Raw genomic sequence first — 54,379 nt, forward strand, 5'->3', positions numbered from 1 at the left:
CCGGGCCTTCTGGAAACGGCTGACGGGCTATCACGCCCGAAGTCGGATCGAAGCCCAGATGCTCCGCCTCAAAGCCTTTGGGGACCGCATCGCCTCACGCGACCCCGACCGCCAAGCCGCCGAGATCCACACCCGCATCGCCCTGATGAACCGCTTTTCAGCCCTGGGCAGGGCGGAGATCGTGCGCGCCGTCTGAACCGAAGGGGAAAGGGCCAAGCTCGGCCTCAGACCGAGTTATGCAACAACGCCTTCCCGATCCTCTTCTCGAGGACAAGATACAGGAACACCTCAGGCATCTTCTCGAGCGGGCGGATCAGGTGGATCTGCTTGCCCATGCCGATCAGGATCTCCTCGACGCGCTCATTGGACCCGAGCAGCTCCATGGCCTGAAGCTTGGCCTTGACCACCTGGGTGTTAAGAGCGGCGGCGGCTTCCATGTCGATCTGGCCACCCCCTTCCGACGCGATCATGAGCCCCGAGTCGCTGTCCACGAGGCAGGCCCCGACAAAGCCCTCGATGTCATTGGCGGCGGAGAGATCGGCCATGTCTGCGTCCCGCTTTGGTGCTGGAGTGGCGGAGCCATCGTGCCCCGATCGGAGACAATCTGCTCCGACCCTGGGGCAAAAGTTGGGCGAAAGCTACCTGGCTTCGGCCCTCGACGTCAGGAGCGTCGGAGCGCAGGCCCGCGCGGGACCAGGGCGGCCGTCTCGAGTAAAGGAGAGGGTCCCAGCAACGGCCCGCGTCGTCGCCACCCGTTCGAGCGTGGCGCGAAGCCGCGAGGCGTAAAGCCCCGCCTTGCCGCCCTAGCGGCAGGTCAACAGGCCGAGCGGCGTGAGGCGGGCCGGGTCACCGCCCTGGTGGAATGGGACACCGTCGGCATGGCTCAACCGCATTCCGGTCATCCTTTCGGACGGATTGGGCGCTCAGGTCTCGCTTCGAAAGACCCAAGGACGACGACATGGCCTACCGCCCCCTGAACCGCGCCCGGCTTCTCGAGATCGCCCCCTCCGATCGCCTGGCTTTTCTCGAGGCGGCCAAGCGCGAGATCGACGCGGACATCGTGCGGCTCCAGACGGGCAAGATGCGGATCTGGAGTGGCCGCTCCCGGCGCTACCACCTCCAGCTCCTCTTCTCGCGCCGGCAGAAGCTCGCAGCCCTGGCCCAAGAGGCTGGATATGGCGACTGGACCCTCGAGCCCACCGAGACGATGTGAGCTCAACCTGCCCCGCTGTTCGGGAGGATGGGACATGGGCGCTTACTGGTCAGCCGCGTCTCCGCGCCGGCTCCAGTCGAGCCGCGCCAGGTTCAGATCGGGATATCGCTTGGTCGAGTGGCCGCAGTAGGCGCAGTAGATGCGAAAGCGACCGTCCTCGGCCTCATAGCAGACCCCGTCACCCTCCCTACAGGCCGGACAGGCGTTGTCCCCCGAGGTCATGGCGCGCTGTTCTTCCTCAGCCTCACCCCTGGTCACCCCGGTCGGCCCTGCTCGACTGAGCAAGCGCCGCAATGGCATCCGCGACCCGCTGGGCCGCAACGGACCAGGTCCGCAGCAGTTCGCTTTGATGGGCGGAGTGGGTCTCGTCGGCCTCGTCCTGCCATTTCCGGGCCATACGACTGGCTTCTGTGCAGGCCTCCTGCAGCGCCTTGATGCGCGCCTCCGCGAGGGCCGCGTCCGTAGCCTTGCTTAGGTCCGTCACCTGCCTGCCTCCCGTGATCAACCCCAGACCCCCCAGCCCGTGAGCTCCAGCCCTACAAGACGGTACCGGCGGTCACGACATGCGGCCGCCTATCTCGGTGGAGACTCAGTTTTAGATCAGTAGAATGTCGTGATGCGTCATCGAGGCGTTGGCCTGAAGATCTGCGACAAGCGTGAACCCGCCATGTTTGTCGCCGTTCTTATCGAACCAGAGGGTCTTGTCGCTGGTGTCGAAGATGAAGCGCACGTGGCGATCCTCAGCCTGATGATCGTCGCCGATCTGAAAATGGTCACGATCTAGCTTGCCTTGACGCAGACCGCCTCTGAAGTGCGAAGCGTCAATGACAATCTTGTCATTGTTGCCCCTTACGCTGCCGAAATCGGCGATCGTGTCACCGCTGGACCTCTTTGTTGAAAAGATGAATTCATCGTTACCTTTACCGCCAACGAGCCTGTCATCCCCACCTTCGGACACGTCGAGTTTGTCCCGACCTGCCAGACCCTTGAGGACGTTGTCTCCGGCATTACCGATGAGAGTGTTGGCAAGTTCGTTGCCCCTTCCATCGATGTCGTCTTTCCCGGTGAGCACAAGGTTCTCGATATTGACAGCGAGCTTATGGGTGATCTCTGCGGTGACCATGTCGGTGCCTTCACCTGGGCGCTCAACCACAGTGTCGCTGCCGTCGGCCAGATAGGTGTCGTCACCCGTGCCACCCTCAAGCCAGTCCACTCCCGCTAAGCCAAGCAGCGTGTCATTCCCGGCCTCGCCGACGAGCGTATCGTCGCCGCCGTCGCCCGAGAGCCAGTCCCCGCCGTCGCCGCCAAAGAGCTGGTCGTCTCCGTCCGACCCGTCCAAATGATCATCTCCACCGTATCCCCGCGCAAGGTCCGCGTCTTCGGACAGGTAGAATGAGTCGTCGCCGGCGAACGCCGCAGCAACCAGCACGTAGTCGTCAGCAGTCGAATAGGTGTGCATCGCGTTCTGCAGCGAAGCAGCAGAAATTGAAAAACCGTGAGCCCCCCACCATTCCTCGTAGTCGAAGCCAAACCCGATATGCTGGTAGATAGCATCTACGCTGCCAGCGTACATCTCACCTGTGACGTCGCTGTATCCTATGAAGTCGCTATAGAGTTCGGTCCACCCTTCGACCCCGAAGATTTCGTAGTAATAATCGAGGCTGTCTGCGTAAATGTCGCCGTCTATACTGAAGAATTCGTTGTCCCAGAAGTCGGTGGAATAAGTTGCCCTGAAAAGCCGGCCCAGATCCAGGGTGTCCATATCGAAAGCAAAATTCGCATAGAGTTCGGCCATCTACCCTCCCAGCACGGTTACACGGACCGCTGTTCCAACTGCACATGGGCCAAGTGACTGCGGTGTAGGCCCGCCCTATGCGCGAGACGCCGTAGTGGGTTCATTGCTAGTGTGCCAATTGGCTGCGGTCTAGCACTTGCGTCGCCATGCGCCGCTCCTCGGCCCCGCTGGACGATGATAGAACGGGCCGGAAGCGGCGAGCCGCCTTACCCGAAGAGGCGGCTCAGGCCGCTGGCGAGGGCAGATAGCCGCGCTGGCGGAGCCAATCTCGCAGTCCTTGGCAGGTAGCCAGAAGCCACCCTACACCACCAGAATGTCCGCATTGGTGACGCTGGCTCCCGCCTGCAGGTCCGCAACCATGGTGAGCCCGCCGCCAACGTTGCCGTTGCTGTCGAACCAGAGCGTGGCGTCCGTGGTCCGGAAGATGAAGCGATCGTCGGCATCCCGGGCCAGGTTGTCGGCCCGGATCTGGAAGCGGGAGGCTGAGAGGATCCCTGCTGCCAAACCAGCGCCAAAGCCCGCAGCGCTGATGCGGAAGGCGTCGTTGTCCCCGCTCACGTTGTGGAAGTCGGTGATGACGTCGCCCGCCTCGGTAGGACTCGAGAACACGAACACATCGTTGCCCAGTCCCCCGGTCAAGGTGTCCTTCGCAGCGCCTCCGCTCAGGGTGTCCTGGCCGCCTGAGCCGATCAGGAGGTCCGAGCCCCCCGCCCCCGCGAGCGTGTTGTTGGCCATGTTGCCGGTCAGGCGGTTCGCAAGAGAGTTCCCGGTGCCGCTCACGGCCGAGCTGCCGGTCAGCACAAGATTCTCAAGCTGAGCTCCAAGCGTCAGGCTCACCGCCGAGTTCACCTGGTCGGTGCCTCCAGCGGCGAGTTCCACCAGCGTGTCCCCGGCACCAGTGAGTACATAGGTATCGTTGCCCCCGCCGCCCTCCAAGCGGTCAGCACCGGCCCCGCCATCCAGGATGTCAGCCCCATCGCGGCCATGGAGCGTGTTGTTGGCCCCATTGCCGACGAGGGTGTCCGCTCCGGAGGAGCCAATGATCGCCTCGAAGCCGGTGTAGACGTCCCCAAGTGCCGTGCCCTTGTTGCGGGTCGGATCGGTCAGCGAAACGACGACAGCCGGGCCGCCGCCGAAGTCGAGCGTGTCCTGCCCGGCGCCACCATCGAGCACCTCCTTGGCCGTGCCGGGCTGGGCAAGGTCGACACCGCCGCCAAGGAGGATGCGGCCGTCGACCGTGCCGCCCCGTCCGTCATAAAGGTCGTTGCCCAAGCCGAGCGAGACATCGCCATAGATGTAGCCCCGGTTGACGACCTCTTCCCGAGCGTCGAGTGCCTCGTGGACAGCGATGGCGGCCTCTGTTCCATTCACCGTCCCATAGTTGGTGAACACCACCGTGTCCGCCACGGACGAGCTGTCCCCCAGGTCGCGGAAGAGCCCCACGAGGTTGCCTGTGACATTGCCGCGGTTCACAAAGGTCGAGGTCGTACCATTGCCGCCCATCAGCCGCACGGCCGTGTCATAGCCCATGATGAAGCCGTCGTTCTCGACCGACAGCCCGCCTCCCTGGACGTCGAGACCCCGGGCATACTCCGGGGCATTCGCACCAATCGTGCCCAGCCCGCCGACCGTGACAGTCGCATTGTCGCCAACGATCCAGGCCCCCGTCCCATAGCCCAGGACCTCGCCGAACACGTTGAGGTCGGCATCATTCATCCACATGCCGATGGCAACACTGTCGATGGAGCAGACACCCACGCCCTCAAGAACGTCGATGTCCTCGGTGTAGGTGCCCAGCACAATGCCTTGGCCATAAAGAGTGTGGTCAACGACGTAGGTCATGAAACAGCTGCCTCGAAACGGAATGCCTGGAACACTTGCGATGTGGCACGGTCAACTGCCCCGGCCAAGGTCAGGGATTCCTGCCCTGTCTCAAGCTCGCGTCTTGGTCGATCAGGTTCTTCAGGATCGCCCTTGGGTGGCCATGGGCAACCAGTCGCTTAAGAGGCGGTGAGCGCTGCGCGAGAGGTCCGAGTACCTACCGGAAGTCCCGCGGCTTGATGCGGAGCGCTTCCAGCGAGAGGTCCGGGATGAAGATGTCGCGCGACCGCGGCCCGCCAGACCCCGCCCCGCGCCAGCGGTGGGCGTGCTCTCCAGGTCCCCCACCCTGCTCCTCCCCCCTGCCCTGCTGCGACGCTTCGGCCCCGTCCCGCTCGCCCAAGCTGTCGAGTAGGCCGGACAGATCGTGGAGCCGGCGCGCGACGATGTGGACCACCTCGCCCTCGCGCTGGACCTGGCCCTCCACGCCCAGCATCCGCGCGCTGAGCACCTCCCGGCGCTGCGCCTCGACAAGCTGCGGCCAGATCACCAGGTTCGCCACCCCTGTCTCGTCCTCGATCGTGATAAACACCACGCCGCTGGCCGAGCCAGGCTTCTGGCGCACGAGGACGAGCCGGCGTTGATGATGTGACCGCCCCCCGACGGCATCGATGTGCCAGGGTGGGTCTGCGACGATCCACAAGGGGGAGCGGTCACGGCGGAGATTACCACGGTCGGGCTCGACCTGGCCAAGAACGTATTCCAGGCGCATGGAGCCGACGCTTTGGGGCGTGCGGTGCTTCGCAAGAAGCTGCGGCGCGCGCAGGTGCTGGAGTCCAACGCCCCAGGGTTCGCCGGGACACCACTGAAGGCTTATTGAAGCCGATCGGAGGTGTTGAGATGACGGATGGAAAGCACGAAGGAGCCGCGGACGCGGAGACCTCAGGGATCGGAGCGTCTGGGGCTCCGGGCCGGGAGCGGCGGATCATAGCAGGCAGAAAGGAAGCCGTCGTGCTCGTTCTGTTATCCTAAGGTTATCCTGGAGGACCCCACTCGAGAGACAAGCTTGAGGTCCGTAGAAAATTATGCAGTCATATGAAATCTTTATACTGGTAGCGGAGGAGGGATTTGAACCCCCGACACACGGATTATGATTCCGCTGCTCTAACCAACTGAGCTACTCCGCCACGGGCCGGGGACTTAAGGTGCGCGAGGCCCGGCGTCAACGGGCAAAGTGGGCACCCATCCTCGCGCGGACCCTCCGCCGGAGGCCGCCCCGATCCTCGTCGCCCCTTCCGGTCGGCCGCCGTTTCCGCCATGACGGCAGCCGCGGGAGCGGGAGGTCGCCATGCAACTCTTCGAGGACATCGCCGGGGTCGTGGGCGCGGCCCAGCTCATGCGGGGCGAGGACGCCGCCCCCTGGGCGCGCGACTGGACCGGCGCCTATCATGGCCGCCCCCTCGCCGTGGTCCGGCCGGGCTCCACGGAGGAGGTCTCGCGCGTCCTCGCGCTCGCCCATGCCACGAGCACCCCGGTCGTCCCCGCCTCGGGCCGCACGGGCCTCACCGGCGCCACCCACGCCGAGGGCGCGCTCGTCCTCTCGCTCGACCGCATGAGCCGCATCCGCGCCATCAAGCCCGGCCCCCGGGTCGCGGTCGTGGAGGCGGGCGTCGTCCTCTCCACACTCCACGAGGCCGCCGAATCCCACGGCCTCCTCTTCCCCCTCACCTTCGGCGCCAAGGGCTCGGCCATGATCGGCGGCGCGCTCTCCACCAACGCCGGCGGCTCCAACGTCCTGCGCTACGGCTCCACCCGCGACCTCTGCCTGGGGCTCGAGGTGGTGCTGGCCGACGGCCGCGTCCTCGACCTCATGTCCGAGCTCCACAAGGACAACGCGGGCTACGCGCTCCGCCATCTCTTCATCGGCGCCGAGGGCACGCTCGGCGTCATCACGGCCGCCGCCCTGAAGCTCGTCCCCCGCCCCCGCGCCTATGCGACGGCCATGGTCGCGGTCCCCTCGGTCGGGGCCGCCCTCGACCTCCTGGCCCGGCTGCGCGAGGCGACCGGAGGGGCCGTCGAGGCCTTCGAGTACATGCCCCGCATGTTCATCGAGGGCCATGTCGCCAAGATGCGGGGGGCCCGCGAGCCCTTCGACCGGCCCTACGAGCACAACATCATGGTCGAGGTCGGCGCCACCGCGCCCCGCGACGCGGACCCGCTCCCCGACGGCACGATCCCCGTCGTGACCCGGCTCGAGGACACCCTCGCCGCCCTCATGGAGCAGGGCCGCATCCTCGACGCCACCGTCGCCCGCAGCGAAGGGCAGCGCCGCGAGATGTGGGCGCGTCGCGAATCCGCCGCCGAGATCACCCACGACCGCCATCCCTTCGTGGACACGGACGTCGCGCTCCCCCTCGACCGCGTGGAGGAGTTCCTGGCCCTCGCCCGCCGGCGCCTGCACGAGATCGACCCGGGGGCGGAGGATTTCATCGTGGCCCATCTCGGCGACGGCAACGTCCACTACTCGGCCTACCCGACGCGCGACGACCCCGACCATTCCGAGGCCATCCGCTCCGCCGTGGACGCGGCGGCGGTCTCGCTCGGCGGCAGCTTCTCGGCCGAGCACGGGATCGGCCTGATGAAGCTCCCCTCCATGCGCGTCCACAAGGACCCCGTCGCGCTCGAGGTCATGCGGGGGATCAAGGCCGCGCTCGATCCCAAGGGCATCCTGAACCCCGGCAAGGTGGTCCCGACCTCCTGAGGGCAGACCCCGGCCCTCCCCGGGTCGTGACGCCCCGAAGGCCCCCTGGCCCGCAGGGGACGAGCGGCGCGCGGGCCAGCGCCCGCCGCCTCGCCTCAGCCGAAGAAGCCCGGCCCCGCCTCGCCCAGCAGCCGCTCGGCCATCGCGCGACCCATCTCGGCCCCCTCGGCGACGGCGCCCGTCACGTCGTCCGCCAGCACCCGGCTCCCGTCCGGCCGCAGGATCTCCCCCCGCAGCCGCAGCCGGTCCCCGTCCAGCTCCGCGAGCCCCGCGATGGGCGTCTGGCAGGACCCGTCGAGCCGCCGCAGGAATCCCCGCTCGGCCGCGAGCCTCTGCCCCGTCGGCTCGTGGTGGATCGGCGCCAGCATCTCGCGCACCCGGTCGTCCGCGCTCCGCCGCTCGATCCCGATCGCCCCCTGCGCGATGGCGGGCAGCATGGCGTCGGGCGGGATCGGCCGCGCCGGGACCTCGGCGTAGCCCAGCCGGTTCAGCCCCGCCATGGCGAGGAAGGTCGCCTCAGCGATCCCCTGCGAGAGCTTCGACAGCCGCGTCTGCACGTTCCCCCGGAACTCGACGACCTTCAGGTCCGGCCGCCGCGCCAAAAGCTGCGCCCGCCGCCGCAGCGAGGAGGTCCCGACCGTGGCCCCCTCCGGCAGGTCGGCGATCCCGGCGTGCTCGGTCAGCGTCACGAAGGCGTCCCGCGTGTCCTCGCGCGGCAGGAAGCAGTCGAGCGCCAGCCCCTCGGGCTGCTCGGTCGGCATGTCCTTCATCGAGTGGACGGCGATGTCCACCTCGCCCGACAGCAGCGCCTCCTCGATCTCCTTGGTGAAGAGCCCCTTCCCCCCCGCCTCGCGGAGCGAGCGGTCCTGGATCACGTCGCCGGTGACGCGGATCACCACGATCTCGAAGGCCGCCTCGGGCAGGCCCGTGGCCTCCCTCAGCCGGTCGCGGGTCTCATGGGCCTGGGCCAGCGCCAGCGGCGAGCCGCGCGTGCCGATGCGGAGGAGGTCCTGGGTCATGGGGCGGGACATACGCCCGGGAGGAGAAAGGGGGCAATGATACGAGCGAGCCCGTTCAATCGTAGGCGCGCGCGATGGGTCCGCTGACATCGCGTCACGCGCGCCTAAATGCCTCGTGCGTAGCTCATGGAGGAACTCGTGGCCGTTGGCGTCAGCAAGCAAGGGAACAGCGTGTATCTGGACCTCGGCGTCTGGTACGATGCCGAACAGGATCAGATCCATCTGACGGCCAGGGACGTGCCGGGCTTCCATACGACCGTGGGGCGGAACCCGGCCAGCAAGCGTGGGCACCCGAACCTCTTCGGCAAGCTGGCGAGGGCGTTGAGGGACGCGGGCGCTCCCCATCCCGTGATCGAGGACGCGGCGGACGACGCCGGCCCCGCTTGACAGCCCCGCCCGCCGCGGGCACCCCACGCTCATGACCCGGAAAACCATCCTGCGCGCCCTCGCGGGCGAGGCCCTGCCCACGCCGCCCATCTGGATGATGCGCCAGGCGGGCCGCTACCTCCCCGAATACCGCGCCACGCGCGAGCGGGCGGGGAGCTTCCTCGACCTCTGCTACAATCCCGACCTCGCCGCCGAGGTCACGCTCCAGCCCATCCGCCGCTTCGGCTTCGACGCCGCGATCCTCTTCGCGGACATCCTCCTCGTCCCCCAGGCCCTCGGCCTTGACCTCGCCTTCGAGACCGGCGAGGGCCCCCGCCTCTCCACCATCACGACCGAGGCCGACCTCGCGCGCCTGAGACCCGTGGACGCCATCCACGACACCCTCTCCCCCGTCTACGAGACCGTCCGCATCCTCGCCGGGGCGCTCCCGAAGGAGACGACGCTCATCGGCTTCGCCGGCGCCCCCTGGACGGTGGCGACCTACATGATCGCCGGGCGCGGCACCCCCGACCAGGGCCCGGCCCATGCGCTGAAGGCCGCGAACCGCCCCCTCTTCGAGGCGATCCTCGACCGCCTGACCGAGGCCACCATCCTCTACCTGTCCAAGCAGGTCGAGGCCGGCGCCGAGGTCGTGAAGCTCTTCGACTCCTGGGCCGGCTCCCTCCAGGGCGAGGACTTCGCCGCCTACGCCCTCGCCCCCGCCGCCCGCATCACGCGGGCGCTCAAGGAGCGCCACCCCGGCCTCCCCGTCATCGCCTTCCCGCGCGGCGCCGGCCCCCGCTACGAGGGCGCCCACGCGGCCACCGGCGCGGATTGCATCGCCCTCGACGATGGCGTGACCCCCGAATGGGCGGCCGAGCACGTCCAGCCCGCCGGCTGCGTCCAGGGCAACCTCGCCTCTCCCCACCTCGTCACCGGCGGCGCGGCGCTGATCGAGGAGACCCGCCGCGTGGTCCGCGCCTTCGCGAACGGCCCCCACATCTTCAACCTCGGCCACGGCATCACGCCCGACGCCAGCATCGACAACGTCCACCGCATGATCGACACGGTGCGCGAGGGCTAGAGCGACTCCGACCGCTGGGGCTGAAGCACCGCGACCTCCATCCGGGCGAACCTGTCGGGTATGATCCGTTCGGAGAACCCGGCGATCGTCGACCATATCAGCAGTTGGGCGAAATCCGTGGACACGAGGTTGAAGTCCTCGGAGCTGGTCTGCCCGGCGGCGGCGAAGCTGGACCCGAACCGCTGCCAGACATGCGAGTCGGCCGTCCAGTCCGGGAAGAAGTCGCCATCGACCACTTGGCCGACGATGAGGAAATACATCACCAGGGCGCCCAAGGTGCCGATGATCAGACGCAGGATGATCGCGAAGTGGGAGAACTCCGTGGCGATCTCCTCGGCGCCGATCGTGGCCAGCACTCTTTGGAACAGGATCATGCGTGAAAGGAACGCGCCGGCCAATCCGCACCACATCACCGCGATCATGTGATACGGGCCCAGATTCTCGAGCGCGTCACGGTAGTAGAAGTAGGCCAGCAGCAGCACCGATGGAACGATGAGCACGCACCCGTAAAGATTCAGCCTTCGGGCCGCTTTCCGCCGGTGGAACTGATCGAGGCTCCGTCTCTGATCCGCTCGTTGCAGTTCCCTCACAAGGGTTATGTAGATCGTGCGGCGCGTGGCGGCGTCCGCGTCATCCCTGTCGAAGGCCGTTCTCAGGTCCGCGTAACTGGGCAGGCGAAGCTGCCTGGCCCTCGCGAACCGCCCTTCGGCCTCGTCCCTGATCTCGTCGTCGCTCATGAGCAGAGCCAATCTCTGCTCCGCCTCGTAGAGGCGCAGGAAGTCGGGAGATTCCTTTTCGGACGGCCTCCTCAACAACTCCTTAACGACAGGGTCCTGGTCCTCCAAACCGCCCTGGTCTGCCAACCGCCGCTCGATTCGGCTGCAAAGAACGTCGAGACCGACCTTGTAGGTCGACCAGGGCTTTCGCTTCGCCTCGTCGCGCTCCTTCGCAAAGGAATGGCGCCACTGGACGAAAGGCTCGTTCCAAGTCTCCAGGATGCCCGCCTCCTCGGAGACCCCGCGCGTGGGAGGCGCTTCAACAGCCTTCAGCATCGGCGAGCTCCCGGGACGACGCGAGTTGGCTCAAGGCGATCCTACCATGCCGGACCTACTTCCGGCAATCGCCCATAAGTTGTGACGCCCCCTCATGCCCACTTCGCCAGCGGCGGCAGGCTCATCAGCACCGCCTCCGCGTCGTGCCCCGAGGCCAGCCCGAACTTCGTCCCCCGGTCGTAGACGAGGTTGAACTCCGCATAGAGCCCCCGGTGGATCAACTGCCGGTCCCGATCGGCCTCGGACCAGGCCTGCCCCGCCCGCTTCTCCACCAGCGGCACCCAGGCCGGCAGGAACGCCGCCCCGATGTCGTGGATCATGGCCCAGTCCCGCTCCCAGTCGCCCGAGTTCTGGTCGTCGAGGAAGATGCCCCCCACGCCCCGCGCCCGTCCCCGGTGCGGCACGAAGAAGTACTCGTCCGCCCAGGCCTTCTGGCGCGGATACTCCCCGTCCCCATGCGGCCGCAGCGCCTCCTCCAGCACGCGATGGAAATGCGCCGTGTCCTCAGGATACTCGATCGCCGGGTTGAGGTCGGTCCCGCCCCCGAACCACCAGGCGGCGGGCGTCCAGAACATCCGGGTGTTGAGATGCACCGCCGGGACCTGCGGGTTCCTCGGATGGCAGACGAGGCTTATGCCGCTCGCCCAGAACCTCGGGTCGTCCTCCACCCCCGGCACCCCTCGCGCCGCCATCGCCCTCTGCGCCTCGGCCCCGAGCACGCCGTGGACGGTGGAGACCCCCACGCCCATCTTCTCGATCACGCGCCCGCCCTTGAGCGTCGCCATGCCGGCCCGCCCCCGCGTCCGCCCCGTCCGGCGCGCTCCGCTTCGTCTCCCGGACCTGGAACCGCCCCGGCGCGAGTCCCTCGGCCCCGAAGGCCGGCCCCTCCTCCAGCGCCTCGACCGCCGCGACGATCCGGTCCCGCAGCTCCCCGAACCAGATCGCGGCCCGCGCCTTCTCCTCCGCCATCGCCTCCGAGACCATCGCGCCCTCCCCGCTATCCGATAACGGCCCTATCGCCCTTCCCGGACCCGCTCCGCAAGGCTAGGACTGGACCAACAGGAGACCACCCATGCGCCCACACGCCCCCCTCGCCCTGCTCGCCGCCCTTGCCCTCGCCGCCTGCGAGACGCCGCGCGAATCCTGCCTGTCCTCCGCCTCGCGCGACCTCACCATCGTCGAGTCGCTGATCCGCCAGACGCAGGGCAACATCAGCCGAGGCTACGCCATCGAGCGCGACCAGGAGGTGACGGTGGACCGAGACTTCTGCCGCGTGGAGCGCGAGGACGGCAGCATCCGCCTGCGCCCCTGCGACCGCACCCGCGTGGAGAACGTCCGCCGCCCCGTCGCCATCGACCTGAGGGCGGAGCAGGCCAAGCTCGACAGCCTCCTCGAACGCCGCGCGGCCCTCGCCTCCGAGACCGCCGCCCGACAGCAGGCCTGTATCGCCACCTACCCCGAGTGACGGCGACTCCGCTGCACGCCTGAGGGCCGGGCCGCCACCTTGGCCCGCACCGGCTGGCTCGCGTGGAGCAGCTTGAAGCCGGCGTCGCCCCCGATCTCCGCAACCTGCCGGAATCCCTCCTGCAAGGTCGCCTCGTAGGGCAGGTGCCGGTTCGCCACCACCCAGAGCTGGCCCGACGGCGTCAGCGCCTTGGCCGCCGCCGCGAGGAACGCCCGCCCGAGCCCCGGATCGGCCGCGCGTCCCGCATGGAAGGGCGGGTTCATGACGATCCCGTCATAGGGCCCCCGCGCCCCAACCGTCGCGTCCTCCCACAGGAACCGCGCCCGAGGGTCCGTCACGTTCAGCCGCGCGCAGTCCAGCGCCAGCCGCTCCGCCTCGATGAGGTCGACCGACTCCACCCTCTCGCGCGCCAGCACCGCGAGCGACAGCACCCCGATCCCGGCCCCGAAATCGGCCATCCGCTTCGGCAGCGTCGAAGGCAGGGCCTCCGCGAGCAGCAAGGACCCCCGGTCCGCCCCCTCCGCGCTGAACACCCCCGGCTGCGAGAACAGCCCGTCCGCCCCCTTCACCGGCCCCGGCAGCGCCCAGTCCTCGAAGCCGTCCCCACCGGCGAACCAGAAGAGCCGCCCATGCCCCTGCGTGAGGCCCTCGACCTCGCCGCGCCTCGCCCGGACCTCGCGCCAGACCGAATCCACCCCATCCGTCCGCTGCCCGTCCACGAGCACCATCGGCGCGAGCCGGGCGGCCTCGGCGATCAGCCCGCGCGCGAGAGTCTTGGAGCGCGGCACGCAGACCAGCGCGACGCCGGCCGGCCCCGCCTCCTCCACGACGCGCCACCCCGCGCCCGCCCAGGCGTCGCGGTCGGGCCGGAACGTGTGCCGGATCGCCACCCGCTCGGCCGGCAGCGCGCCCAGGTCCATGGCCATCGGCGGACGCAGCACGAGGATCTCCCCCTCGGGGAGCGCGAGGCCCCCGTCGAGGGCCGTCAGGAGTCTGGTTTTCGACATATGCTACGGAGCGGCCCCCGGCCTGCACTCCTTCTCCATGGTGCATTGCAGCGGATGCTGGTGCCGCTGGGCGAAGTCCATCACCAGCGCGACCTTGGTCTCCGCGATCTCGTACGAGTAGACCCCGACCACCGCGAGGCCCTTCTTGTGGACGGTCAGCATCAGGTCGAAGGCCTGGGCATGGCTCAGGCCGAAGAAGCGCTCCAGCACATGGACGACGAACTCCATCGGCGTGTAGTCGTCGTTGAGGATCAGCACCTTGTAGAGCGGTGGCCGCTGCGTCTTGGTGCGCGTCTCGAGCTTGACGCCGGTGCCGCCGTCCTTGTCCCGTCCGGGGCGGTCGGCCATGATGTGAGCTTGACCCGTCATCCTGGGTGACCTGACGCCTTCAAGGTTTGGAATTCCGTGTCCGACGAATATAAGGCCCCCATCCGGCCAAGAAAAGACGCGAGGCGGCGAGAGTGCGCTCCTGGACCATCGGCTTCGACGCGGACGACACGCTCTGGCACAACGAGCGCTTCTTCCGCGCCACCGAGGAGCGCTTCCTCGCCCTCCTCTCCGACCACATGGAAGGCCCCGGCCTCAAGGCCCGGCTGCTGGACGCCGAGCGCCGCAACCTCGGCCTTTTACGGCTTCGGGATCAAGGGCTTCGTCCTCTCCATGATCGAGACCGCCGTGGAGGCGACCGAGGGGCGCGTCCCCGGCGGCACCGTCAGCGAGATCCTCGCCATGGGCCGCGAGATGCTGGCCCACCCCATCGAACTCCTCCCCCATGCCCGCGAGGCGGTCGAGGCGGCGTCCGAGCTGGGCGAGGTCGTCCTCATCACCAAGGGCGACCTCCTCCACCAGGAGCAGAAGCTCGCGGCGAGCGGCCTGGGCGACCTCTTCGACGCGGTCGAGATCGTCAGCGACAAGACCCCCGCGACCTACCTCCGGGTCTTCGCGCGCCACGGCGGCCGCCACGCGATGATGGTCGGCAACTCGCTCAAGTCCGACGTGATCCCCGCCCTCGCCGCCGGCGCCTGGGGCGTCCACATCCCCCACGGCCTCACCTGGGAGCTGGAGGCCGCCGACGCCCCCCTGGGGCATCCCCGATTCCGGGAGATTCCCTCCCTGGGCGAGCTCCCCGCCCTCATCGGGATGCTGAGTCCCGCAGGGTGATGCAGCCGAGCCACAGCCGATTTTCTGCTTCGCGCTTGGGAACCGGTCCTGCCCTCGGGTCGCCCCAATCTATCGTAGGGGCCCTTGGGATCGGACCCCAGAGTTAGCGTGGAACATGACGATCCGACTGTAACGGATTTGTGCAAGACGCTTTTTCGACGCGCCGAGCCGTGCTAGCGTCTCTCCGACACGAGGTGGGCGGGCATGTATCCGTCCCCGGGGCGACAAAGGGGCAGTGACTATGGGCAGGCGTTTCGGGCTGTCAGCCTGGCTGGCAATCATTCTGATCGTGAACATCCTCGGAGCCGCCGCGGCCAAGGCGGCGCCTTACGCGGCCTTCGTCATGGACGCGCGGACGGGGCAGATCTTCTACTCCGAGAACGCCGAGACGCCGCTGCATCCGGCCTCGCTGACGAAGATGATGACGCTCTACCTCGCCTTCCAGGCGATCCAGCAGGGCGAGATCAGCCTCGACACCGAGGTGCGCATCGCCGCCGATGCCGCCGACGAGCCGCCCTCGCGCCTGGGCCTCCGCGAAGGGCAGACGATCCGCCTGCGCTACCTGCTGCGCGCCGCCGCCGTGAAGTCCGCCAACGACGCCGCCATGGCCATCGGCTATGCCATCGGCGGCTCCAGGGAAGGGTTCGCCGCCCGCATGAACGCCATGGCCGCCGCCATGGGCATGACCGGCACCCACTTCATGAACCCCAACGGCCTCGACAACCCGCAGCACCTGTCCACCGCGCGGGACATGAGCATCCTCGGCCGCCACCTCGTCTACGACTTCCCGCAGTACTACAACCTCTTCTCCCGCCGCACGGCGGACGCGGGCATCGCGCAGGTCAGCAGCACCAACCGCCGCTTCCTCGATTCCTACGAAGGCGCCGACGGCATCAAGACCGGCTTCACCAACGGCGCGGGCTACAACCTCGTGGCCTCGGCCCAGCGGGGCGAGGTGCGGATCATCGCCACCGTCTTCGGCGGCACCTCGACCGCCGACCGCAACGCCCGCGTGGCGCATCTCCTCGACATCGGCTTCTCCAAGGCCCCCGCCCATGCGGAGATCGTGATGACCGACCCGCCGGTCGCCGTCGTCCCGCCGGCCGGCGAGCCCGCGCAGGTCGCCGTCGCCGAGGCGCCGCAGGACCTCGGCCGCGTCAGCGGCCTGGTCGAGACCTCGCTGCGCCCCATGCCCCGCCCCGGCTCCACGGTCGTGGCCTTCGCCGCAGAGGTCCCCGAGAAGGACATCGAGGACACCCTGGCCGAGGCCCTGGCCCCGCCAAGGAGGAGGTCCCGACCGAGATCATCATGACCGCCGCCGCCATCCGACGCCCCGGCGCCGCCCGATCGGTGGACGCCCGAGCCCGAGGTCGTCACCCGCCTCTCCACCTCCGGCGGCTCGCTCTGGGGCATCAACCTGGGCAAGTTCCCCTCCCGCGACTCCGCCGAGCGCGAGCTGATCCGCGTCGCCCTCTCCGAGCCCACGACGCTCGGCGACGGCCTCCGCCGCGTGGTCCAGCGCTCGGGCGGCTTCGACGCCAACGTCATGGGCCTGACCCGCGACGAGGCCGACCTCGCCTGCCGCCGCCTCCAGTCGCGCGGCACCCAATGCTTCATGGTGGGCACGGAGGAGTAAGCCTCCTCCGACAGCATGGACTAGAGGGAGGGGGCCACGCGGCCCCCTTTCTTTCGTAGTCTTGGAGCGGGACGCGTGATCCGGATCGGCGCAGGGCGGGCTTCAGCCCGCCACGCGATCCTGACCAAGAACGGACGGCTCTCCAGCGGAGCATGGCGGGCCGAAGCCCACCATACGGCGCGCGCCCCTGAACCTGACAGGCGACTGGCCCCCTACTCCGCCGCCTGCGCGGTCGGAAAGGCCGCCGCCATCAGCGTCCGCGTGTAGTCGGTCCTGGGCGCCCCGAAGACCTCGGCCGCCGGCCCGGCCTCCACCACGTCCCCGTCCTTCATCACCAGCACCCGGTGCGCCATCGCCCGAATCACCTTCAGGTCGTGGCTGATGAACAGGAACGCCAGCCCGTGCCTCTGCTGCAGCCCACGGAGGAGCTGCACGATCTGCACCTGCACCGTCATGTCGAGCGCGCTCGTCGGCTCGTCCAGCACCATGAGGCGGGGCTTCAGGATCAGCGCCCGCGCGATGGCGATCCGCTGCCTCTGCCCGCCCGAGAACTCGTGCGGGTAGCGGTCCATCGTGGCGGGGTCGAGGCCCACCTCCCGCATCGTCTCGGCCACCATCTCGCGCCGGTCGCGCCCGGGCTCGACGCCGTGGACGCCCAGCCCTTCGGCGATGATCTCGCCCACCGTCATGCGGGGGCTCAGCGACCCGAAGGGGTCCTGGAAGACGATCTGCATCTCGCGCCGCAGGGGCCGCATCTCCCCCTGCCCCAGCCGCTCGATGTCGCGCCCGAGGAACACGATCCGCCCCGAGGTCGCGGGCAGCAGCCGCATGATGGCCAGAGCCAGGGTTGTCTTCCCCGACCCCGATTCGCCCACGATCCCGATGGTCTCGCCCGCACGCACGCTCAGCGTGGCGTCGTTCACCGCCTTGACGTGCCCTACCGTGCGCCGAAGGAGGCCCCGCTGGATCGGGAACCAGATGCGCAGGTTCTTCGTCTCCGCCACCGTCTCGGCGCTCGCGGGCACCGGCACGGGCACCCCCGTCTGCTCGGCGGCCAGCAGCTTCCGCGTGTAGGGATGCTGCGGATTCGCGAAGATCTCGCGCGCGGGGCCCTGCTCCACGATCTGCCCGCCCTGCATGACGCAAACCCGGTCGGCGATCTTCCTGACGATGCCGAGGTCATGCGTGATGAAGAGCATCGCCAGCCCCTCGTCCCGCTTCAGCTCGGCCAGGAGGTCGAGGATCTGCGCCTGGATCGTCACGTCGAGCGCGGTCGTGGGCTCGTCCGCCACCAGCAGCTCCGGCCCGTTCGCCAGCGCCATGGCGATCATCACCCGCTGCCGCTGCCCGCCCGAGAGCTGGTGCGGATAGGCCCCGAGCCGCTGCTCCGGGTTGCGGATGCCGACACGGGTCAGAAGCTCGAGGATGCGCGCCCGCGCCGCTGCCCCCGAAAGCCCCTGGTGGAGCGCTAGCGATTCGCCGAGCTGCCGCTCGATGGTGTGCAGCGGGTTCAGCGAGGTCATCGGCTCCTGGAAGATGAAGCTGATGTCGTTGCCGCGCACCCGCCGCAGCTCCCGCTCCGGCGCGCCGACCATCTCGCGGCCCATGTAGGTCACCGACCCCTCGGCCCGCGCGTTCTCGCCCAGAAGCTGCACGGTCGAGAGCGCCGTCACCGACTTGCCCGAGCCCGACTCGCCCACCAGGGCGACGGTCTCGCCCTTGTTGACGGTGAAGCTCACGCCCTTGACGGCATGGACGACGCCGCCGTCCTGCGCGAAGCGCACATGGAGGTCGCGGACGCGGAGGATCGGCTCGGACGGCGGCCCGCTCATCGGAACGTCTTTCTCGGGTCGAAGGCGTCCCGCACGCCCTCGAAGATGAACACGAGGAGCGCCAGCATGATCGCGAAGGTGAAGAAGGCCGTGAAGCCGAGCCAGGGCGCCTGCAGGTTCTGCTTGGCCTGCAAGGACAGCTCCCCCAGCGACGGCGCCGAGGAGGGCAGCCCGTAGCCCAGGAAGTCGAGCCCGGCGAGCGTCCCGATGGCCCCGGTCACGAGGAAGGGCAGCATCGTCACGGTGGCGACCATGGCGTTGGGCAGCAGGTGCCGGAACATGATCGTGCCGTTCCGGACCCCAGCGCCCGCGCCGCCCGCACGTATTCGAAGTTGCGCGCCCGCAGGAACTCGGCCCGCACCACGCCCACCAGCGCCGGCCAGCCGAAGAGGATCGTGAGCCCCACGAGCAGCCAGAAGCTGCGCCCGAGGATCGCGAAGACGATGATGATGACATAGAGCGAGGGCGTCCCCGACCAGATCTCGATGATCCGCTGGAAGATCAGGTCCACCCAGCCGCCGAAGAAGCCCTGCAGCGCCCCGGCCGTGATCCCGATCAGCGAGGCCGCCGCCGTGACGATCAGCGCGAAGACGACCGACAGGCGGAACCCGTAGATCACCCGAGCCAGCACGTCGCGCTTGGTGTCGTCGGTGCCGAGCCAGTTGTGCCGGTCGGGCGGCGAGGGCGCGACGCCCCGCACGTCCACGATGGTGTCGTAGCTGTAGGGGATGATCGGCCAAGCCATCCAGCCCTTCTGGAACTCCGGGTCCTGGATCGTCCCCGCCTTCGCCTGCTCGATCAGCCCCTCCGGGTCGTCGAAGCAGTCCACGAGGCCCCCGGTCTCGATCAGGCACTGCACCTCGATGTCCGAGTAGGCCGCCTCCGAGGGGAAGTCGCCGCCGAAATCCCGCTCCGAGTAGAAGGAGAAGATCGGCATCCTGAGCTCGCCCCGGTAGCTCAGCAGGATCGGCTTGTCGTTGGCGATGAACTCCGCGAACAGCGAGGCCACGAAGAGGATCGAGAAGACGATGAGCGACCAGTAGGCGCGCCCGTTGCGGCGGAAGTTGCGCCAGCGCCTCTGGTTCAGGGGCGAGAGCCAGGGCTTGCGCCGCTCCGGCAGGGGGGTGCCCAGGGGGTCGCGCAGCGGCTCGACCGGCGCAGGGACGGCGCCCGGCATGGGCTCCGGGATCATCGGCGGCTCGGGGGTGGGCTGGTAGGCCATGGCTCAGCCCCGGCTCTCGAAGTCGATCCGCGGATCGACGAGGACATAGGTCAGGTCCGAGATGATCCCGATGATGAGCCCCAGGAGCGAGAAGGCGAAGAGCGTCCCGAAGACGATGGGATAGTCCCGCGCCACCGCCGCCTCGAAGCCCAGCCGCCCCAGCCCGTCGAGCGAGAACAGCGTCTCGATGATGAGGCTTCCCCCGAAGAACACGCCGATGAAGAGGCCGGGGAAGCCCGCGATCACGATCAGCATGGCGTTGCGGAAGACGTGGCCGTAGAGCACCCGGCCCTCGGTCAGCCCCTTGGCGCGGGCGGTCATCACGTATTGCTTCTTCACTTCCTCGAGGAAGCTGTTCTTGGTCAGCAGGGTCAGCGTCGCGAAGGCCGAGATGGTCGAGGCGAAGACCGGCAGCGTGATGTGCCAGAAGTAGTCCAGCGCCTTGCCCACCATGCTCAGGTCCTCCCAGTTGTCCGAGGTGAGCCCCCGGAGCGGGAAGATGCGCCAGTAGCTCCCCCCGGCGAAGAGCACGATCAGCAGGATCGCGAAGAGGAACCCCGGGATCGCGTAGCCCACGATGATCGCGCCCGAGGTCCAGGTGTCGAAGGAGGAGCCGTCCCGCACCGCCTTGCGGATGCCGAGCGGGATCGACACGACATAGGCGATCAGCGTGGACCAGAGGCCCAGCGTGATCGACACCGGCATCTTCTCCAGCACCAGGTTCACCACGCTCTCGGACCGGAACCACGACTCGCCGAAGTCGAAGCGCATGTAGTCCCACATCATGTGCAGGAACCGCTCCAGCGGCGGCTTGTCGAAGCCGAACTGCTTCTCCAGCTCGGCGATGAACTCGGGCGGCAGGCCACGGGCGCCGACATAGCCGGTCTCCTGCCCTCCGGTCGCGACCTCGGCGTCGCCCCCGCCCCCGGCGATGTTCTGGAACACGTCCCCGCCGCCCTCGACCTCGGCGATGATCTGCTCGATCGGGCCGCCGGGGACGAACTGCACCAGGACGAAGTTGATGATCATGATCCCGAGCAGCGTCGGGATCACGAGGAGGAGACGGCGGAGGAGATACGCGCCCATCGGGCCTAGGACTCGCTCATGGAGGGGTCAGCGCAGCGCGCCGGCGTCGTGCAGGCGCTTCGCCCCGGCCTCGTCGTACCACCAGAAGTCGAGGTAGCCCAGCGAGTAGGGCGGGATCGTCTCGGGGTGGTCGTACATGTCCCAGTAGGCGACCCAGTGGTTGGCCTTGAACCAGGTCGGCACCTCGAAGAGGTCGTAGCGCAGGATGCGGTCGATGGCGCGCACGCCCGCCGCCATCTCCTCGCGGGTGGTGGCCTTGGCGACGTAGGGGATCAGCGCGTCCACGGCGGGGTTCGAATAGCTGGCCGGGTTGAAGATGTCGCCCACCCCCGACGAGCCGTAGCGCTGGCCCAGCGACTCCCCCTCCTCCAGGCTGTTGACGTAGCCGTCGTAGATCATGTCGAAGTCGAAGTTGTTGGTGCGCTCGGTGTACTGCGCGTCATCGACCCGGGTGTAGGTCGCGTCCACCCCTAGCGTCTTCAGGTTGTCCACGTAGGGCAGCAGGATGCGGTCGAAGGAGGGGTTCGAGCTCAGGAACTCGACCTGCAGCGTCTCGCCGGCGTCGTTGCGCAGGAGGCCGTCGTTCCCCGTGACCCAGCCCGCCTCCTCCAGGAGCGCCAGCGCCTTGCGCAGGTTGCCCCGGTCGAGCTGCCGCTCCCCGCTCTCGTGCGGCATGGTCACGGGCTCGGTCAGGATCTCGGGCGGCAGCTTGTCGGCGACGCTCTGGAGCAGCTCCAGCTCGCGCCCCCCGGGGACTCCCTGCGCCGCCAGGTCCGTCCCCTGCCAGAAGCTCGCGCGCTGCTCGAAGAGGCCGTATTGCAACGTCTCGTTGGTCCAGGTGAAGTTGTACATCAGCGCCAGGGCCTGCCGCACGCGGCGGTCCTGCAGCTTCTCCCGCGTCATGTTGAAGATGAAGCCCGAGGCCCCCGGCAGCGAGCCATCGTCCAGCGTCTCGCGCACGACGTAGCCCTGGTCGAGCGCCGGGAAGTCGTAGGCCGTCGCCCATTGCAGCGAGGAGTTCTCGAGCCGGAAGGTGTATTCGCCGGCCTTGAAGGCCTCCATGGCCGCCGTCGGGTCCGAGAAGTATTCGACGCGGATGCGGTCGAAGTTGTTGCGCCCCACGTTGATGGGCAGGTCCTGGCCCCAGTAGTCCGGGTTGCGCCGGTAGGTGATGCGCCGGTTCTGGTCGTAGCTGTCCAGCACGTAGGGCCCGGTCCCGGGCGAGATGTCGAAGCGGCTCTCGTCCAGACGGGCGCCGGTCCTGTCGTACCAGGCCTTGGAGAAGACGGGCGTGGCCGCCGCCTGCGGGATCGTGTCCTGCGGCGAGAAGTCGGGGCTGAAGTCGAACCTGACGGTGAGCGGGTCGATGACCTCGACGGTCGGGATCATCTTGCTGACCACGTAGCGGAAGGACTCGGTGCCCTGGGTGATGAGCAGGTCGTGGCTGAAGGCCACGTCCTCGGCGGTCATGGGCGTCCCGTCCGAGAAGGTGACGCCCGGGCGCAGGTGGAATATGACCCAGGACCGGTCGGCGGGATACTCGATGGTCTCGCAGAGCAGGCAGTAGAGCGAGCCGACCTCGTCGGCCGGGGCCTCCATGATGGATTCGTAGCCGACCGAGGACAGCGCCCCGGGGTTCCCCTCCTTGGTGGCGTAGGGGTTCATGTTGTCGAAGGTCCCCTGCGCCCAGATCGAGATCTCGCCGCCCTTGGGCGCGTCGGGGTTGACGTAGTCGTAATGCGCGAAGTCGGCCGGGTACTTGAGGTCGCCGAAGAAGTTGTAGCCGTGCGAGACGGTCGTCTGCTGGTCCGGGGCGGGCTGGTCGGCCGCCGTCGCCGCCGCGACCTGCGTCCCCTCGGCCGTCGCGGGCTCCGTGCCGGCCGCCGCCTCCTGCGCCCGCGCCTCCCAGGCCCAGAGGACGCCGGCCAGCGCCAGGAAGCTCAGCCCCAGGCGCGGCGAGGGCAGGCTTCGCGTCAGGGCAAGGGTCCGGGCCTGGGGCATGGCGACTCCTCTCTCGGGCCGCGCGGACGGCCTCTGTGGCATATGCCCCGCCATAGTGGGCGGGCGGCGGGGGGATTCAAGTTTATTGTGCGTGATGGGCCCGTGGGCCGGCCGTGAGGTCCGCCGCCCGCGCCGTCCCACGAAAAAGGGCCGCGCCCCCGCATGGGACGCGGCCCCGATGGCCTCCGGCCGGCGTCGGCTCAGCCGCCCGGGTTGGTGGCGAGGTAGGCGATCAGGTTGGCGCGGTCCTGCACGTCCTTGATGCCGTTGAAGTTCATCTTGGTCCCCGGCGCGGCGGCCTTGGGGTTGAGCAGGTAGTGGCTCAGGTGCTCGGGGTCCCAGACCTCGGCCGCCTGCGTGAGCGCGCCCGAGTAGTCGTAGCCCGGCACCGAGTCCACCGGCCGTCCCACCACGCCGAAGAGCGACGGGCCCGTGCGGTTGTCGCCCTCCGCGAGGCTGTGGCAGGCGGCGCAGGGACGGAACTCGCCCTCGCCCGCAGCGGGGTCGGCGGCGGCGAAGGCCGTCTGGAACTCGGCGGCGGCCTCCTCGGGGGTCTGCTCCGGCGCGGCCGTGCTCTCGGCTCCCTCGACGGGGATGACGTAGGCCTGCACCTCCTCGCCTTCGCCGTGGTGCTCGGGCTCCGTGTAGATGGCCTCGGCCGCGTAGCCGCCCAGGAGGAAGACGAGGAAGGCGCCGCAGAAGCCTCCCACGATCTTGGTAAGGGTCATCGTGTCGAACATGTCGCGTCTTGTCCCAGGAGCCTTTGTCGCGCGCCATGTATCCGCTTCCCGCCGACCTCCGCAAGGTGTAGGCGCCGCACGACCCGGCGAGCGGCGAGCGGCATGGCACCGCCGCCGCGTCCCCGCTGCGAGAAGGAGGCTCCCCCGTGCCGCGCATCACCTTCCAGGGAGAGGTCGGCGCCTATGGCCACCAGGCCTGCCTCGAGGCGCGCCCCGACCACGACCCCCTCCCCTGCCCGACTTTCGAGGACGCCATCGAGGCCGTGCGCGACGGCCGGGCCGAGCTCGGCATGATCGCCATCGAGAACTCGACCTACGGTCGCGTGGCCGACGTCCACCAGCTCCTCCCCGAGAGCGGGCTGCACATCGTCGACGAGCATTTCCTTCGCGTCCACATCGCGGTGCTGGGCGTCCGGGGGCGCGCCTCCCCGACCTGCGCCGGGTGCGCGGCATGTCGATCCTCCTGGGGCAGGCGCGCGGCTTCGTCCGGGCCCACGGCCTCCAGACCCTGGCCTGGTCCGACAACGCCGCCGGCGCCCGCGAGGTCGCGCGGCTGGGCGACCCTGCCGAAGGCTCCCTCGCCCCGAGATCGCCGCCGAGGTCTACGGCCTCGAGGTCCTCGCCCGCCACGTGGAGGACCACGAGGGCAACACCACCCGCTTCCTCGTCATGTCGCGCGAGGCCGACCATTCCCGGCGCGGCGGCAAGGGCATGATGACGAGCTTTGTCTTCCGCGTCCGCAACATCCCCGCCGCGCTCTACAAGGCGCTGGGCGGCTTCGCCACCAACGGCGTCAACATGACCAAGCTGGAGTCGTACATGGTCGGCGGCCGCTTCTCCGCGACCCAGTTCTACGCCGAGGTCGAGGGCCACCCCGAGGACCCGCCCCTCTTCCGCGCGCTGGAGGAGCTCGACTACTTCTCCGACAAGCTGCACCTCATGGGCGTCTTTCCGGCGGCGCGGTTGCGTCACGAGGGCTGAGGGGCCCTACGGCTCGGCCAGCACGGTGCGGTCGATCTCCTCGATGCGGTTGACGCCGCAGAGCGCCATGGTGACGTCGAGCTCGCGGCGGATGATCTCGATGGCGGTGGCCACCCCGGCCTGCCCACCCGCGCCCAGCCCGTAGATATAGGCCCGCCCGATCAGGCAACCCCTGGCCCCCAGCGCCAGCGCCCGCATCACGTCCTGCCCCGATCGGATGCCGCCGTCAAAGAGCACCTCGACGTCGGACCCCACCGCCTCGACGATGCGCGGCAGGGCCGAGATCGAGGAGGGCGCCCCGTCGAGCTGCCGCCCACCATGGTTCGAGACGACGATGGCGTCGGCGCCCGCCTGCGCCGCGAGCCGCGCATCCTCGGTGTCGAGGATTCCCTTGATGATGAGCTTGCCCGGCCAGATGGACCGCAGCCAGTCCACGTCGGCCCAGCTCAGCGTCGGGTCGAACTGATGGGCGATCCACTCCGCCAAGGCCTTCAGCCGCTCCTCGCCCGAGAGGTGCCCGGCGAGGTTGCCGAAGGTCCGACGGCGCCCCTTCAGGATGCCATAGGCCCAGAGAGGCCGCCGCGCCATGTCCACGAGGTTCCCGAGCTTCAGCGAGGGCGGGACGCTGAGCCCGTTCTTGATGTCGAGGTGTCGCTGCCCCGCCACCTGGAGGTCCACCGTCAGCACCAGCGCGCTGCACCGTGCGACAAGGGCGCGCTCCACCAGCGACCGCGCGAAGCCCCGGTCCTTCATGACATAGAGCTGGAACCAGAAGGGCTTCTCCACCGCCGCCGCCACGTCCTCGATCGAGCAGATCGCCAGCGTGCCCAGCGTGTAGGGTACGCCCGCGGCCTGAGCCGCCCGGCAGGCCAGGATCTCGCCGTCGCCGTGCTGCATGCCGCCGATGCCGATGGGCGCGAGCGCAACAGGCAGCGCCACGTGCTCGCCCAGCATCATCGTGGCGGTGTCGCGGCGCGAGACGTCCCGCAGCACCCGCTGGCGGAAGCGGATGCGGCCCATGTCCTCGCGGTTGGCTCGCAGCGTCGAGAGCGAGTAGGACCCCGTGTTGGCGTAGCCGAAGAAGGCGCGCGGCACCCGCCGGCGGGCCAGCTCCCGCAGGTCATCGATGCAGGTCACGCCCTTCAGGAGCGTGGGGGGCGCAACCCCGGCCCGGCCCTCTCCGACGTGCGGCCCGACAGGGATCGCGCCCGTGGCGTCGTGCGACATGGTCCGGCTCCTCCCGCGAGGGCAGCGTGTGCGTCATCCTACACGGAATCGGCCCGTCGACGAAGGGAAACGTGCCGAATCCCGGCTCCCCTAGTCCAGCCGGTCCTCCAGCCACTTCCGCATCAGGAACCCCGCGATGGCCCCCACCCTCGGCGCGCGAATCTGCGCGTCCTGCCCGAGGAAGACGCGCATCAGCCTCTCGCGCGGGACCCACAGCGCCGCCTCCAGCTCGTTCGGGTCCAAGGTGATCCCGCCCGACAGCGCCTCGCCCCGGCAACCCAGCATCAGCGAGGCCGGAAACGGCCAGGGCTGGCTCGCGAGGTAGTCCACGCGGCCCACCCGCACGCCCGCCTCCTCCCAGACCTCGCGGCGCACGGCGGCCTCGACCGTCTCCCCGGGCTCCATGAACCCGGCGAGCAGCGAGTGCATCCCCTCGGGCCAGCCCGGCGAGCGGCCCAGCAGCACGTCGTTCCCCCGCGTGATGAGCATGATGACCACCGGGTCCGTGCGCGGGAAGTGCTGCGACTTGCAGTTCGGGCAGTCCCGCCGCCAACCGGCCATGGCGACGTTGCTCCGGGTGCCGCAGACGGCGCAGAAGCCGTGGCCCAGATGCCAGCCCAGCACCGCCTTGGCCGTGACCGCCAGCTCCGCGTCCCGGGGCGAGAGCCCCGCCATGACGCCGCGCAGCTCGACCCAGCGCCGGCCTCCCGCGGCCATCTCCTCGCCCGGGGCGATGGCGGCCCAGACCCCCTCCCCGTCCTCGCGGCCCAGGAACACGGGCTCCGTCCCCGGCGCCTCGGCGAGCGGCGTGCGGGCCAGGCGCGGCGCCTCCTCCGGCCCCTCGACCAGTGGCTCCCCCCCGCGCAGCCACACGACGCGCGCGCCCGGCCGCGCCGCGAGCCGCCCAAGCGCCACCGCGTCGCCCCGGAGCTCCGCCGCCCGGTCGAGGGCCGAGCCCCCGAAAGTCACCGTTTCCGCAAGTTTCACGAATCCGTCCTACCATTGCCCGGATTCAACTGGCAATCGGGTGGACAAGGCCGGGCGACAACCGGCAGGTGAGCGTGGGGCATCGAGGGGTGACGTTGGTGACGAACGAGGCGGAACCGCCCACAGGCGGCACGACGACGGCCCGGCTCCGCATCCTGGCCACGAGCGACCTCCACAGCCACCTCCTCCCGCACGACTACTATGCCGACCGTCCCCGGCCCGGCATGGGGCTGGCGCAGGCCGCGCGGCTCATCCGCCGGCTGCGGGCCGAATGGCCCGAGGGCGCCTCGCTGCTGCTCGACAACGGCGATTCGCTGACCGGGGGCCTGCTCTCGGACCTCCTGGCCGCCCGGTTCCGCCTCCTGGCGCCGCCCGTGCGGGGCGACAGCCCCCCGCGCCATCCCATGGTGGCGGCCATGAACGTCCTGGGCTACGACGCCGCCACGCTCGGCAACCACGAGTTCGACCACGGCCTCCCCTTCCTGCGCTCGGCCCTCTCCGAGGCGGAGTTCCCGGTCGTCTCGGCCAACATCCTGGGCGGGGACAACGCGCCTCTGGTCCGGACCTCGGTGCTGATCGAGCGCGAGCTCCCGGGGTCGGACGGGTCGCGCCACCGGCTCCGGGTCGGCATCTTCGGCGTCGGCCCCCCGCAGATCGCCGACTGGAACGCCACCGTCCTCGGGCACAGGGTCCGGACGCGCGACATCCTCAAGGCCGCCGGCGAGGAGATCCCCCGCCTGCGGGACGCCGGCGCCGACCTCGTGATCGCGCTCTGCCATTCCGGCATCGGCGCCGAGGATCCCGAGCCCTGGATGGAGAACGCCGCCCTCCCCCTGGCCGCGCTCCCCGGGCTCGACGCCCTGATCGTCGGACACACGCACCGCATCTTCCCGGGCGACGGCTGGCTCCGGACCGCCGCCCTCGACCCGGAGGCCGGAACCCTCCACGGCAAGCCCGCCCTCGAGCCGGGCTTCCATGGCCTCCATGTCGGCGTCCTCGACCTCGACCTGGATCGGACCCCGACCGGCTGGCGCATCGGGGGCCACCTCGCGCGGGTCCTCCCCGTCCCGCCCGACGCCCCGCCCGATGAGGCGGTGGCGGAGGCCGCCGCCCCGGCGCACGCCTTCCTCCAGGCCTTCACCGGCTGGCCGGTGGGCGACACGCGCGTGCCCCTCAACAGCTACTTCGACCTCGTGGCCCCGGGCGCGGCCCTGGACGTGGTGGCCGACGCCAAGCGCCGCGAGGCCCAGCGCCTGCTGCGGGGGCGCCCGGAGGCCGAACTGCCCATCCTCTGCGCCCTCCGATCCTTCAAGACCGGCGGCCGGGGCGGTCCCGGCAACTACGTCGACATCCCTCCCGGCTCCATCGCGCTGCGGCAGGCGGCTGACCTCTACCTCCACCCCAACAGCCTCTGCCTCCTCGAGATCACCGGCCGGGGCCTCCGCGACTGGCTCGAGCGCAGCGCGGCGCTGTTCCGCACCCTGGTCCCGGGCGAAACGGACCAGCCGCTGCTCGACCCGGCCTTCGCCCCCTACAACTTCGACACGATCGACGGCCTGACCTGGGACCTGGACCTCGCCGCCCCGCCCCGCACCGACCCGGAGGGACGCCCCCTCCACCCCGGCGCCACGCGGATCCGCAACCTGCGCCACGCCGGGCGCCCGGTCGGCGAGGAGGACCGCTTCGTGCTCGCCACCAACAGCTTCCGGCTCGGTCGGGGCGGAGGCTTCGAGGCCGCGACCCGTGCGCGCCTCGTCCTCCAGACCCATATCCTGATGCCCGACGTCGTCCTGGCCTACCTGCGCGAGGGTCCGGTCCATCCGGCGCCCCGCCCCCGGTGGAGCTTCGCGCCGCTCCCCGGCACGACCGCCTGGTTCGACAGCGGCCCCGGCGCGCTGGCCCATCTCGGCGAGGTGCGGGGCCGCCGGATCGAGCCGCTGGGCCCCACCCCCGAGGGGTTCGACCGCTTCCGCCTCCACCTCTAGGCCTCGACACCCCCGGGCCTCGCCGCTATCACCCCGCCGTCCCAGCCCGGGGGAGACCCAATGCCCGCCCGCTTCGACGCCGTGGTCTTCGACCTCGACGGCACGCTCATCGACACCGAATCGCTCTGCAACCTCGCGGGCGTCGAGGCCTGCGCCAACCTGGGCTTCCCCCTCACGCTCGCCTTCTTCGAAAGCCTCGCCGGCATCGACGACCGCACCCGCGCCACCATGATCGAGGAGCACGTGGGCCAGCCCGTCGAATACGCGGCCTTCCTCGCCGAATGGGACCGCCTCTGCACCCTTCGCTTCGCGGAAGGCATCCCCGTCAAGGCGGGCGCCGTCGAGCTCCTGGAGGCGCTGGAGGCGGCGGGCGTCCCCGTGGCCCTCGCCACCTCCTCGCGCCGGGGCCCGGCCGAGGAGAAGCTCGCCGCCATCGGGCTCGGGCACCACTTCCGCACGGTCGTCACCTTCGACGACGTGGCCGCCCCCAAGCCCGCGCCCGATCCCTACCTGCTGGCCGCCGAGCGCCTAGGCGTCGCCCCCGCCCGCTGCCTCGCCTTCGAGGACAGCGAGACCGGGGCGCGGGCCGCCCACGCCGCCGGCATGACGGTGGTGCAGGTCCCCGACCTCCACCCCACCAAGGGCGCCCACGCCCACCACGTCGCCGGGACGCTGCTCCTGGGCGCCGCCGCCGCCGGGCTCCTGCCGGCCTGAGGCAGGACATTTCGTAGGGTGCGCTTCAGCGCACCATACTATGACAACAGGTTCCGAGGCGCGGTGCGCTGAAGCGCGCCCTACGGGCTCTCATCCGGCCGGCTCCCGCCCCACGGCCCCTCCTCCATCGGCCGCCAGTCCCAAAGCACCGCGTCGGGCCCCGCCGTGAACCCCAGGTGGTTCCCCCCGCCCGCCGGCTGGTCCTCCCGGCGCGAGATCGCCCGTCCGGCCAGCGCGCATTTCAGCAGCGTCCCCACCGCCCCGTGCCCGACGAAGAGCGTCGGCGTTGTCGGCACCTCGGCCAGCACGCCTCGCACCGCTCCCAGCACGCGCGCCTGCGCCGCCCGCGCCGTCTCCCAGCCCCGCACCGATTCGTCCGACCGGGCGAAGAACGCCTCCGCCACCGCCTCGAATTCCTTGGGCGGCAGGAATCCGGTCGCGCTCCGGTCGTTCTCGTGCAGCCCCGGCCGCACCTCCACCGGCAGGCCCAGCGCCACGCCCAGCACCTCGGCCGCCTCCCGCGCCTTGGCCTCCTCGCTCGCCACGATCCGCCCGAACCGCCGGACCCAGGGCGCCCTTGCGAGACCCTCCACCCGCGCCCGCCCCTCCTGCGAGAGGCTCCAGAGCGGCACCGGCACGGCCGGGTCGATCCGCACCTGCGGATGCGTCAGATAGAGATGAACCACCGCGCCGCCCATCATCGCGGCGCCGAGCCTCCGACCAAGGTCGCCATGACAGCCTCCTTCCCGCAGCCTAGCCTAGGCCGGAGGAGGACAGGGACTCCAGGCAAACGAAAACCCCCGGAGCGCGGAGCTCGCGGGGGCCTGTGTCCCGAATCTCGGGGGCGAGGGGCTTAGAGCAGCCCTTCGCGCTGAAGCTTCTTGCGGGCGAGCTTGCGCTGACGGCGGATCGCCTCGGCCTTCTCGCGCGCCTTCTTCTCGGACGGCTTCTCGAAATGCTGCTTGAGCTTCATTTCACGAAACACGCCCTCGCGCTGCAACTTCTTCTTGAGCGCGCGGAGCGCCTGGTCGACGTTGTTGTCGCGGACGGAAACCTGCATCGGTTGTCACCACCTTTCAGGGTTAGAGTTTCGCATGGCAATGCAGGAGGGCCGCCCTATAGCAAGGGAGAGCCGGCCTGTCCAGACGCGCCGCGCAACGAGGGAGGGGAGACATGACCGACACCGACATGGCCGGCCACGACCACGCGACCGACTTCGGCACCGACCCCACCCGCGCCGCGCTCCTCAAGGCGATGCTGCCCCACGTCCCCGCCGAGGGCTGGTCCGACCGCGCCTTCGAGGCCGCCGCGCGGGAGGCCGAGGTGACCCTCTCCGAGGCCCGCGCCGCCGCGCCGCGCCGGGGCCTGGACCTGGCCGCCGAATGGCATCGCCAGGCCGACCGCGCCCTGGTCCGCCGGCTCCGGGCCGCCGACCTCTCGGGCCTCAGGATGCGCGACCGCATCGCCTTCGCCATCAAGGCCCGCACGGAAGAAACCTCCGAGCGCGAGGTCCTGCGCCGCTCCACCGCCCTCTTCTCCCTGCCGCAGAACGCCTCCCTCGGCGCGCACCTCCTCTGGGAGACGGCCGACCTCATCTGGGATGCGCTGGGCGACACCTCGCGCGACGGCAACTGGTATTCCAAGCGCGCCACGCTCGCCGCCGTGCTCGCCTCGGTCGTCCTCTACCGCCTCGGCGACGAATCCCCCGGCCTCGAACGGACCCGCGCCTTCATCGACCGCCGCATCGACGACGTGATGGCCTTCGAGAAGTGGAAGGCCGGCGCCCGGGACAACCCCGTCCTGCGCCACGTCGCGGGCCCCATCGGCTGGCTCATGGGCCAGATCCATGCGCCCGAGCGCCCGGACCTCCCCGGCGGCTGGAAGGAGAAGTGATGCGCGCCGTCGAGATCGTCCGCCCCGGCGGCCCCGAGGTGCTGACCCCGACGGAACGCCCCCTCCCCGAGCCTGCCCAGGGCGAGGTGCGCCTGAAGCTCGCCTATGCCGGCGTGAACCGACCCGACGCGCTCCAGCGGGCCGGCAGCTACGCCCCGCCCCCCGGCGCCTCCGACCTCCCCGGCCTGGAAGGCGCCGGCATCGTGGACGCGGTCGGCCCCGGCGTCACCGACGTCGCCCCCGGCGACCAGGTCTGCGCCCTCCTCCCCGGCGGCGGCTACGCCGAATACGCGGTGACCCCCGCCGCCCACTGCCTCCCCGTCCCGTCGGGGATGTCCCTCCGCGACGCCGCCGCGCTCCCCGAGACCTTCTTCACCGTGTGGTCCAACGTCTTCCTGCGCGGGGGCCTCCGGGGCGGCGAGCGGTTCCTCGTCCATGGCGGCGCCTCCGGCATCGGCACCACCGCCATCCAGCTCGCCCACGCCTTCGGCGCCCGCGTCTTCGCCACCGCCGGCTCCCCCGACCGCGCGAGGGCCTGCGAACGCTTGGGCGCCGAGCGCGGCATCGACCGCCACAGGGAGGACTTCGTCGCCATCCTGCAGGAGGCGGGCGGCGCCGACGTGATCCTCGACATGGTCGGCGGCCCCTATCTCCCCCGCAACATCCAGGCCCTCGCCGAGGACGGCCGCCTCGTCCAGATCGCCTTCCTCCAGGGCCCCAAGGCCGAGCTCGACCTCAACGCCGTCATGCGCCGACGCCTGACCGTCACCGGCTCCACCCTTCGTCCCCAGTCCGTCGCCGCGAAGGCCCGCATCGCCGAGTCCCTCCGCCGCGAGGTCTGGCCCCTCCTGTCGCAGGGCCGCGTCCGCCCCGTGATGGACCGGGAGTTCCCGCTGGCCGAGGCCGCCCAGGCCCACGCCCGCCTGGAATCCAACGGGGTCGTGGGCAAGATCGTCCTGCGCATCGACTGACCGCTTGGCGCCCCCCGCGCGGGCGCTAGGTCCCGCCTCCCGACCCCCAAGGAGGCGGCGATGACCAAGCAGACGAGCAGCACCCAGACCGGCGGCACCGAGGACACCGACAACCCCGGCGGAATGTTCGCCGACAAGGGCTCCCCCCAGAACGGCCGGAGCCGCGACTGGATCGAAGGTGCGGGCATGGGCGGCACCCCGGCCCAGGAGCAGGCCGACAAGCGCGGCAAGGCGGGCCGAGGCATGGTCGACAAGGACGGCGCCATCGAAGGCAACCCCGGCACCCCGAGCCAGTGAGACAGGAGCAGCAGCGATGACCAGATCCGGCGTGACGCACACCGACACCGCCTCGGGCAAGGGCCACGGCCAACTGACCGAGAACCCCGGCGCCCCCTCGGCCAAGCCCGGCGCCAAGGCCCCAGCCCCCTCCTCGGGCCAGATGCACGCCCAGCAGGACAACCGGGACCACGGCTCGGGCAAGTCGCAGAAGGGCGCGACCCCCCGGGGCTGATGGCGCCACCAGGGAACCAACACGCCGTCCCCGCGACGCAGCGCGTCGGTTTTGCCCTGTCCCTCGCGCGCGACGCGGGCTAAAGCCTGCGGCGAACCATCCTCCGTGAGGGAAAGCGCCGATGAAGGTCCTCGTGCCCGTCAAGCGCGTGATCGACTACAACGTGAAGGTCCGCGTCCGGGCGGACGGCACGGGCGTCGATCTCGCCAACGTCAAGATGTCCATGAACCCCTTCGACGAGATCGCCGTCGAGGAGGCCATCCGCCTCAAGGAGGCCGGCAAGGCGGACGAAGTGATCGCCGTCTCCATCGGCGTTAAGCAGGCCCAGGAGACGCTCCGCACCGCCCTCGCCATGGGCGCCGACCGCGCGATCCTCGTCGTGGCCTCCGAGGACGTCCACCAGGACATCGAGCCCCTCGCCGTGGCCAAGATCCTCGCCGGCGTGGTGAAGGAGGAGGCCCCCGGCCTCGTCCTCTGCGGCAAGCAGGCCATCGACAACGACATGAACGCGACGGGCCAGATGCTCGCGGCGCTCCTCGGCTGGTCCCAGGCCACCTTCGCCTCCGAGCTCTCGGTCGAGGGCGACACCGCCACCGTGACGCGCGAGGTCGACGGCGGCCTGCAGGCAATCAAGGTCAGGATGCCGGCCGTGGTCACCGTGGACCTCCGCATGAACGAGCCGCGTTACGCCTCGCTGCCGAACATCATGAAGGCCAAGAAGAAGCCGCTGGAGGAGAAGGCCCCCGCCGATTACGGCGTGGACGTCACCCCCCGGCTTGCGGTGGTGAAGACCACCGAGCCCGCCGCCCGCAAGGCCGGCGTGATGGCGAAGTCGGTCGAGGAGCTCGTGGACATGCTCAAGGGCGCGGGGGTGGTGTGATGGCAATCCTTCTGATCGCGGAAGTCACCGACGGCCAGCTCGGCCTCGACGCCACCGCCAAGGCGGTCTCGGCGGTCAAGTCCTTGGGCGAGGTCCACGTCCTCTGCGCCGGGGCGCGGGCGCAGGAGGCCGGCCAACAGGCCGCCACCATCCAGGGCGTCGCCAAGGTGCTGGTCGCCGAGGATCCGGCGCTGGGCCACCGCCTCGCCGAGCCCACGGCCGCGCTGATCGTCGGCCTCGCCTCCGGCTACAGCCATGTCGCCGCCCCCGCGACCACGGACGCCAAGAACGTGCTGCCCCGCGTGGCCGCGCTCCTCGACGTCATGGTGATCTCGGACGTGACGGGCGTGATCGACGCCGACACCTTCGAGCGGCCCATCTACGCCGGCAACGCCATCCAGACCGTGAAGTCCTCGGACAAGGTCAAGGTCCTCACCATCCGCACGGCGGGCTTCGACGCCGCCCCGACCGGCGCCTCCGCTTTGGTGGAGGCCGTCTCGGGCGCGCAGGATGCCGGCCTCTCGCAATGGGTCGAGGACAAGGTCGCCAAGTCCGGCCGCCCGGAGCTCACTTCCGCCCCGGTGGTCGTCTCCGGCGGGCGCGGCATCGGCTCGAAGGAGAACTTCGCGGTGGTCGAGGCGCTCGCCGACAAGCTCGGCGCCGCCGTGGGGGCCTCCCGCGCCGCCGTGGACGCGGGCTATGCCCCCAACGACTGGCAGGTGGGCCAGACCGGGAAGGTGGTCGCGCCCAACCTCTACGTGGCGCTCGGCATCTCCGGCGCCATCCAGCACCTCGCGGGGATGAAGGACTCCAAGTTCATCGTCGCCATCAACAAGGACGCCGAGGCGCCGATCTTCCAGGTCGCCGACTTCGGCCTCGTCGCCGACCTCTTCGAGGCGGTGCCGGCGCTGACCGAGAAGCTCTGAGCCTTCCTCGCCCGCCCAGCCCGGGCCATCAGAGCGGCCGCCACCTCCGGTGCGCGGCCGCCTTGCCTTCCGGGCCCCGCCCATCTCCCTCATCCAGGCCGTCCAGACCCGGGCAGGAGCCTCCAACCCCTCCTTGTCCGACAGGTTCGGACCAAATCCGCCGGGGTGACCCCCGCCGACGGATGCTCGGCCGCACCGCGCCCGAGGGGAGGGCTCGCCCCCGTCGCCCAAAGCCGCTCCACGCCCGGCAGGAGCTCCGACCTCCTCCTCGCCCGGATCGGGCTCCCCAAGGTGGCGCCCCCGAGGCCCGGCCGCGTCCACGCCAGGGTCCGGCACCTCGCCCCAGTCACCGAGTCCGCTCCGATCCTAGGCCGAGGCCCTGAGCCCCTCCTCGGCCAGACAGGCCCGGATCGGGTCCGCCAGCGCAGCCGCAACGTCCCGGTGCCCGGCGTCGCTCCCGGGGGCCGGCACCTCGACCACCGCGCCGACCATCGGTCGCAGCGCCTCCACCATCGCCTCCGTCACCAGGACCGGATCGGCCCCGAGCGGCCCCTCCCCCTCGCCCCGGGGCCAAAGCAGCACCACTCGCGGTCCCACGCGCTCCAGCAACGCCCGCATCCGCGCGGCCCAGGCGATCCGCAGCTCCTCCCTCACCACGTCGAACCGCTCCACGTCCGCCTCATGCAGGGCCATCAGCAGGTGCCGCGTAAAGCAGATCTCCGCGAAGTCCACATCCGGGTAGATCGCCCGCAGCGCCCCCGAGGCACGCAGGAAGCGGTCGTTCCGGCGCGGATGCACCGTGTAGAGCCGGTTCGACAGGTTCGCCGCCCCCATGACCTCGACCACCGTGACAAGCGCCTCGCGGCAGGCCCGCGCCACCACCGGGTCGAGCAGGAAGGCCTCGGCCGAGGCGTTGGCGATCCCGAAGTTCACGCAGGCCTCGCCCAGCTCGGCCTCGATCAGCGCCGGAAAGGGCTCCTCCAGCGGCCCGCCATGGGTCGCGCTGCCGCCGAGGAAGACGACGTGCCGCCCGCCCAAGGGCCTCGGCGGCCCGCGAAAGGCGATGCGCGACCCATCATACCGCACCGCGGGCCTATCCGGTCCAGCGCGAACGAATGTATCCTGTTCCATGGCCCCCACCACGAACCTGTCTCATGGTGGGCACCATGCAGCCCCAAGTATTAATATCCCCTTAAAGCTCAAATTGTTTCTGTTTCCTCGGCCTTGCGCCCAGCGGCCCCCTCGCCCATGCTGCAAAGCGGCATGGACGGGGAGGACGCGATGGCGATCGGGACGGTGGGCGTCGTGGGCGCGGGGCAGATGGGCAACGGCATCGCTCATGTGATGGCGCTCGCGGGCTACGAGGTGCTCCTCACCGATTCCAACCCCGAGGCGCTGGCTGCCGCCTCCGGCACCGTCGCCCGGAACCTCGACCGCCAGCTCAGGAAGGGCGCCATTACCGACGAGGCCAAGGCCCAGGCCCTCGCCCGCATCCGCACGACGCCGACCCTCGCCGAGCTCGGGCCCCTGGACATGGTGATCGAGGCCGCGACCGAGCGCGAGGCCGTCAAGGCCGCGATCTTCGAGGCCCTCGTCCCTCACCTCGCGCCCCACACGATCCTGGCGACCAACACCTCCTCGATCTCGATCACCCGCCTCGCCTCGCGCACCGACCGGCCGGAAAAGTTCCTCGGCGTCCACTTCATGAACCCCGTGCCGCTCATGCAGCTCGTGGAGCTCATCCGGGGCATCGCCACCGACGACGAGACCTTCGAGGCCGCCCATGCCGTCGTCGAGCGCCTGGGCAAGACCGCCGCCACGGCGCAGGACTTCCCGGCCTTCATCGTCAACCGCATCCTGATGCCGATGATCAACGAGGCGGTCTACGCGCTCTTCGAGGGGGTGGGCACCGTCGAATCCATCGACGCCTGCATGAGGCTCGGCGCCAATCACCCGATGGGGCCGCTGGAGCTTGCGGATTTCATCGGCCTCGACACCTGCCTCGCCATCATGAACGTGCTCTACGACGGCTTCGCGGACACCAAGTACCGCCCCTGCCCGCTCCTGGCGAAATACGTCGAGGCCGGCTGGCTCGGCCGCAAGACCAGGCGCGGCTTCTACGACTACCGGGGCGAGTCGCCGGTCCCGTCGCGCTAGGCCCCGCGCGACCCCGCGAAGACCACGATCCCGAGAAGCGACACCGCCAGCCCCCCGGCCATGGCCCAGGACAGCGGCTCGCCGAAGGCGACCCAGGCGCAGACCATGGTCACCGGCGGGCTCAGGTAGAGCACCGCCGTCACCCGCGCGGGCGAGGACCGCCGCAGCGCGAGGTAGTAGAGGCTCCAGGACGCGAAGGTCGCCACGAAGACGAGCCACAGGATGCCGCCGATGAAGCCCGCGTCCATCACCGGCGCGACGCCCCCCTCGTGCCACGCCCCCACGGCGAAGAGCGCGGACGCCGTCAGGCACTGGAGGCAGAGGCTCTGGTGGACCGGCAAGGCCCCCGCCGGGCTCCGCTTCTGCAGGAGCGTCGCGAGCGCGAAGGACAGCGTTCCCGCCACCGGCAGCCCATAGGCCCAGAGCGGCACGTCGCCGAAGCTCACCGACCAGCCCGAGGCAAGCAGCACCCCTGCGAGGCCGAGGCCCGTCCCGAGCCACTGCCCCCGGGTCAGCGCCTGCCCCAGCAGCGGCCAGGACAGGAGCGCCACCCCCAGCGGCAGCATGTCCGCGATCAGCGCGACGAGGCCGGTCGGCACCCCCTCCCCGATGGCGAGAGCGAAGCCCGCGAGGTAGACCGCCATCGCGAGCGTCCCGAACAGCATCTGCGGCGGCACGTCCCGCCAGCGCAGCTTCGGCCCGACCGTGAGCGCGAAGGGCAGCAGCAGGAGCCCGGAGACGAGGCTCCGCCATAGCAGGATCAGGAAGATGGGCGCGTGGTCGCTGGCGAAGCGGATGCCGACGAAGCCAGCGCTCCAGGAGATCACCAGGGCCGCCTCCAGCAGGACCGCGACGAGCATCGCCGCGAGGCCGCTTCTTGGTCGGGCGATGGGTGCGGCAAGGTCGGTCATGAGGTCGGGCCTTCGGTCGAAGAGTGCAGGCGCAGGGAGACCATCACCGAACACGGATGGGCAGTCCCGTAGGGTCAGAGCTGGTCGAGGACGGACGCGGCGATCCTCCGCGCGGCCTTCAGCCGTGCGTCGTGCCCCTCGAGCCCCGCCCGGGTCATCGCGCCCTCCAGCAGGAAGGACAGATGCTCGGCCGTCTCCCCGGCCCGGGCCTCGTCATCTGGCAGCATCTCCCGCAGGGCCTCCCGGATGAGCCGCTCCGCCTCCTCCTTCTGCGCGGCGACGGCGGCGCGGCCCGGGTCGCCCGCCGGCAGCTCGGCGGCGGCGTTGTAGAGCCCGCAGCCCCGGAACCCCCGCTGATACTCGAAGGCGGCATGGTCGAGGTACGAATCGAAGACCGCAAGGACGCGCTCCCGGGGGGAGGCCGCGCCCTCCATCCGCTCCCGGCAGAGCCCCTGCCACTCCTCGTGACGCGACTGGATGTAGGCCTGCACGAGGTCCGCCTTGGAGGCGAAGTTGTTGTAGAGGCTCATCTTGGCCACGCCGGCCCGCGCGGTGATGGCGTCGATGCCGGTCGCCACCACGCCGTCGTTGTAGAACAGCTCGGACGCGGCCCTCAGCAGGCGCTCGCGCGCGGGGGTCCTGTCGGTCATGGCGGCCTCCAAAAGGTAGACAGATCGGTCTACCTAATGGCGCGCCACGTCAAGCCCCTATCGCCCGGCCCGCGCGCCGCGCGATCTCCGGCCTCGCTCAGGCTGCGCGGCCGATGCGGGTGAGCGGGACAACCGGTCCGCCCTCGCCGGCGCTCATGCCGAGGTCGAGGCCGTTCCCGGCCTCGCGGACCCGGGGCGCCGGGGCGGGCGGGGCCGCGGGATCGGTCCGGTCCACCTGGAAGAACGCCACCGCGGCGCGCAGCGCCTCGGCCTGTCCCGACAGGGTCGCCGCCGTCGCGGACACCTGCCCGGAGGCGGCCGTGTTCTCCTGGGTTGCCGCGTTGAGTTGCTGGATGGCCTGGTTCACCTGCGCGGCGCCGGTCGCGAGCTCCCGGTTGGCGCTCGCGATCTGCGCCATGAGGCTGGCGGTGCGCTCGACCTCGGGGATGAGGGCGCCGAGGCGCTGGCCCGCCTGGTCGGCCGCCGCGAGCGTCTGGCCCGAGAGCGCGCTGATCTGGCCGGCCGCCGTCTGGCTGCGCTCGGCGAGCTTGCGCACCTCCGAGGCGACCACGGCGAAGCCCCGCCCGTGCTCGCCGGCCCGCGCCGCCTCCACGGCGGCGTTGAGCGCGAGGAGGTCGGTCTGCCGGGCGATCTCCTGGATGACGAGGATCTGCTCGGCGACGGTGCGCATGGCGCGCATGGCGCCGGCGGTGGTCTCCTCCACCTCGCGCGCGTTCCGCGCCGATCGGGCGGCCATGGCCCCGGCCTCGGCGGCGCCGTGGGCCGCCTGCGCGATGGTGGCGGTCATCTCCTCGACCGAGGCCGAGGCCTCCTCGGTCGCGGCGGCCTGCTCGGTGGCGCCCCGGTTCAGTTGACCGGCCGTCGCGGCCATCTCGGCCGAGCCCTCCGCCAGCCGTCCGGTCGAGCCCAGCACGCTCCCCACGACGTCCGAGAGCTTCACGCCCATCGCGTTCATCGCGCGCAGCAGGTCGCCGACCTCGTCGTGGCTCCGGACCTCCAGGCGCCGGGTCATGTCGCCTGCGCCGATGGCCTGGGCCAGGGTCACGGCCCGCGACAGCGGGCGCGCGATCATCCAGCGCGCGGTGGCCGCGACGAGGCCCAGGGCCACCACCAGGATGCCGAGCCCGGCCAGGGCCACCCGCAGGCCCTTCGCGTTCACCGGGCCGGTGATGGAGGCCTCGGGGACATCGACCACCATGACCCAGGTGACGCCGAGCTCGGGAACGGCGAAGGGCTCGAACATGCGCAGGTGCGGCTCGCCGGACGGGCCGGACAGATGCGCCACCTGCGTCTCGCCGCTCCCGATGGCCTTCGCCAGCTCGGCGGCGCCTTCGCCTTCGCCGTAGGGCTGCGTCCTCATCGCGGCGTCGGGATGGGCGAGCCAGTTGCCCTTGCCGGACAGGAGCATGGTGGTCCCGGTGCCGAAGGGCGTCACCGCGGCCAGATCGTCCGACAGGGCGCCCAGGTTCAGGTCCATGCCCACCAGCCCCATGAGCTTGCCGCCCGAGCGGACCGGATAGGCGATGCTCGAGATCAGCAGGCCGGCCCCGGTCGTCTGCTTGACGTAGGGGTCCGTGATGGCGCCGGCGCCCCGGTCGGCCGCCAGGCGATACCATTCCGCCTCGTAGTTCTCCTTGAAGGTCGCGAAGTCCAGCGTCCCGGCGCGTCCCCGCGTCCAGTAGGGGGCGAAGATGCCGTTCTCGTTGGCGCCGAGGCTCTCGTTGCCCCGGACCTCCTCCTGCCGGCCGTCGAAGGCCCCCGGCTCCTCGATGAACCAGGTCCCTGTCAGCTCGGGGTAGCCCTCCAGCTCCGCCCGGAGGCCGTCGAGGACGTCCTCGCGCGACAGGGAGCCACGCTCATGCTCCCGGCCCAGCAGGACGGCGGCGCCCTGCGTGGCGCCGGCGATCTCCAGGAGCCCCAGGCTGATGATCCGGGACGCGCGCCCGGCCTCCGCCCTCATGACCTGGTCCGCGCCCTCGAAGGCCTCCCACCGGGCTTGGACGACCAGGAACGCGATGCAGGGCACGAGCATCAGCGCCAGGCCGCCCCCGATGCAGAGCATGATCTTGGTCTTGAGGCTTCGAGGGCGAATCAGCGACATGGGCGGACCTGGCTTGAGAGGGGCCGCGGAAGGCGGCATCGCCACAGGTCTAGCCCGAAACCGTAAAGAACGGCTTGACGCGTCCCGGATCTCGGGGCCGCGCGCCTAGTCCCCCTCGCCGAACTTGTCCGCGACCAGCGCCTCGATGGCCTGGGCGAGCTTGTCGGCCTCCGGCCCCTCGGTCTCGACCTCGATCTCGCTGCCGATCCCAGCGGCGAGCATGAGGAGCCCCATGATGCTGTCGCCCGAGGTGGACATCCCGTCCCGGCTCACGGTGGCCTGCGCGTCATGCGCCTCCACCACCTCCACGAGGCGCGCCGAGGCGCGCGCGTGCAGGCCCTTCATGTTCTGGATGCGCAGGCGGCGATGCGCCATCAGGTGCCCACGGCGCGGCCCACCAGGTCCTCGCCCACCACCTGGCTGTCGATGTACTTGCGCCCCGCGTCCATCGCCGCCGACACCGCGTCGGGCACCGACTTGCGCCGCGACTTGGCGAGCTTGATGAGCATGGGGAGGTTCGCGCCATAGAGGATGCGCCGGTTCGTCGGCCCGCAGGCCCGGAGCGACAGGTTCGAGGGCGAGCCCCCGAACATGTCCGTCACCACCACCACGCCGTCCCCCTCGTCCACCGCGTCGGCGGCGTCGCAGATCTCGCGCTGCTTCAGGGCGCGGTCGTCCTCGGGCGCGATGGTGATGGCCCGCACGCCGGGCTGGACGCCCACCACGTGCTCCACGGCGGCGAGGTATTCCTTCGCCAGGCCCCCATGCGCCACGATCACGATGCCGATCATGCGCGACAGCCCCCAGGGGTCGCGGTGCCGATGACGATCATGCCGGTTGTCCCTTGCGGACCACGATCACGATAGACCACGTCATTTTCCCCAGGCCGCCGGAGCGGCCTCGGCCCGTCCTTCCAGTTCCCGGTGCCGTTTAGACACCCGCCACCCCTCCTCCGCAAGGGCCTGAGCCAGTCTTTCCCCAACCATCACGGAACGATGTTGGCCCCCGGTGCAACCCAGACCAATGGCGAGGTGGGCCTTTCCCTCCTCGCGATAGGCCGGCAGCAGCATCGTCACGAGGTCCAGGAGTTTCGAGAAGAACGCAGCGTAACGGGGATCGGCCTCCACGTAGGCGGCGACCTCCGGGTCCCGTCCGTCGCGCGGCCGCAACGCCTCGTCCCAGTGCGGATTCCGCAGGAACCGGCAATCCAGCACGAGGTCGAGCCCCGGCGGCAGCCCCCGCTTGTAGGAAAAGCTCTCGACCGAGACCGACAGCGGCCGTCCGCCCGGCGGCGCGAACCAGCGCTCCACGGCGGCGCGCAGCTCGTGGGGGGACAGCCGGCTCGTGTCGATCACGATGTCCGCCCGCGCCCGGATCGGCGCCAGGAGGCCCCGCTCGATCTCGATCCCGGTGGCGGGCGCGCCGTCGGGCGACAGCGGATGCGGCCGCCGCGTCTCCGAGAAGCGCCGGATCAGCACCGCGTCGTCGCAGTCGAGGAACAGGATCTCGGCCGGCTCCCCGAACATCTGGGCGATCCGGTCGGGGGTCCGCGCCAGCGCCTGCGCCCGGAAGTCGCGGTTCCTCACGTCGAGCCCCAGCGCCAGCGACCGCTCCAGCGGCGGCCCCTTGGCGAGGCGCGGCAGGAACGACAGCGGGAGGTTGTCGATCACCTCGTAGCCCAGGTCCTCCAGCGCCCGGATCGCGGTGGACCGCCCTGCGCCCGACGGCCCGGTCACGAGCACGATCCGGTGGCTCCCTTCCGGGGAGGCCCGGTGGCTCCCCTCGGAGGGGACGCGGGGGCTGCCGTCCCCATGGGCGGGGCGGGGCGGAGGGGGAGGCGCAAGGGGGCGCGTCATGGATGCCTCGGGGAGACCGGAACGCTCCGGCCTGCTTTCAGATATTGAAGAATGGCGGCGGCAAAACGACCGTTCAAGGGCTTGTGAAGGCAGGGGAGCGAAACTCCCAGCAGCACCGCCTCCCGCCAGGGCGGCAACCGCTCCGCCTCGGCCTCCCCCAGGTCCACCACCAGCGCCAGGGCGGCGCACTCCACCGCCTCCGCGCGCAGGATTCCCACCCCCCGCGCTTCGATCAGCCCCCGGATCGCCGCCGGGCAGCGCGCCACCACGCGCGCCCCCTCGCGCACGAGCTCCGTCCGGTCGTCCGCCACGAGGTCCAGCCCCAGCGCCATCAGCTCCAGCCCCAGCGCCGACTTCCCCGTCCCGGAGGCGCCGCGGATCAGCACCCCCCACCCCTCCCGGGCGACCGTCGTGGCGTGGACGACGAGCGGCGTCAGACCGGCAGGCCCACGACGAAGCGGGCGCCCAGCGGCTCCGAGGTCGGGTCCGCCTCGGTCGGGCGGATGTTCTCGGCCCAGACCACGCCGCCATGCGCCTCCACGATCTGCTTGGAGATGGCGAGCCCCAGCCCCGAGTTGTTCCCGAACTGCCCCTCGGGGCGCTCCGAGTAGAAGCGCTGGAAGATCTTGGTCAGCGCGTCCTCCGGGATGCCCGGCCCGGTGTCCTCCACGACCACCAGCACCCGGTTGTCGCGCCGCCGAGCCCAGAGCCGGATTGCGTCCCCCTCCTCGCAGAACGAGATGGCGTTGGAGATCAGGTTCACGAAGACCTGCGCGAGCCGTCCCTCGAGGCCGCTCACGACGATGGGCTGCCCCGGCAGGTCGGTGATGAAGTCGATCCCCTTGGCGCGCGCCTCCTCGCCCAGGAACTCCTCGAGGCCGCCCAGCATCCTGAGGAGGTCGAAGGACTTCTCCTCCTCCTTCACCAGCTCGCTGTCGAGCCGCGACGCGTTGGAGATGTCGCTGACCAGCCGATCGAGCCGCCGCACGTCGTGCTCGATGATGTCGAGCAGCTTCTGCCGCTGGTCGTCGCGCTTTGCGAAGGGAAAGCTCCCCACGGCCGACCGCAGCGAGGCGAGCGGGTTCTTGATCTCGTGCGCCACGTCGGCCGCGAACTGCTCGTTGGCCTCGATCCGCTCGTAGAGCGCGGCGACCATCCCCCGCAGCGCCGCCGAGAGGCGCCCGATCTCGTCGGGGCGGGCGCTCAGGTCCGGGATGCGGACGCGGCTCGGGCTCATGTTGCGGGCGTTGGGGTCGCGCCCGGATTCGGCGGCGGCGGCGAGGTCCGAGAGCGGGTTGGCGATGGTCGAGGCCAGCACCAGGCTCAGGCCCACCGAGACCAGCACCGCCACGATGAACATCCGCAGGACCTGCTCGCGCTCGCTGCGGACCAGGGCGTCGATCTCGCCGGTGGCGCTGCGGACGGCGACCACGCCGAAGGTCCGGCCGCCCTGCTGCACCGGCGCGGCCACGGTGAAGATCGACCGCCCCTCCGGGTCCGTCTCGCTGTTGAGCACCGCCCGCCCGTCCAGCGCCCCCGCCACGAGCTCGCGCGGGATGGCGAGCCCCGGCGCGGCGGCCTCGGGCGGCTCGTCCGACGTGACCAGCCCCGCGAGCGCGTCCCAGGCCGAGTCGAGCAGGTCGCCCAGGGGCGAGGACCCGACGCCCTCGGCCGCGCCCGGCGCGTCCCCGTCGTCGCGGCTCTGGGCCACCGCCACGAGCCGGCCCTTGGCGTCGAAGAGGAAGGCCTCGCCGCCGTCGCGCAGCTCCAGCTCGGCGAAGGTCGCGGCGGGCCCGGCGCCCAGCCCCTCGCTCAGGTCCACGGCGATGCCCGCGGGCAGCCGCGCCTCGACCACCCGGGCCATGAGGTCGGCCTCGTTGGCCAGGGAGCGGGCGCGCTGCAGCGCCAGGGAATCGCGCGAGGGCGTGAGCCACAGCATCCCCATCACCAGCAGGATCAGGGCGATGAGGTTGAAGGTGACGATCTTGCGCGCCAGGGGAGAGCGCTGCAGCGTCACGAGGCCCAGGAGGCGCGTCCGCGCCCGCCGCCCGCCGGCCCGGCCCGGCGGGGCGACCCAGTCATCCCCCAGGATGACCTCGCCGGCGCGACCGCCCGTTCCCTCGCCCCCCAGGGCGCGAAGGCCTTGAGCGCCCGCCTCACCGAGTTGAGATCGCGGACGTCGATCTTCGAGGTCAGCCCCTCGGGCGCCGAGGTCATGTCTCATGCCCCGCGTTCGCGGCTCATTCCTCGTTGTAGCGGTAGCCGATGCCATAGAGCGTCTCGATGGCCGAGAAGTCGTCGTCCGCCATCCGCATCTTCTTGCGCAGGCGCTTGATGTGGCTGTCGATGGTGCGGTCGTCCACGTAGACCTGGTCGTCGTAGGCCACGTCCATGAGCTGGTCGCGCGACTTCACGAAGCCCGGCCGCTGCGCGAGCGCCTGCAGCAGCAGGAACTCGGTGACGGTGAGCGACACGTCCTTGCCCTTCCACTTCACCGCGTGACGCAGCGGGTCCATGGTCAGGTTGCCGCGCACCAGGGTGCGGGTCTCGACCTCGGGCTCGGTGGTCTCGACGGCCCGCGCCTCCTGCCGGCGCAGCAGCGCGCGGATGCGCTCCACCAGCAGGCGCTGGGAGAAGGGCTTCTTGACGTAGTCGTCCGCGCCCATCCGCAGGCCCAGGACCTCGTCGATCTCGTCGTCCTTGGAGGTCAGGAAGATCACCGGGATCGAGGACTTCTGCCGCAGCCGCTGCAGCAGGTCCATGCCGTCCATGCGCGGCATCTTGATGTCGAGCACCGCGAGCTCCGGCATCCGGCGGCTGAAGGCCTCGAGCGCGGATTGTCCGTCGTTGTAGGTCTCGACCTCGAAGCCCTCGGCCTCGAGGGTCATGGACACGGACGTGAGGATGTTCCGGTCGTCGTCCACCAGCGCGATCTTCGACATTCGCTCGCCCCCTCGGCTGCACCTTGTCGGCCGTCTAGGCCATATTTTGCCGAAGCCTTCGTCAGTTTCCTCACGCGAATCAAGCGGCCCGGCGAAGCTGTGTGATTCGCGTCACAAATTTGCACAGGCATAGGTTGTTTCCAATGTGGCACCAATGAGGCGCGATCCCGGCCATCCTCGGGCGCCCCTGATTGCGCTAACATGACAAGCGCTTGCGCTAACAGGCTTTTTCCCTCGGAGGGCCTGCTATGTGCGTGCTACGCTGCCCTCGCGGCAGCTTTATCCACAGGAGCACATGATGGATCACGGACGCGTCAACCCCGACCAGCCTCTCGCGGCGCAAGGCTTCTCGGGGCTCGCGGGCGTGTATTACAATCTGCTCGAGCCCGACCTGATGCAGGCCGCCCTCCAGTCCGGCGAGGGGCATCTGGGCCGTGGCGGCACCCTCCTCGTGGAAACGGGCAAGTTCACCGGGCGCTCCCCCAAGGACAAGCACGTCGTCCGCCGCCCCGCGACGGAAGGCGACGTCTGGTGGGACGCCAACGCGTCCATGGCTCCCGACGCCTTCGACCGCCTCCGGGCCGACATGCTGGCCCACGCGGCCGGCCGGTCGCTCCACGTCCAGGACCTCTGGGGCGGCGCCGACCCCGCCCTCCGCATCAACGTCCGCGCGGTGACGGAACGCGCCTGGCACGCCCTGTTCCTGCGCCACCTCCTCCGCCGCCCCCCGCGCGAGGCGCTGGACTCGTTCGCCCCCGACTGGACCATCCTGAACCTGCCCTCCTTCCAGGCCGACCCCGCCCGCCACGGTTGCCGCACCTCGACGGTGATCGCCCTCGACTGGGAGACGCGCTGGGTCCTGATCGGCGGCACCGACTATGCGGGCGAGAACAAGAAGGCCGTGTTCACCATCCTGAACTGGCTCCTGCCCGACGAGGGCGTCCTGCCGATGCACTGCTCCGCGAACCACGCCCCCGGCGACTTGGACGACTCGGCGGTGTTCTTCGGTCTCTCGGGCACCGGCAAGACCACGCTCTCCTCCGACCCGTCCCGCGTCCTTCTGGGCGACGACGAGCACGGCTGGTCCGACCGGGGCCTCTTCAACTTCGAGGGCGGCTGCTACGCCAAGACCCTGAACCTCTGCCCCGAGGCGGAACCGGCGATCCACGCCACCACCCGGATGTTCGGCACCGTCATCGAGAACATGGGCTGGCACCCGGAGACGCGCGATCTCGACTTCGCCGACGACTCGCGCACGGCCAACACCCGCTGCGCCTACCCGCTCGACGCCATCCCGAACGCCTCGGCGACCGGCCTCTCCGGTCACCCGCGCCACGTCGTGATGCTCACCTGCGACGCCTTCGGCGTGCTGCCCCCCATCGCCCGGCTCACCCCCGACCAGGCGATGTACCACTTCCTCTCCGGCTTCACCGCCAAGGTCGCCGGGACCGAGCGCGGCGTCACCGAGCCCGAGCCCACCTTCTCCCCCTGCTTCGGCGCCCCCTTCCTGCCGCGCCGCCCGGAGGTCTACGGGAAGCTCCTCTCCGAGAAGATCGCCCGCCACGGCGCCGACTGCTGGCTGGTGAACACCGGCTGGACCGGCGGCGCCTACGGGACCGGCAGGCGGATGCCCATCCAGGCCACCCGCGCCCTCCTCAACGGGGCTCTCAACGGCAGCTTGGCCACCGCGAGGTTCCGCCGCGACCCCTTCTTCGGCTTCGAGGTCCCCGTCGCCGTCCCCGGCGTGGACCCGCAGCTCCTCGATCCCCGCGCGACCTGGGCCGACCCCGCCGCCTACGACGCGCAGGCCAGGAAGCTCGTCGCCATGTTCGCCAAGAACTTCGAGCGCTTCGAGGACGTGGCCGACGAGGAGGTCCGCGCGGCGGCGCTGGGCTAGAGGATCGGCACGGGCGGCGCCTCCGGCGTGACGGAGAGCCGCCCCACGTCGTAGCCGTTGAAGTCCAGCACCTCGCGCGCCGCCGCCATTCGGTCGGGGGACCCTCGCCCCGGCCGGTCCATCACCCAGCCGAAGCTCCCGTCCGGCGTCCCCACCACCGCCGTGCGGAAGTCGTCGTCCACCCAGAGCACCACGAGCTTCGGCGTCGCCGTCCCAAACACAACCGAGGCGGCCGGCTGCGGCCCCGGCACCTCGTAGCGCCCCGCCCGCACCAGCGTCACCGGCACCCGCAGCCAGCCCCCCGCCCGGTCCGCGAGCACCCACTGCCCCGTCCCCGACGCGTCCAGCGCCACCTGCACCCGGTCGCCCACGTCGGCCCCGCGCACCGGCCCCTGCCCGAAGGCCGCCGAGACCACCCAGTCCCCGTTCAGGTCCGTGGGTTCCCCTCGCGTGGTCGAGCCGATGGGCACCGTCCGGTCGCGGAACGACACCGCCTCGCCGGGCGGCGCCTCCGCCGCCTGCCGCCCGCAGGCCGAGAGCACCAGCAGCGCGACCAGCACAAGCCTCTTCATCCGATCCCTCTCCGATCCGCCCAGCGGTCCAGCGCCGCCGCCCACAGGGTCACGCCCAGCATCAGCCCGAGCGCCACCGCCGCAATGGCCCATCCGCCCCGCACCGGGAACCCCCAGAGATACCGCACCCCGAAGATCGCGAGGTTCGACGCCACCAGCGACGCCAGCACGTGCCGCCCCGCCGCCAGCGTGAGCCCCGGACGCGGCACCCAGGGCGCCACCCGCTCCGCCACCCAGACATAGGCCACCAGCCCCAGCCCCGACCCCACCACCCAGAGCACGCTTGGCGGGAACCGCTCCGGCCACCGCCCATGGTGCTGCCAGACCCAGAGCCCGAAGGCCCCCGTCAGCGCCGCCCCCACGGCAAGGTCCCCGCCCCCGACCCGCCGCCCGCCCGCGCCATGATGCACGCCCACGAGGAACCACGGCAGGTAGGCCAGCAGCGGAAAGTTCGGATATTCCTCGTGCCCGATCACGCCGCCGACCAGCGGCCAGAGCCGATGCGTCGTCACCATGGTCGAGGCCAGCCCGAGGACGCTCGCCGCGACCAGCCATCTCGGATGCGTCCCCAGGGCCAGCAGCAGCGGCCGCGCCACCGCGATCGCCAGGTACAGCACCAGGAACGACGTCAGGAACTCGCTCCACCCGTAGAGCACCCGCGTCGTCAGCACGTTCTCCACCAGCCCCCGCGTCAGCGGCTCCCGCTCCACCAGCAGCAGATACCCGAACGACGACGCCCAGACCGCGAGCAGCAGCTTCACCACCGGCGTCGCCCGCTCCCCCAGCCCTCGCCTCCGCCGCCCCGACAGCCCCACCCCGATCCCGAAGGCGAGCAGGAAGCCCGAGAAGGTCACGAGGTTCACGAACTCCGACCAGCGCCACGCCGCCTCGGGCGGCGCCTCCGCGACGAGCTGGATCACGTGCGCCGAGATCATCCCCGCGACCAGCGCCGTCTTGAGCAGGTCGAGCGCCGCCGACCGTCCTCCGCCCGCCATCAGAAGGGCAGCGGATGCGCGCGGTTCACCTCGTCGATCCGCTTCGCGAGGTCCGGCGGCACGGTCGCCTCCAGCCCCTCCAGGATGCGCGAAAGCTGCGCCGCCGTGGTCGCCCCGAAGATCGGGACCGACGCGAAGGGCCGCGTCCGGTGCCAGGCCAGCGCCATGTGCACCGGGTCCATCCGCGCCTCCCGCGCGACCTCGTGGTAGGCCGCCACCGCCTCGACCGCCCGGGGCGCGAGCCGCCCATGGATGCCCGGCACGATCGACGCCCGCGACCCCGCCGGCACCGTCCCCAGCGCGTATTTCCCCGTCAGCACCCCCGAGGCGAGCGGCGAATAGGCCAGCAGCGTCATCCCCTCCATCGCCGCCACCTCCGCCAGGTCGGTGTCGAAGAGCCGGCAGAGCAGCGAATACTCGTTCTGCACCGTCGCCATGCGCGGCCCGTTCCCCGCCGCCGCCCGGTCGAGCCACCGCGCCGTCCCCCAGGCCGTCTCGTTCGACAGCCCCGCCGCGCGGACCTTTCCTTCCGCGACCAGCTCCGCCATCTGCCCCAGCACGTCGTCCATGAGAGCCAGCGCCGCCCGGGGGTCCTGCCCGGAGGGGTCGAACTCCCAGTTGCGCCGCCAGGCGTAATGCGCCCGCTCGGGCCAGTGGAGCTGATAGAGGTCGATCACGTCGGTCTTCAGCCGCCGCAGCGACCGCTCGCAGGCGGCCTTGACCGTCCCGCCCCGATAGCTCCGCTCCCCCAGGAACGGGTTGTCCGGCCCGCCGACCTTGGTCGCCAGCACCACGCGGTTCCTCCCCCTGCGCGAGGCGAACCAGCTCCCCAGGATCGTCTCCGACAGCCCGATGGTCTCGCGCGCCGAGGGCGTCGTCGGATAGGTCTCCGCGCAGTCCCAGAGCGTGACGCCCGCCTCCAGCGCCATGTCCATCTGCCGGTGCGCCTCGGCCTCCGGGGTCTGGCTCCCGAAGGTCATGGTCCCCAGCGCCATGTCCGGCACCCGGATCCCCGACCGCCCCAGCTCCACCTGCCGCATCGCCCGTTCCCCTCGCTGCCCGGCGCGGAGCCTAGCGTCCGGCGCAGGGCAGGCAAGCACCCGCGACCCGGGCCGTCAGGACCCCGGCCCCAAGGCGCGCCGGATGGCGACCCGGACCGGAGAGGCCGGATCGGGCTCGCCCCGGGGCAGGATGGGCGGCTGCGCCATGAAGCGGGGCCGCGTCCCCCGATGCGGCTGGGCGGCATGGACGACGAACGGATTGCACAGGTAGACCGTGCCGGCTTCGCCCAGGGCCAGGGCCTCCTCGCAGCCGCCCGAGGAGGCGAAGCCGCGTCCAGCCCTCGGGCCGGTCCGGCGACAGCCCCATCGCCGCCCAGAGCTCGGCCCTGCACTCGCCCGCCAGCTCGCGCCCGAAGGCGCCGTCGAGGCGAACGAAGCCCTGCTCGATGAAATGCTCGACCTCGGCCCCGGTCAGGCCTTCGGATCCTATGCCCGTCATGCCATGGTCTCCCGCCGGCCCCCGCGCCGCGCCCGAGGCCCTCCCATCCGACCCGATGCCCTCGGCGCCGCCGGGCCAAGGACCGTTCAGACCAGCAGGACGAAGGTGGACGGGGCGATCACGACGCGCGACCTAGCCGCCGACCCGGGTCCGGCAAGGGTGCGGAGATTGATCCAGGACAAGGAACCTCCGCCCCCTCGGGGCCTATCCAAGTCCCAGCCACAACAGAGGACAGTTCCCATGCCGCACGATTTCTCGGGCCAGACCGCCATCGTCACCGGCGCCGCCTCCGGGATCGGCCTCGCCATCGCGCGCGACCTCGCCGCGCAGGGCGCCCGCGTGGTCTTCAGCGACCTCAAGGAGGACAGCCTCGCCAGGGCCGTCCAGGGCCTCGACGGCGCGCTGACCCACGTCACCGACGTGGCCGACGCCGCCCAGGTCGAGGCGCTCGTGAACTTCGCCGTGGAGCGGACGGGCGGCCTGCATTTGATGGTCAACAACGCCGGCATCGGCGGCCCGGCGGCCGTCGTGGGCGAATACCCCGTGGACGGCTGGCGCAAGGTCATCGACATCAACCTGAACGGCGTCTTCCACGGGATGCGCTACGCCCTCCCCGCCATCGAGAGGTCCGGCGGCGGCGCCATCGTCAACATCGCCTCGATCCTGGGCTCCGTGGGCTTCGCCCAGTCCGCGGCCTATGTCGCGGCCAAGCACGGCGTCGTCGGCCTCACCAAGTCCGCCGCCCTCGAATACGGCACGCGCGGCGTCCGCATCAACGCGGTGGGCCCCGGCTTCATCAGGACGCCGCTCCTCGACCAGAACCTCGACCAGCCAACGATGGACTACCTGGCCTCCATCCACGCGATGAAGCGCATGGGCACTGCCGAGGAGGTCTCGGCCCTCACCTGCTTCCTCCTCTCCAAGGAGGCGAGCTTCATCACCGGCAGCTACCACCTCGTCGACGGCGGCTACACCGCGCAGTGATGCGCGCAAGGCGCGCGAGCCAGTGACGGTCTGGCGGAGCCCGGACGGGCTCGCTACATGGGGGGCGCATCCGAAAGGCCCCCCATGGCACGCCACCTCATCACCTCCGCCATCCCCTACATCAACGGCATCAAGCACCTCGGCAACCTCGTCGGCAGCCAGCTCCCCGCTGACCTCTACGCCCGCTACCTGCGCGGGCGCGGCCACGAGGTGCTCTTCCTCTGCGCCACCGACGAGCACGGCACCCCCGCCGAACTGGCGGCGGCAAAGACCGGCGAGCCCGTGGCCGAGTACTGCGCCCGGATGTACGGGGTCCAGGCCGAGCTGGCGAAGGGCTTCCGCCTGAGCTTCGACCACTTCGGCCGCTCCTCCTCGCCCCAGAACCACCGCCTGACCCAGCACTTCGCGGGCCAGCTCGACCGCGCCGGCCTCATCGCCGAGGTCTTCGAGCATCAGGTCTACTCCCACGCCGACGGCCGCTTCCTCCCCGACCGCTACGTCGAGGGGACCTGCCCCAACTGCGGCTACCCCAAGGCACGCGGCGACCAGTGCGAGAACTGCACCAAGCAGCTCGACCCCACCGACCTGATCGAGCCCCGCTCCGCCATCTCCGGCAGCACGGACCTCGAGATCCGCGAGACCAAGCACCTCCACCTCCGCCAGTCCGCCATGAGGGACCGGCTCCTCCAGTGGATCGACTCCAAGACCGACTGGCCCGTCCTCACCACCTCCATCGCGAAGAAGTGGCTCCTCGACGGCGAGGGGCTCCAGGACCGGGGCATCACCCGCGACCTCGACTGGGGCATCCCGGTCCGCAAGGGCGACCAGCCCTGGCCCGGCATGGAGGGCAAGGTCTTCTACGTCTGGTTCGACGCCCCCATCGAATACATCGCCTGCGCGGGGGAATGGGCCGAGGCCAACGGCAGGACCCAGGCCGACTGGGAACGCTGGTGGCGCACCGAGCGCGGCGCGGCCGACGTCCGCTACACGCAGTTCATGGGCAAGGACAACGTGCCCTTCCACACCCTCTCCTTCCCCGTGACCATCATGGGGAGCGGGGAGGACTGGAAGCTCGTGGACTACATCAAGTCCTTCAACTACCTGAACTACGACGGCGGCCAGTTCTCCACCTCGCAGGGCCGAGGCGTCTTCATGGACCAGGCGCTCTCGATCCTCCCCGCCGACTACTGGCGCTGGTGGCTCCTCTCCCACGCGCCCGAGTCCTCCGACTCCGAGTTCACCTGGGAGAACTTCCAGGCCAGCGTGAACAAGGACCTCGCCGACGTCCTCGGCAACTTCGTCTCCCGCATCACCAAGTTCTGCCGCTCCAAGTTCGGCGAGACGATCCCAGAAGGCGGCCAATACGGCGAGCGCGAGCGCGCCCTCCTCGACGAATTGGACCAGCGGGTGCGCGCCTACGAGATGGCCCTCGACGCCATCGAGGTCCGCAAGGCCTCGCAGGAGCTCCGCGCCATCTGGGTCCTCGGCAACGAATACCTGCAATCCGCCGCGCCCTGGAGCACCTTCAAGGCCGACCCCGAGCAGGCCGCGATGCAGACCCGCCTCGGCCTCAACCTGATCCGCCTCTACGCGATCCTGTCCCGCCCCTTCATCCCCGACGCGAGCCAGCAGATGATGGATGCGCTTCACTCCACCGACTGGACCTGGCCCGACGACGTCGAGGCCACCCTCGCCGCGCTCCCCCCGGGCGCCCCTTTCACCGTCCCCGAGGTGACCTTCCGCAAGATCACCGACGAGGAGCGCGCCGACTGGCAGCAGCGCTTCGCCGGCATCCGCACCTGACCCCGCGCGGGGGGCGCCGCACCGGCGCCCCTCACCCCACCATCGCGCCCACCCGATCCATCCCCTCCTTCTCCGGCCGGATGTAGATCGACGACAGCTCCGGCATCTCCCCCCGCAGCCGCTCCTCCAGCGCCTCGATCAGCGCCTCGCCCTCCCCCATCGTCATCGCGTCCTCGAAGTCCACGCTCGCCGCGACGAAGACCCGGTCGGGCGCGGTGTGGATCGTGCGGACATGGTTCACCGCCGTTACCCGCGCCTCGGCCCGCAGCAGCGCCGCCACCCGCGCGATCACCGCCTCGTCGGCGGGCTCCCCGATCAGCAGGCCCTTGGCCTCGCGCGCGACCAGCGCCGCCACCACCGCGAGCACCCCGCCGATCAGGATCGACGCCGCCCCGTCGAGGCGCGGCTCCTCCAGCCGGTGGCTGAGCCAGATGCCGAGCGCCGCGATCGCGATCCCCGTCAGCGCCGCCGAATCCTCCAGGAGGACCACCACCGTCGAGGGGTCCTTGGAGCGCCGCACCGCCTGCCACCAACTCCGCCCGCCCCTGGTCCGGCCGAGGTTGCGGACCGCGATCGTCCAGGAGGCACCTTCGAACAGGAAGGCCAGCCCCAGCACCACGTAGGCGACCCTGGGGTCCGTCAGCTCCTCCGGCTCCCGGATGTGCTGCCAGCCCTCGTAGGCCGAGAGCCCCGCCCCCAGCCCGAAGATCAGGATCGCCACCACGAAGCTCCAGAAGTAGAGCTCCCGCCCGTAGCCGAAGGGATGCGAGCGGTCCGGCGGCCGCTCCGACCGGTGCTCGCCCCAGAGGAGGAGCAGCTCGTTGACGCTGTCCACCGCCGAGTGGATGCCCTCCGACAGCATCGAGGAGGAGCCGGTCATCCCGGCCGCGACGAACTTCGCCACGGCGATGGCCATGTTGGCCGCCAGCGCGCCGTAGATCACGATCCGGGACGAGCCGACCCGCGCCTCCGCCATCCGCCTCTCCTCTCGCCCCCGCCGCTCCCGGCCCGGTAGGGTATAGCGCCCGCCGGCGCGCGGCCCATGCGGAGCACGCTCCCCGAAGACCGCCAGGCGCCGGTTGCGCTTCGTCGCGCCTCCCGCCCGGAGCGACCTTTTCCCGTCTCCGCAGGGTGGGGTTCCGCCCCGCCAGGCAACCACTCGACGGGTGCGGCCGTCGATGGTGGGGATGGAACCCCATCCTGCGAATCACCCCCCGTGCCCTTTCCGCCACGCCCAAGCGCCGCGTCCGGGGGCCACGCAACGCCCGTTGCCGTGACGGATCGTTAACCTCTCTCCGGCATCCTGATTCGCAACCGCCCCCCTCTCCCGGATGCCGCCCCATGATCGCCTACACCGCCGCCGAACAGGCCCTCCTCGACGCCCCCCTGCCCAGCCCGCACCTGCCCAACCGCCTCGCCCAGTGCTACCGCGTCCGGCCCCGCCCCCAGGACCTCCCCTTCGGGCAGCGCCGCGTCGCCGACCCCCGGCGCGAGGCCGAGATCGCCCGATCCTTCATCCAGCGCCTCTCCCACGAGGAGGACGGCTACGTCTTCCCCGACCACCCCGAGCGCCCGCCGGTGCCCAGGCTCCTGCGCCGCATCTACCCCGAATACGCCGCCGAGGACGACGCCCGCGCCGCCTCACTCCGGCCGCGTG

The 54,379-nt window shown here is 70.7% G+C and carries 52 protein-coding genes, 1 tRNA gene and 6 pseudogenes (1 of these 59 cut by a window edge); 23 read left to right on the forward strand and 36 right to left on the reverse strand.

Annotated elements, in window-relative coordinates; genetic code table 11:
- Positions 1 to 196 (forward strand): annotated as a pseudogene (locus RUMESO_RS18355) (IS5/IS1182 family transposase); the annotation flags it as partial.
- A 28-nt stretch (positions 197 to 224) separates the two neighbouring features.
- Here the strand turns inward: RUMESO_RS18355 and RUMESO_RS18360 are convergent.
- On the reverse strand, positions 225 to 545 hold the full coding sequence (locus tag RUMESO_RS18360) for a hypothetical protein (protein ID WP_037282186.1): 321 nt from the start codon (positions 543 to 545) through the stop codon (positions 225 to 227).
- 413 nt (positions 546 to 958) lie between these two features.
- On the opposite strand from RUMESO_RS18360, the gene RUMESO_RS18365 reads away from it, so the two are divergent.
- Entirely contained in the window at positions 959 to 1,213 is a 255-nt protein-coding gene (locus RUMESO_RS18365) for a hypothetical protein (protein WP_037282189.1), read from the forward strand.
- 42 nt (positions 1,214 to 1,255) lie between these two features.
- Here RUMESO_RS18365 and RUMESO_RS18370 read toward each other — a convergent pair whose 3' ends face one another.
- The 5 genes from RUMESO_RS18370 to RUMESO_RS28215 all read right to left on the reverse strand — a co-directional run bounded on the left by RUMESO_RS18370 (position 1,256) and on the right by RUMESO_RS28215 (position 5,598).
- Positions 1,256 to 1,435, reverse strand: a complete 180-nt coding sequence (locus tag RUMESO_RS18370) for a YheV family putative zinc ribbon protein (protein WP_037282191.1) — start codon at positions 1,433 to 1,435, stop codon at positions 1,256 to 1,258.
- A 22-nt stretch (positions 1,436 to 1,457) separates the two neighbouring features.
- Complete coding sequence (locus RUMESO_RS18375; protein WP_037282193.1) at positions 1,458 to 1,697, reverse strand: hypothetical protein; 240 nt, start codon at positions 1,695 to 1,697, stop codon at positions 1,458 to 1,460.
- 111 nt (positions 1,698 to 1,808) lie between these two features.
- Complete coding sequence (locus tag RUMESO_RS18380) at positions 1,809 to 3,008, reverse strand: calcium-binding protein (RefSeq protein ID WP_051521482.1); 1,200 nt, start codon at positions 3,006 to 3,008, stop codon at positions 1,809 to 1,811.
- Between the two features lie 300 nt (positions 3,009 to 3,308).
- The gene (locus tag RUMESO_RS18385) at positions 3,309 to 4,850 is read right to left on the reverse strand and encodes a calcium-binding protein (protein WP_051521483.1); all 1,542 of its coding nucleotides are present in this window, start codon (positions 4,848 to 4,850) and stop codon (positions 3,309 to 3,311) included.
- Positions 4,851 to 5,046: 196 nt separating this feature from the next.
- Complete coding sequence (locus RUMESO_RS28215) at positions 5,047 to 5,598, reverse strand: OB-fold nucleic acid binding domain-containing protein (protein ID WP_156363018.1); 552 nt, start codon at positions 5,596 to 5,598, stop codon at positions 5,047 to 5,049.
- Between RUMESO_RS28215 and RUMESO_RS28220 the strand changes: the two are divergent.
- A pseudogene (locus RUMESO_RS28220) lies at positions 5,551 to 5,658 on the forward strand (IS110 family transposase); the annotation flags it as partial. The gene RUMESO_RS28215 and the pseudogene RUMESO_RS28220 overlap by 48 nt on opposite strands.
- Before the next feature lie 278 nt (positions 5,659 to 5,936).
- On the opposite strand, the gene RUMESO_RS18395 reads toward RUMESO_RS28220, so the two are convergent.
- Positions 5,937 to 6,013 (reverse strand) — tRNA-Met (locus tag RUMESO_RS18395).
- A gap of 161 nt (positions 6,014 to 6,174) precedes the next feature.
- On the opposite strand from RUMESO_RS18395, the gene RUMESO_RS18400 reads away from it, so the two are divergent.
- Positions 6,175 to 7,587 carry an FAD-binding oxidoreductase gene (locus RUMESO_RS18400; protein WP_037282195.1) on the forward strand — a complete coding sequence of 471 codons (1,413 nt, stop codon included), beginning with the start codon at positions 6,175 to 6,177 and terminating at the stop codon, positions 7,585 to 7,587.
- 95 nt (positions 7,588 to 7,682) lie between these two features.
- Here the strand turns inward: RUMESO_RS18400 and hemC are convergent, their stop codons facing one another.
- Positions 7,683 to 8,606 (reverse strand): hydroxymethylbilane synthase, encoded by a 924-nt coding sequence (hemC, locus tag RUMESO_RS18405; protein ID WP_082484291.1) that lies wholly within the window; start codon positions 8,604 to 8,606, stop codon positions 7,683 to 7,685.
- Between the two features lie 138 nt (positions 8,607 to 8,744).
- Here hemC and RUMESO_RS18410 point away from each other — a divergent pair, with 138 nt between their 5' ends.
- Both RUMESO_RS18410 and hemE read left to right on the forward strand, forming a co-directional pair.
- Complete coding sequence (locus RUMESO_RS18410) at positions 8,745 to 8,993, forward strand: hypothetical protein (protein WP_037282198.1); 249 nt, start codon at positions 8,745 to 8,747, stop codon at positions 8,991 to 8,993.
- A gap of 31 nt (positions 8,994 to 9,024) precedes the next feature.
- A complete protein-coding gene (hemE, locus tag RUMESO_RS18415; RefSeq protein WP_037282199.1) occupies positions 9,025 to 10,056 on the forward strand; it encodes a uroporphyrinogen decarboxylase in 1,032 nt (343 codons plus the stop codon).
- Here hemE and RUMESO_RS18420 read toward each other — a convergent pair.
- Together RUMESO_RS18420 and hemF are read right to left on the reverse strand one after the other, a co-directional pair.
- Positions 10,053 to 11,108 carry a hypothetical protein gene (locus RUMESO_RS18420; protein ID WP_037282201.1) on the reverse strand — a complete coding sequence of 352 codons (1,056 nt, stop codon included), beginning with the start codon at positions 11,106 to 11,108 and terminating at the stop codon, positions 10,053 to 10,055. The genes hemE and RUMESO_RS18420 overlap by 4 nt on opposite strands.
- 92 nt (positions 11,109 to 11,200) lie before the next feature.
- Positions 11,201 to 12,092 (reverse strand): annotated as a pseudogene (hemF, locus tag RUMESO_RS18425) (oxygen-dependent coproporphyrinogen oxidase).
- Positions 12,093 to 12,180: 88 nt separating this feature from the next.
- Here hemF and RUMESO_RS18430 point away from each other — a divergent pair.
- On the forward strand, positions 12,181 to 12,573 hold the full coding sequence (locus RUMESO_RS18430) for a VHS/ENTH/ANTH domain-containing protein (protein ID WP_037282202.1): 393 nt from the start codon (positions 12,181 to 12,183) through the stop codon (positions 12,571 to 12,573).
- Here RUMESO_RS18430 and RUMESO_RS18435 read toward each other — a convergent pair.
- Together RUMESO_RS18435 and clpS are read right to left on the reverse strand one after the other, a co-directional pair.
- Positions 12,561 to 13,580 carry a class I SAM-dependent methyltransferase gene (locus RUMESO_RS18435; RefSeq protein ID WP_051521484.1) on the reverse strand — a complete coding sequence of 340 codons (1,020 nt, stop codon included), beginning with the start codon at positions 13,578 to 13,580 and terminating at the stop codon, positions 12,561 to 12,563. The genes RUMESO_RS18430 and RUMESO_RS18435 overlap by 13 nt on opposite strands.
- Before the next feature lie 3 nt (positions 13,581 to 13,583).
- Positions 13,584 to 13,928 (reverse strand): ATP-dependent Clp protease adapter ClpS, encoded by a 345-nt coding sequence (gene clpS, locus RUMESO_RS18440; protein ID WP_156363023.1) that lies wholly within the window; start codon positions 13,926 to 13,928, stop codon positions 13,584 to 13,586.
- Between the two features lie 113 nt (positions 13,929 to 14,041).
- Between clpS and RUMESO_RS18445 the strand changes: the two are divergent.
- The 3 genes and pseudogenes from RUMESO_RS18445 to RUMESO_RS28645 all read left to right on the forward strand — a co-directional run bounded on the left by RUMESO_RS18445 (position 14,042) and on the right by RUMESO_RS28645 (position 16,377).
- Positions 14,042 to 14,741 (forward strand): annotated as a pseudogene (locus tag RUMESO_RS18445) (HAD family hydrolase).
- A 241-nt stretch (positions 14,742 to 14,982) separates the two neighbouring features.
- A complete protein-coding gene (locus tag RUMESO_RS18450) occupies positions 14,983 to 16,053 on the forward strand; it encodes a D-alanyl-D-alanine carboxypeptidase family protein (protein WP_425414926.1) in 1,071 nt (356 codons plus the stop codon).
- 198 nt (positions 16,054 to 16,251) lie between these two features.
- On the forward strand, positions 16,252 to 16,377 hold the full coding sequence (locus RUMESO_RS28645; RefSeq protein ID WP_425414927.1) for a hypothetical protein: 126 nt from the start codon (positions 16,252 to 16,254) through the stop codon (positions 16,375 to 16,377).
- A gap of 212 nt (positions 16,378 to 16,589) precedes the next feature.
- On the opposite strand, the gene RUMESO_RS18455 is transcribed toward RUMESO_RS28645, so the two are convergent.
- From RUMESO_RS18455 to RUMESO_RS18475, 5 genes and pseudogenes are all read right to left on the reverse strand, one after another.
- Positions 16,590 to 18,209, reverse strand: coding sequence for an ABC transporter ATP-binding protein (locus tag RUMESO_RS18455; RefSeq protein ID WP_037282205.1), 1,620 nt, complete (start codon positions 18,207 to 18,209; stop codon positions 16,590 to 16,592).
- Positions 18,206 to 19,431: pseudogene (locus RUMESO_RS18460) on the reverse strand (ABC transporter permease). Before RUMESO_RS18460 ends, RUMESO_RS18455 begins: the two are co-directional and overlap by 4 nt.
- A gap of 3 nt (positions 19,432 to 19,434) precedes the next feature.
- Positions 19,435 to 20,517 carry a microcin C ABC transporter permease YejB gene (locus tag RUMESO_RS18465; protein ID WP_037282206.1) on the reverse strand — a complete coding sequence of 361 codons (1,083 nt, stop codon included), beginning with the start codon at positions 20,515 to 20,517 and terminating at the stop codon, positions 19,435 to 19,437.
- 27 nt (positions 20,518 to 20,544) lie between these two features.
- The gene (locus RUMESO_RS18470) at positions 20,545 to 22,518 is read right to left on the reverse strand and encodes an extracellular solute-binding protein (RefSeq protein ID WP_082484292.1); all 1,974 of its coding nucleotides are present in this window, start codon (positions 22,516 to 22,518) and stop codon (positions 20,545 to 20,547) included.
- 200 nt (positions 22,519 to 22,718) lie between these two features.
- A complete protein-coding gene (locus RUMESO_RS18475; protein WP_037282209.1) occupies positions 22,719 to 23,258 on the reverse strand; it encodes a c-type cytochrome in 540 nt (179 codons plus the stop codon).
- A 146-nt stretch (positions 23,259 to 23,404) separates the two neighbouring features.
- Between RUMESO_RS18475 and RUMESO_RS18480 the strand changes: the two are divergent.
- Positions 23,405 to 24,239, forward strand: a pseudogene (locus RUMESO_RS18480) (prephenate dehydratase).
- A gap of 6 nt (positions 24,240 to 24,245) precedes the next feature.
- Here the strand turns inward: RUMESO_RS18480 and RUMESO_RS18485 are convergent.
- Together RUMESO_RS18485 and nudC are read right to left on the reverse strand one after the other, a co-directional pair.
- Positions 24,246 to 25,385, reverse strand: a complete 1,140-nt coding sequence (locus RUMESO_RS18485) for an alpha-hydroxy acid oxidase (protein WP_037282461.1) — start codon at positions 25,383 to 25,385, stop codon at positions 24,246 to 24,248.
- A gap of 171 nt (positions 25,386 to 25,556) precedes the next feature.
- Positions 25,557 to 26,453, reverse strand: coding sequence for an NAD(+) diphosphatase (gene nudC, locus RUMESO_RS18490; RefSeq protein ID WP_037282211.1), 897 nt, complete (start codon positions 26,451 to 26,453; stop codon positions 25,557 to 25,559).
- Between the two features lie 98 nt (positions 26,454 to 26,551).
- On the opposite strand from nudC, the gene RUMESO_RS18495 reads away from it, so the two are divergent.
- Positions 26,552 to 28,438 (forward strand): 5'-nucleotidase C-terminal domain-containing protein, encoded by a 1,887-nt coding sequence (locus tag RUMESO_RS18495; RefSeq protein ID WP_169791202.1) that lies wholly within the window; start codon positions 26,552 to 26,554, stop codon positions 28,436 to 28,438.
- A 60-nt stretch (positions 28,439 to 28,498) separates the two neighbouring features.
- A complete protein-coding gene (locus tag RUMESO_RS18500) occupies positions 28,499 to 29,152 on the forward strand; it encodes an HAD family hydrolase (protein WP_037282214.1) in 654 nt (217 codons plus the stop codon).
- A gap of 80 nt (positions 29,153 to 29,232) precedes the next feature.
- Here the strand turns inward: RUMESO_RS18500 and RUMESO_RS18505 are convergent, their stop codons facing one another.
- Positions 29,233 to 29,838, reverse strand: a complete 606-nt coding sequence (locus tag RUMESO_RS18505) for a histidine phosphatase family protein (protein WP_245639334.1) — start codon at positions 29,836 to 29,838, stop codon at positions 29,233 to 29,235.
- Positions 29,839 to 30,005: 167 nt separating this feature from the next.
- A complete protein-coding gene (gene rpsU, locus RUMESO_RS18510; RefSeq protein WP_037282216.1) occupies positions 30,006 to 30,212 on the reverse strand; it encodes a 30S ribosomal protein S21 in 207 nt (68 codons plus the stop codon).
- A 113-nt stretch (positions 30,213 to 30,325) separates the two neighbouring features.
- On the opposite strand from rpsU, the gene RUMESO_RS18515 reads away from it, so the two are divergent.
- The 6 genes from RUMESO_RS18515 (at position 30,326) to RUMESO_RS18540 (ending at position 34,333) form a co-directional block, all read left to right on the forward strand.
- On the forward strand, positions 30,326 to 31,045 hold the full coding sequence (locus RUMESO_RS18515; protein WP_245639335.1) for a COQ9 family protein: 720 nt from the start codon (positions 30,326 to 30,328) through the stop codon (positions 31,043 to 31,045).
- On the forward strand, positions 31,045 to 32,016 hold the full coding sequence (locus RUMESO_RS18520) for an NAD(P)H-quinone oxidoreductase (protein ID WP_037282219.1): 972 nt from the start codon (positions 31,045 to 31,047) through the stop codon (positions 32,014 to 32,016). The genes RUMESO_RS18515 and RUMESO_RS18520 overlap by 1 nt, the downstream gene beginning before the upstream one ends.
- Positions 32,017 to 32,076: 60 nt before the next feature.
- The gene (locus RUMESO_RS18525; RefSeq protein WP_037282221.1) at positions 32,077 to 32,313 is read left to right on the forward strand and encodes a hypothetical protein; all 237 of its coding nucleotides are present in this window, start codon (positions 32,077 to 32,079) and stop codon (positions 32,311 to 32,313) included.
- Between the two features lie 16 nt (positions 32,314 to 32,329).
- A complete protein-coding gene (locus RUMESO_RS18530) occupies positions 32,330 to 32,527 on the forward strand; it encodes a hypothetical protein (protein ID WP_037282223.1) in 198 nt (65 codons plus the stop codon).
- A gap of 121 nt (positions 32,528 to 32,648) precedes the next feature.
- Positions 32,649 to 33,407 (forward strand): electron transfer flavoprotein subunit beta/FixA family protein, encoded by a 759-nt coding sequence (locus RUMESO_RS18535; RefSeq protein ID WP_037282225.1) that lies wholly within the window; start codon positions 32,649 to 32,651, stop codon positions 33,405 to 33,407.
- The gene (locus tag RUMESO_RS18540; protein ID WP_037282471.1) at positions 33,407 to 34,333 is read left to right on the forward strand and encodes an electron transfer flavoprotein subunit alpha/FixB family protein; all 927 of its coding nucleotides are present in this window, start codon (positions 33,407 to 33,409) and stop codon (positions 34,331 to 34,333) included. The genes RUMESO_RS18535 and RUMESO_RS18540 overlap by 1 nt, the downstream gene beginning before the upstream one ends.
- A gap of 366 nt (positions 34,334 to 34,699) precedes the next feature.
- Here RUMESO_RS18540 and RUMESO_RS18545 read toward each other — a convergent pair whose 3' ends face one another.
- On the reverse strand, positions 34,700 to 35,464 hold the full coding sequence (locus tag RUMESO_RS18545; RefSeq protein WP_082484309.1) for a DUF6473 family protein: 765 nt from the start codon (positions 35,462 to 35,464) through the stop codon (positions 34,700 to 34,702).
- Positions 35,465 to 35,614: 150 nt separating this feature from the next.
- On the opposite strand from RUMESO_RS18545, the gene RUMESO_RS18550 reads away from it, so the two are divergent.
- Positions 35,615 to 36,490, forward strand: a complete 876-nt coding sequence (locus RUMESO_RS18550) for a 3-hydroxybutyryl-CoA dehydrogenase (protein ID WP_037282226.1) — start codon at positions 35,615 to 35,617, stop codon at positions 36,488 to 36,490.
- Here the strand turns inward: RUMESO_RS18550 and RUMESO_RS18555 are convergent.
- From RUMESO_RS18555 to RUMESO_RS18595, 9 genes are all read right to left on the reverse strand, one after another.
- Positions 36,487 to 37,401: a DMT family transporter gene (locus RUMESO_RS18555; RefSeq protein WP_037282229.1), complete on the reverse strand. Its 915-nt coding sequence runs from the start codon at positions 37,399 to 37,401 to the stop codon at positions 36,487 to 36,489. The two genes, RUMESO_RS18550 and RUMESO_RS18555, sit on opposite strands and share 4 nt — an antisense overlap.
- Positions 37,402 to 37,475: 74 nt before the next feature.
- Positions 37,476 to 38,051, reverse strand: a complete 576-nt coding sequence (locus RUMESO_RS18560; protein WP_037282231.1) for a TetR/AcrR family transcriptional regulator — start codon at positions 38,049 to 38,051, stop codon at positions 37,476 to 37,478.
- A gap of 97 nt (positions 38,052 to 38,148) precedes the next feature.
- Positions 38,149 to 40,173, reverse strand: a complete 2,025-nt coding sequence (locus RUMESO_RS18565) for a methyl-accepting chemotaxis protein (protein ID WP_051521488.1) — start codon at positions 40,171 to 40,173, stop codon at positions 38,149 to 38,151.
- Positions 40,174 to 40,278: 105 nt separating this feature from the next.
- On the reverse strand, positions 40,279 to 40,548 hold the full coding sequence (locus tag RUMESO_RS18570; RefSeq protein ID WP_037282234.1) for an HPr family phosphocarrier protein: 270 nt from the start codon (positions 40,546 to 40,548) through the stop codon (positions 40,279 to 40,281).
- Positions 40,548 to 40,964: a PTS sugar transporter subunit IIA gene (locus RUMESO_RS18575; protein ID WP_037282236.1), complete on the reverse strand. Its 417-nt coding sequence runs from the start codon at positions 40,962 to 40,964 to the stop codon at positions 40,548 to 40,550. The genes RUMESO_RS18570 and RUMESO_RS18575 overlap by 1 nt, the downstream gene beginning before the upstream one ends.
- Before the next feature lie 81 nt (positions 40,965 to 41,045).
- Positions 41,046 to 42,029, reverse strand: coding sequence for an RNase adapter RapZ (gene rapZ / locus RUMESO_RS18580; protein WP_082484294.1), 984 nt, complete (start codon positions 42,027 to 42,029; stop codon positions 41,046 to 41,048).
- Positions 42,026 to 42,466 (reverse strand): HPr kinase/phosphorylase, encoded by a 441-nt coding sequence (locus RUMESO_RS18585; protein WP_037282481.1) that lies wholly within the window; start codon positions 42,464 to 42,466, stop codon positions 42,026 to 42,028. Before RUMESO_RS18585 ends, rapZ begins: the two co-directional genes overlap by 4 nt.
- Entirely contained in the window at positions 42,463 to 44,253 is a 1,791-nt protein-coding gene (locus RUMESO_RS18590) for a sensor histidine kinase (protein ID WP_082484295.1), read from the reverse strand. The genes RUMESO_RS18585 and RUMESO_RS18590 overlap by 4 nt, the downstream gene beginning before the upstream one ends.
- Before the next feature lie 16 nt (positions 44,254 to 44,269).
- Positions 44,270 to 44,971, reverse strand: coding sequence for a response regulator transcription factor (locus RUMESO_RS18595; RefSeq protein ID WP_037282239.1), 702 nt, complete (start codon positions 44,969 to 44,971; stop codon positions 44,270 to 44,272).
- A gap of 298 nt (positions 44,972 to 45,269) precedes the next feature.
- On the opposite strand from RUMESO_RS18595, the gene RUMESO_RS18600 reads away from it, so the two are divergent.
- Complete coding sequence (locus tag RUMESO_RS18600) at positions 45,270 to 46,868, forward strand: phosphoenolpyruvate carboxykinase (RefSeq protein ID WP_037282485.1); 1,599 nt, start codon at positions 45,270 to 45,272, stop codon at positions 46,866 to 46,868.
- On the opposite strand, the gene RUMESO_RS25870 is transcribed toward RUMESO_RS18600, so the two are convergent.
- The 3 genes from RUMESO_RS25870 to RUMESO_RS18615 are packed head-to-tail and all read right to left on the reverse strand — an operon-like array spanning position 46,865 to position 49,475.
- The gene (locus RUMESO_RS25870) at positions 46,865 to 47,440 is read right to left on the reverse strand and encodes a lipocalin family protein (RefSeq protein WP_037282242.1); all 576 of its coding nucleotides are present in this window, start codon (positions 47,438 to 47,440) and stop codon (positions 46,865 to 46,867) included. The genes RUMESO_RS18600 and RUMESO_RS25870 overlap by 4 nt on opposite strands.
- Positions 47,437 to 48,435 (reverse strand): hypothetical protein, encoded by a 999-nt coding sequence (locus tag RUMESO_RS25875; RefSeq protein ID WP_037282245.1) that lies wholly within the window; start codon positions 48,433 to 48,435, stop codon positions 47,437 to 47,439. Before RUMESO_RS25875 ends, RUMESO_RS25870 begins: the two co-directional genes overlap by 4 nt.
- Positions 48,435 to 49,475: an aldo/keto reductase gene (locus RUMESO_RS18615; protein WP_037282247.1), complete on the reverse strand. Its 1,041-nt coding sequence runs from the start codon at positions 49,473 to 49,475 to the stop codon at positions 48,435 to 48,437. Before RUMESO_RS18615 ends, RUMESO_RS25875 begins: the two co-directional genes overlap by 1 nt.
- A 700-nt stretch (positions 49,476 to 50,175) precedes the next feature.
- On the opposite strand from RUMESO_RS18615, the gene RUMESO_RS18620 reads away from it, so the two are divergent.
- Both RUMESO_RS18620 and metG read left to right on the forward strand, forming a co-directional pair.
- Positions 50,176 to 50,919, forward strand: coding sequence for an SDR family NAD(P)-dependent oxidoreductase (locus RUMESO_RS18620; RefSeq protein ID WP_037282250.1), 744 nt, complete (start codon positions 50,176 to 50,178; stop codon positions 50,917 to 50,919).
- A gap of 84 nt (positions 50,920 to 51,003) precedes the next feature.
- On the forward strand, positions 51,004 to 52,722 hold the full coding sequence (gene metG / locus RUMESO_RS18625) for a methionine--tRNA ligase (RefSeq protein ID WP_037282255.1): 1,719 nt from the start codon (positions 51,004 to 51,006) through the stop codon (positions 52,720 to 52,722).
- 31 nt (positions 52,723 to 52,753) lie between these two features.
- On the opposite strand, the gene RUMESO_RS18630 is transcribed toward metG, so the two are convergent.
- Both RUMESO_RS18630 and RUMESO_RS18640 read right to left on the reverse strand, forming a co-directional pair.
- Positions 52,754 to 53,698, reverse strand: coding sequence for a cation diffusion facilitator family transporter (locus tag RUMESO_RS18630; RefSeq protein ID WP_037282257.1), 945 nt, complete (start codon positions 53,696 to 53,698; stop codon positions 52,754 to 52,756).
- Between the two features lie 665 nt (positions 53,699 to 54,363).
- On the reverse strand, positions 54,364 to 54,379 hold the end of the coding sequence (locus RUMESO_RS18640) for an AI-2E family transporter (RefSeq protein WP_037282263.1). 1,217 nt of this gene lie beyond the right edge of the window; 16 of the gene's 1,233 nt are visible here — the last part of the coding sequence; the start codon falls outside the window, past its right edge — the gene reads right to left on this strand; the stop codon is at positions 54,364 to 54,366.

It is taken from the genome of Rubellimicrobium mesophilum DSM 19309, from assembly GCF_000600335.2.
Classification (GTDB): domain Bacteria; phylum Pseudomonadota; class Alphaproteobacteria; order Rhodobacterales; family Rhodobacteraceae; genus Rubellimicrobium; species Rubellimicrobium mesophilum.

Excerpts from the sequence above, each read along its gene's own strand:
- RUMESO_RS18360 (WP_037282186.1), bottom strand. The coding sequence starts at position 545 with ATGGCCGATCTCTCCGCCGCCAATGACATCGAGGGCTTTGTCGGGGCC.
- RUMESO_RS18365 (WP_037282189.1), top strand. The coding sequence starts at position 959 with ATGGCCTACCGCCCCCTGAACCGCGCCCGGCTTCTCGAGATCGCCCCC.
- RUMESO_RS18370 (WP_037282191.1), bottom strand. The coding sequence starts at position 1,435 with ATGACCTCGGGGGACAACGCCTGTCCGGCCTGTAGGGAGGGTGACGGG.
- RUMESO_RS18380 (WP_051521482.1), bottom strand. The coding sequence starts at position 3,008 with ATGGCCGAACTCTATGCGAATTTTGCTTTCGATATGGACACCCTGGAT.
- RUMESO_RS18385 (WP_051521483.1), bottom strand. The coding sequence starts at position 4,850 with ATGACCTACGTCGTTGACCACACTCTTTATGGCCAAGGCATTGTGCTG.
- RUMESO_RS28215 (WP_156363018.1), bottom strand. The coding sequence starts at position 5,598 with ATGCGCCTGGAATACGTTCTTGGCCAGGTCGAGCCCGACCGTGGTAAT.
- RUMESO_RS18400 (WP_037282195.1), top strand. The coding sequence starts at position 6,175 with ATGCAACTCTTCGAGGACATCGCCGGGGTCGTGGGCGCGGCCCAGCTC.
- hemC (WP_082484291.1), bottom strand. The coding sequence starts at position 8,606 with ATGACCCAGGACCTCCTCCGCATCGGCACGCGCGGCTCGCCGCTGGCG.
- hemE (WP_037282199.1), top strand. The coding sequence starts at position 9,025 with ATGACCCGGAAAACCATCCTGCGCGCCCTCGCGGGCGAGGCCCTGCCC.
- RUMESO_RS18420 (WP_037282201.1), bottom strand. The coding sequence starts at position 11,108 with ATGCTGAAGGCTGTTGAAGCGCCTCCCACGCGCGGGGTCTCCGAGGAG.
- RUMESO_RS18430 (WP_037282202.1), top strand. The coding sequence starts at position 12,181 with ATGCGCCCACACGCCCCCCTCGCCCTGCTCGCCGCCCTTGCCCTCGCC.
- RUMESO_RS18435 (WP_051521484.1), bottom strand. The coding sequence starts at position 13,580 with ATGTCGAAAACCAGACTCCTGACGGCCCTCGACGGGGGCCTCGCGCTC.
- clpS (WP_156363023.1), bottom strand. The coding sequence starts at position 13,928 with ATGGCCGACCGCCCCGGACGGGACAAGGACGGCGGCACCGGCGTCAAG.
- RUMESO_RS18450 (WP_425414926.1), top strand. The coding sequence starts at position 14,983 with ATGGGCAGGCGTTTCGGGCTGTCAGCCTGGCTGGCAATCATTCTGATC.
- RUMESO_RS18455 (WP_037282205.1), bottom strand. The coding sequence starts at position 18,209 with ATGAGCGGGCCGCCGTCCGAGCCGATCCTCCGCGTCCGCGACCTCCAT.
- RUMESO_RS18465 (WP_037282206.1), bottom strand. The coding sequence starts at position 20,517 with ATGGGCGCGTATCTCCTCCGCCGTCTCCTCCTCGTGATCCCGACGCTG.
- RUMESO_RS18470 (WP_082484292.1), bottom strand. The coding sequence starts at position 22,518 with ATGCCCCAGGCCCGGACCCTTGCCCTGACGCGAAGCCTGCCCTCGCCG.
- RUMESO_RS18475 (WP_037282209.1), bottom strand. The coding sequence starts at position 23,258 with ATGTTCGACACGATGACCCTTACCAAGATCGTGGGAGGCTTCTGCGGC.
- RUMESO_RS18500 (WP_037282214.1), top strand. The coding sequence starts at position 28,499 with ATGCCCGCCCGCTTCGACGCCGTGGTCTTCGACCTCGACGGCACGCTC.
- rpsU (WP_037282216.1), bottom strand. The coding sequence starts at position 30,212 with ATGCAGGTTTCCGTCCGCGACAACAACGTCGACCAGGCGCTCCGCGCG.
- RUMESO_RS18515 (WP_245639335.1), top strand. The coding sequence starts at position 30,326 with ATGACCGACACCGACATGGCCGGCCACGACCACGCGACCGACTTCGGC.
- RUMESO_RS18520 (WP_037282219.1), top strand. The coding sequence starts at position 31,045 with ATGCGCGCCGTCGAGATCGTCCGCCCCGGCGGCCCCGAGGTGCTGACC.
- RUMESO_RS18525 (WP_037282221.1), top strand. The coding sequence starts at position 32,077 with ATGACCAAGCAGACGAGCAGCACCCAGACCGGCGGCACCGAGGACACC.
- RUMESO_RS18530 (WP_037282223.1), top strand. The coding sequence starts at position 32,330 with ATGACCAGATCCGGCGTGACGCACACCGACACCGCCTCGGGCAAGGGC.
- RUMESO_RS18535 (WP_037282225.1), top strand. The coding sequence starts at position 32,649 with ATGAAGGTCCTCGTGCCCGTCAAGCGCGTGATCGACTACAACGTGAAG.
- RUMESO_RS18540 (WP_037282471.1), top strand. The coding sequence starts at position 33,407 with ATGGCAATCCTTCTGATCGCGGAAGTCACCGACGGCCAGCTCGGCCTC.
- RUMESO_RS18545 (WP_082484309.1), bottom strand. The coding sequence starts at position 35,464 with ATGGAACAGGATACATTCGTTCGCGCTGGACCGGATAGGCCCGCGGTG.
- RUMESO_RS18550 (WP_037282226.1), top strand. The coding sequence starts at position 35,615 with ATGGCGATCGGGACGGTGGGCGTCGTGGGCGCGGGGCAGATGGGCAAC.
- RUMESO_RS18555 (WP_037282229.1), bottom strand. The coding sequence starts at position 37,401 with ATGACCGACCTTGCCGCACCCATCGCCCGACCAAGAAGCGGCCTCGCG.
- RUMESO_RS18560 (WP_037282231.1), bottom strand. The coding sequence starts at position 38,051 with ATGACCGACAGGACCCCCGCGCGCGAGCGCCTGCTGAGGGCCGCGTCC.
- RUMESO_RS18565 (WP_051521488.1), bottom strand. The coding sequence starts at position 40,173 with ATGTCGCTGATTCGCCCTCGAAGCCTCAAGACCAAGATCATGCTCTGC.
- RUMESO_RS18570 (WP_037282234.1), bottom strand. The coding sequence starts at position 40,548 with ATGGCGCATCGCCGCCTGCGCATCCAGAACATGAAGGGCCTGCACGCG.
- RUMESO_RS18575 (WP_037282236.1), bottom strand. The coding sequence starts at position 40,964 with ATGATCGGCATCGTGATCGTGGCGCATGGGGGCCTGGCGAAGGAATAC.
- rapZ (WP_082484294.1), bottom strand. The coding sequence starts at position 42,029 with ATGACGCGCCCCCTTGCGCCTCCCCCTCCGCCCCGCCCCGCCCATGGG.
- RUMESO_RS18590 (WP_082484295.1), bottom strand. The coding sequence starts at position 44,253 with ATGAGACATGACCTCGGCGCCCGAGGGGCTGACCTCGAAGATCGACGT.
- RUMESO_RS18595 (WP_037282239.1), bottom strand. The coding sequence starts at position 44,971 with ATGTCGAAGATCGCGCTGGTGGACGACGACCGGAACATCCTCACGTCC.
- RUMESO_RS18600 (WP_037282485.1), top strand. The coding sequence starts at position 45,270 with ATGGATCACGGACGCGTCAACCCCGACCAGCCTCTCGCGGCGCAAGGC.
- RUMESO_RS25870 (WP_037282242.1), bottom strand. The coding sequence starts at position 47,440 with ATGAAGAGGCTTGTGCTGGTCGCGCTGCTGGTGCTCTCGGCCTGCGGG.
- RUMESO_RS25875 (WP_037282245.1), bottom strand. The coding sequence starts at position 48,435 with ATGGCGGGCGGAGGACGGTCGGCGGCGCTCGACCTGCTCAAGACGGCG.
- RUMESO_RS18615 (WP_037282247.1), bottom strand. The coding sequence starts at position 49,475 with ATGCGGCAGGTGGAGCTGGGGCGGTCGGGGATCCGGGTGCCGGACATG.
- RUMESO_RS18620 (WP_037282250.1), top strand. The coding sequence starts at position 50,176 with ATGCCGCACGATTTCTCGGGCCAGACCGCCATCGTCACCGGCGCCGCC.
- metG (WP_037282255.1), top strand. The coding sequence starts at position 51,004 with ATGGCACGCCACCTCATCACCTCCGCCATCCCCTACATCAACGGCATC.
- RUMESO_RS18630 (WP_037282257.1), bottom strand. The coding sequence starts at position 53,698 with ATGGCGGAGGCGCGGGTCGGCTCGTCCCGGATCGTGATCTACGGCGCG.